52 protein-coding genes, 1 tRNA gene and 1 pseudogene (1 of these 54 running past the window's edge) are annotated in these 57671 nt (G+C 55.7%); 36 read left to right on the forward strand and 18 right to left on the reverse strand.

Annotated features, from left to right (window positions below):
• The first annotated feature begins 360 nt into the window (after positions 1-360).
• The 19 genes and pseudogenes from ACSEMK_RS00005 to tssG all read left to right on the forward strand — a co-directional run bounded on the left by ACSEMK_RS00005 (position 361) and on the right by tssG (position 21983).
• A complete protein-coding gene (locus tag ACSEMK_RS00005; protein WP_430919392.1) occupies positions 361-987 on the forward strand; it encodes a helix-turn-helix domain-containing protein in 627 nt (208 codons plus the stop codon).
• Positions 988-1339: 352 nt separating this feature from the next.
• On the forward strand, positions 1340-2041 hold the full coding sequence (gene tssL / locus ACSEMK_RS00010) for a type VI secretion system protein TssL, short form (RefSeq protein WP_430914472.1): 702 nt from the start codon (positions 1340-1342) through the stop codon (positions 2039-2041).
• Between the two features lie 37 nt (positions 2042-2078).
• On the forward strand, positions 2079-4463 hold the full coding sequence (locus ACSEMK_RS00015) for a type VI secretion system Vgr family protein (RefSeq protein ID WP_430914471.1): 2385 nt from the start codon (positions 2079-2081) through the stop codon (positions 4461-4463).
• 9 nt (positions 4464-4472) lie between these two features.
• Positions 4473-5249 carry a DUF4123 domain-containing protein gene (locus tag ACSEMK_RS00020; protein ID WP_316425244.1) on the forward strand — a complete coding sequence of 259 codons (777 nt, stop codon included), beginning with the start codon at positions 4473-4475 and terminating at the stop codon, positions 5247-5249.
• A 160-nt stretch (positions 5250-5409) separates the two neighbouring features.
• A complete protein-coding gene (locus ACSEMK_RS00025) occupies positions 5410-5916 on the forward strand; it encodes a DUF3304 domain-containing protein (RefSeq protein WP_430914470.1) in 507 nt (168 codons plus the stop codon).
• Positions 5904-8249 carry a T6SS phospholipase effector Tle1-like catalytic domain-containing protein gene (locus ACSEMK_RS00030; RefSeq protein ID WP_435336264.1) on the forward strand — a complete coding sequence of 782 codons (2346 nt, stop codon included), beginning with the start codon at positions 5904-5906 and terminating at the stop codon, positions 8247-8249. Before ACSEMK_RS00025 ends, ACSEMK_RS00030 begins: the two co-directional genes overlap by 13 nt.
• 2 nt (positions 8250-8251) lie before the next feature.
• Positions 8252-8509: a PAAR domain-containing protein gene (locus tag ACSEMK_RS00035; protein WP_430914483.1), complete on the forward strand. Its 258-nt coding sequence runs from the start codon at positions 8252-8254 to the stop codon at positions 8507-8509.
• The gene (locus ACSEMK_RS00040) at positions 8506-9651 is read left to right on the forward strand and encodes a hypothetical protein (RefSeq protein WP_316425248.1); all 1146 of its coding nucleotides are present in this window, start codon (positions 8506-8508) and stop codon (positions 9649-9651) included. The genes ACSEMK_RS00035 and ACSEMK_RS00040 overlap by 4 nt, the downstream gene beginning before the upstream one ends.
• Positions 9632-12214, forward strand: coding sequence for an ImcF-related family protein (locus ACSEMK_RS00045; RefSeq protein ID WP_430914468.1), 2583 nt, complete (start codon positions 9632-9634; stop codon positions 12212-12214). Before ACSEMK_RS00040 ends, ACSEMK_RS00045 begins: the two co-directional genes overlap by 20 nt.
• Before the next feature lie 27 nt (positions 12215-12241).
• Positions 12242-12985 (forward strand): annotated as a pseudogene (locus tag ACSEMK_RS00050) (type VI secretion IcmF C-terminal domain-containing protein); the annotation flags it as partial.
• On the forward strand, positions 12982-13503 hold the full coding sequence (gene tssJ, locus ACSEMK_RS00055; RefSeq protein ID WP_430914467.1) for a type VI secretion system lipoprotein TssJ: 522 nt from the start codon (positions 12982-12984) through the stop codon (positions 13501-13503). The pseudogene ACSEMK_RS00050 and the gene tssJ, both read left to right, overlap by 4 nt.
• 32 nt (positions 13504-13535) lie before the next feature.
• Entirely contained in the window at positions 13536-14138 is a 603-nt protein-coding gene (locus ACSEMK_RS00060) for a CDP-alcohol phosphatidyltransferase family protein (protein ID WP_430914466.1), read from the forward strand.
• Entirely contained in the window at positions 14131-15060 is a 930-nt protein-coding gene (locus ACSEMK_RS00065; protein ID WP_430914465.1) for a phosphatidate cytidylyltransferase, read from the forward strand. The genes ACSEMK_RS00060 and ACSEMK_RS00065 overlap by 8 nt, the downstream gene beginning before the upstream one ends.
• A gap of 9 nt (positions 15061-15069) precedes the next feature.
• Positions 15070-15702 (forward strand): lysophospholipid acyltransferase family protein, encoded by a 633-nt coding sequence (locus ACSEMK_RS00070; protein WP_430914464.1) that lies wholly within the window; start codon positions 15070-15072, stop codon positions 15700-15702.
• Complete coding sequence (locus ACSEMK_RS00075) at positions 15699-17462, forward strand: bifunctional alpha/beta hydrolase/class I SAM-dependent methyltransferase (protein ID WP_430914463.1); 1764 nt, start codon at positions 15699-15701, stop codon at positions 17460-17462. Before ACSEMK_RS00070 ends, ACSEMK_RS00075 begins: the two co-directional genes overlap by 4 nt.
• A complete protein-coding gene (locus ACSEMK_RS00080) occupies positions 17455-18789 on the forward strand; it encodes a phosphatase PAP2/dual specificity phosphatase family protein (RefSeq protein ID WP_430914462.1) in 1335 nt (444 codons plus the stop codon). Before ACSEMK_RS00075 ends, ACSEMK_RS00080 begins: the two co-directional genes overlap by 8 nt.
• Entirely contained in the window at positions 18759-19160 is a 402-nt protein-coding gene (locus ACSEMK_RS00085) for a hypothetical protein (protein ID WP_430914461.1), read from the forward strand. The genes ACSEMK_RS00080 and ACSEMK_RS00085 overlap by 31 nt, the downstream gene beginning before the upstream one ends.
• 7 nt (positions 19161-19167) lie before the next feature.
• The gene (gene tssF / locus ACSEMK_RS00090; protein WP_430914460.1) at positions 19168-20952 is read left to right on the forward strand and encodes a type VI secretion system baseplate subunit TssF; all 1785 of its coding nucleotides are present in this window, start codon (positions 19168-19170) and stop codon (positions 20950-20952) included.
• Positions 20916-21983 carry a type VI secretion system baseplate subunit TssG gene (gene tssG, locus ACSEMK_RS00095; RefSeq protein WP_430914459.1) on the forward strand — a complete coding sequence of 356 codons (1068 nt, stop codon included), beginning with the start codon at positions 20916-20918 and terminating at the stop codon, positions 21981-21983. The genes tssF and tssG overlap by 37 nt, the downstream gene beginning before the upstream one ends.
• A 204-nt stretch (positions 21984-22187) precedes the next feature.
• Here tssG and ACSEMK_RS00100 read toward each other — a convergent pair.
• The 3 genes from ACSEMK_RS00100 to proB all read right to left on the reverse strand — a co-directional run bounded on the left by ACSEMK_RS00100 (position 22188) and on the right by proB (position 24745).
• Positions 22188-22263, reverse strand: a tRNA-Thr gene (locus ACSEMK_RS00100).
• Positions 22264-22377: 114 nt separating this feature from the next.
• Positions 22378-23631, reverse strand: a complete 1254-nt coding sequence (gene proA, locus ACSEMK_RS00105) for a glutamate-5-semialdehyde dehydrogenase (RefSeq protein ID WP_430914458.1) — start codon at positions 23629-23631, stop codon at positions 22378-22380.
• 10 nt (positions 23632-23641) lie between these two features.
• Positions 23642-24745: a glutamate 5-kinase gene (gene proB / locus ACSEMK_RS00110; RefSeq protein ID WP_015368077.1), complete on the reverse strand. Its 1104-nt coding sequence runs from the start codon at positions 24743-24745 to the stop codon at positions 23642-23644.
• A gap of 289 nt (positions 24746-25034) precedes the next feature.
• Here proB and phoE point away from each other — a divergent pair, with 289 nt between their 5' ends.
• Positions 25035-26087 (forward strand): phosphoporin PhoE, encoded by a 1053-nt coding sequence (gene phoE, locus ACSEMK_RS00115; protein WP_015368078.1) that lies wholly within the window; start codon positions 25035-25037, stop codon positions 26085-26087.
• A gap of 64 nt (positions 26088-26151) precedes the next feature.
• On the opposite strand, the gene ACSEMK_RS00120 is transcribed toward phoE, so the two are convergent.
• Both ACSEMK_RS00120 and ACSEMK_RS00125 read right to left on the reverse strand, forming a co-directional pair.
• Positions 26152-26718 (reverse strand): C40 family peptidase, encoded by a 567-nt coding sequence (locus tag ACSEMK_RS00120; protein WP_082208594.1) that lies wholly within the window; start codon positions 26716-26718, stop codon positions 26152-26154.
• A gap of 226 nt (positions 26719-26944) precedes the next feature.
• Positions 26945-27742 (reverse strand): AraC family transcriptional regulator, encoded by a 798-nt coding sequence (locus ACSEMK_RS00125; protein WP_430914457.1) that lies wholly within the window; start codon positions 27740-27742, stop codon positions 26945-26947.
• Positions 27743-27843: 101 nt separating this feature from the next.
• Here ACSEMK_RS00125 and ACSEMK_RS00130 point away from each other — a divergent pair, with 101 nt between their 5' ends.
• Positions 27844-28641, forward strand: coding sequence for a sulfite exporter TauE/SafE family protein (locus ACSEMK_RS00130; protein ID WP_430914456.1), 798 nt, complete (start codon positions 27844-27846; stop codon positions 28639-28641).
• An 80-nt stretch (positions 28642-28721) separates the two neighbouring features.
• Positions 28722-29387, forward strand: coding sequence for an HAD family hydrolase (locus ACSEMK_RS00135; protein ID WP_348854116.1), 666 nt, complete (start codon positions 28722-28724; stop codon positions 29385-29387).
• A gap of 57 nt (positions 29388-29444) precedes the next feature.
• Here ACSEMK_RS00135 and phnE (ACSEMK_RS00140) read toward each other — a convergent pair whose 3' ends face one another.
• From phnE (ACSEMK_RS00140) to phnC, 4 genes are all read right to left on the reverse strand, one after another.
• Entirely contained in the window at positions 29445-30329 is an 885-nt protein-coding gene (gene phnE, locus ACSEMK_RS00140; protein ID WP_213317705.1) for a phosphonate ABC transporter, permease protein PhnE, read from the reverse strand.
• Positions 30326-31198 (reverse strand): phosphonate ABC transporter, permease protein PhnE, encoded by an 873-nt coding sequence (gene phnE, locus ACSEMK_RS00145; protein ID WP_430914455.1) that lies wholly within the window; start codon positions 31196-31198, stop codon positions 30326-30328. Before phnE (ACSEMK_RS00145) ends, phnE (ACSEMK_RS00140) begins: the two co-directional genes overlap by 4 nt.
• 69 nt (positions 31199-31267) lie before the next feature.
• The gene (gene phnD, locus ACSEMK_RS00150) at positions 31268-32209 is read right to left on the reverse strand and encodes a phosphonate ABC transporter substrate-binding protein (protein WP_087859189.1); all 942 of its coding nucleotides are present in this window, start codon (positions 32207-32209) and stop codon (positions 31268-31270) included.
• 31 nt (positions 32210-32240) lie between these two features.
• Positions 32241-33083, reverse strand: a complete 843-nt coding sequence (gene phnC, locus ACSEMK_RS00155; protein ID WP_213794284.1) for a phosphonate ABC transporter ATP-binding protein — start codon at positions 33081-33083, stop codon at positions 32241-32243.
• An 803-nt stretch (positions 33084-33886) separates the two neighbouring features.
• Here phnC and ecpR point away from each other — a divergent pair.
• Genes ecpR through ACSEMK_RS00185 form a run of 6 tightly spaced genes read left to right on the forward strand, consistent with a single transcriptional unit; the run spans position 33887 to position 40654 of the window.
• Positions 33887-34429, forward strand: a complete 543-nt coding sequence (ecpR, locus tag ACSEMK_RS00160; protein ID WP_047063962.1) for an ECP biosynthesis operon DNA-binding transcriptional regulator EcpR — start codon at positions 33887-33889, stop codon at positions 34427-34429.
• A 60-nt stretch (positions 34430-34489) separates the two neighbouring features.
• The gene (gene ecpA, locus ACSEMK_RS00165) at positions 34490-35077 is read left to right on the forward strand and encodes a common pilus major fimbrillin subunit EcpA (RefSeq protein WP_015704519.1); all 588 of its coding nucleotides are present in this window, start codon (positions 34490-34492) and stop codon (positions 35075-35077) included.
• Positions 35078-35134: 57 nt separating this feature from the next.
• Entirely contained in the window at positions 35135-35803 is a 669-nt protein-coding gene (locus ACSEMK_RS00170; protein ID WP_435336265.1) for a hypothetical protein, read from the forward strand.
• A 25-nt stretch (positions 35804-35828) separates the two neighbouring features.
• The gene (locus tag ACSEMK_RS00175) at positions 35829-38354 is read left to right on the forward strand and encodes a fimbrial biogenesis outer membrane usher protein (protein ID WP_308958682.1); all 2526 of its coding nucleotides are present in this window, start codon (positions 35829-35831) and stop codon (positions 38352-38354) included.
• A 43-nt stretch (positions 38355-38397) separates the two neighbouring features.
• Complete coding sequence (gene ecpD, locus ACSEMK_RS00180; protein ID WP_227503936.1) at positions 38398-39990, forward strand: fimbrial adhesin EcpD; 1593 nt, start codon at positions 38398-38400, stop codon at positions 39988-39990.
• Complete coding sequence (locus tag ACSEMK_RS00185; RefSeq protein ID WP_113373710.1) at positions 39959-40654, forward strand: fimbria/pilus periplasmic chaperone; 696 nt, start codon at positions 39959-39961, stop codon at positions 40652-40654. The genes ecpD and ACSEMK_RS00185 overlap by 32 nt, the downstream gene beginning before the upstream one ends.
• A gap of 17 nt (positions 40655-40671) precedes the next feature.
• Here the strand turns inward: ACSEMK_RS00185 and ACSEMK_RS00190 are convergent, their stop codons facing one another.
• A complete protein-coding gene (locus tag ACSEMK_RS00190; protein ID WP_430914454.1) occupies positions 40672-41853 on the reverse strand; it encodes an amidohydrolase in 1182 nt (393 codons plus the stop codon).
• An 11-nt stretch (positions 41854-41864) separates the two neighbouring features.
• The gene (locus ACSEMK_RS00195; protein ID WP_316425265.1) at positions 41865-43058 is read right to left on the reverse strand and encodes an MFS transporter; all 1194 of its coding nucleotides are present in this window, start codon (positions 43056-43058) and stop codon (positions 41865-41867) included.
• A 134-nt stretch (positions 43059-43192) separates the two neighbouring features.
• On the opposite strand from ACSEMK_RS00195, the gene ACSEMK_RS00200 reads away from it, so the two are divergent.
• Positions 43193-44101: a LysR substrate-binding domain-containing protein gene (locus ACSEMK_RS00200; protein WP_213794280.1), complete on the forward strand. Its 909-nt coding sequence runs from the start codon at positions 43193-43195 to the stop codon at positions 44099-44101.
• Here the strand turns inward: ACSEMK_RS00200 and ACSEMK_RS00205 are convergent.
• Genes ACSEMK_RS00205 through ACSEMK_RS00220 form a run of 4 tightly spaced genes read right to left on the reverse strand, consistent with a single transcriptional unit; the run spans position 44061 to position 47137 of the window.
• A complete protein-coding gene (locus ACSEMK_RS00205; protein ID WP_213794279.1) occupies positions 44061-44765 on the reverse strand; it encodes an amino acid ABC transporter permease in 705 nt (234 codons plus the stop codon). The genes ACSEMK_RS00200 and ACSEMK_RS00205 overlap by 41 nt on opposite strands.
• Entirely contained in the window at positions 44755-45507 is a 753-nt protein-coding gene (locus ACSEMK_RS00210) for an amino acid ABC transporter permease (protein ID WP_435336266.1), read from the reverse strand. Before ACSEMK_RS00210 ends, ACSEMK_RS00205 begins: the two co-directional genes overlap by 11 nt.
• On the reverse strand, positions 45504-46322 hold the full coding sequence (locus tag ACSEMK_RS00215) for an amino acid ABC transporter ATP-binding protein (protein ID WP_087859198.1): 819 nt from the start codon (positions 46320-46322) through the stop codon (positions 45504-45506). The genes ACSEMK_RS00210 and ACSEMK_RS00215 overlap by 4 nt, the downstream gene beginning before the upstream one ends.
• A gap of 5 nt (positions 46323-46327) precedes the next feature.
• Positions 46328-47137 carry an ABC transporter substrate-binding protein gene (locus tag ACSEMK_RS00220; protein ID WP_372585012.1) on the reverse strand — a complete coding sequence of 270 codons (810 nt, stop codon included), beginning with the start codon at positions 47135-47137 and terminating at the stop codon, positions 46328-46330.
• 280 nt (positions 47138-47417) lie between these two features.
• Here ACSEMK_RS00220 and ACSEMK_RS00225 point away from each other — a divergent pair, with 280 nt between their 5' ends.
• The 7 genes from ACSEMK_RS00225 to tauD all read left to right on the forward strand — a co-directional run bounded on the left by ACSEMK_RS00225 (position 47418) and on the right by tauD (position 53789).
• Complete coding sequence (locus ACSEMK_RS00225; protein ID WP_015368101.1) at positions 47418-47594, forward strand: hypothetical protein; 177 nt, start codon at positions 47418-47420, stop codon at positions 47592-47594.
• Positions 47595-47824: 230 nt separating this feature from the next.
• The gene (gene mmuP / locus ACSEMK_RS00230; protein WP_113373717.1) at positions 47825-49234 is read left to right on the forward strand and encodes an S-methylmethionine permease; all 1410 of its coding nucleotides are present in this window, start codon (positions 47825-47827) and stop codon (positions 49232-49234) included.
• Complete coding sequence (gene mmuM / locus ACSEMK_RS00235; protein ID WP_087859200.1) at positions 49221-50153, forward strand: homocysteine S-methyltransferase; 933 nt, start codon at positions 49221-49223, stop codon at positions 50151-50153. Before mmuP ends, mmuM begins: the two co-directional genes overlap by 14 nt.
• A gap of 221 nt (positions 50154-50374) precedes the next feature.
• The gene (gene tauA / locus ACSEMK_RS00240; RefSeq protein ID WP_047042419.1) at positions 50375-51337 is read left to right on the forward strand and encodes a taurine ABC transporter substrate-binding protein; all 963 of its coding nucleotides are present in this window, start codon (positions 50375-50377) and stop codon (positions 51335-51337) included.
• Between the two features lie 12 nt (positions 51338-51349).
• A complete protein-coding gene (tauB, locus tag ACSEMK_RS00245) occupies positions 51350-52117 on the forward strand; it encodes a taurine ABC transporter ATP-binding subunit (RefSeq protein WP_045380937.1) in 768 nt (255 codons plus the stop codon).
• On the forward strand, positions 52114-52941 hold the full coding sequence (gene tauC / locus ACSEMK_RS00250) for a taurine ABC transporter permease TauC (RefSeq protein ID WP_395226794.1): 828 nt from the start codon (positions 52114-52116) through the stop codon (positions 52939-52941). The genes tauB and tauC overlap by 4 nt, the downstream gene beginning before the upstream one ends.
• A complete protein-coding gene (tauD, locus tag ACSEMK_RS00255; RefSeq protein ID WP_015704533.1) occupies positions 52938-53789 on the forward strand; it encodes a taurine dioxygenase in 852 nt (283 codons plus the stop codon). Before tauC ends, tauD begins: the two co-directional genes overlap by 4 nt.
• A gap of 4 nt (positions 53790-53793) precedes the next feature.
• Here tauD and ACSEMK_RS00260 read toward each other — a convergent pair whose 3' ends face one another.
• The 3 genes from ACSEMK_RS00260 to ampH form a co-directional block, all read right to left on the reverse strand.
• Positions 53794-55494 (reverse strand): lysophospholipid acyltransferase family protein, encoded by a 1701-nt coding sequence (locus ACSEMK_RS00260; protein WP_430914453.1) that lies wholly within the window; start codon positions 55492-55494, stop codon positions 53794-53796.
• A 478-nt stretch (positions 55495-55972) separates the two neighbouring features.
• Positions 55973-56947 carry a porphobilinogen synthase gene (gene hemB / locus ACSEMK_RS00265; protein ID WP_015704537.1) on the reverse strand — a complete coding sequence of 325 codons (975 nt, stop codon included), beginning with the start codon at positions 56945-56947 and terminating at the stop codon, positions 55973-55975.
• A 107-nt stretch (positions 56948-57054) separates the two neighbouring features.
• A protein-coding gene (gene ampH / locus ACSEMK_RS00270; RefSeq protein WP_020079517.1) for a D-alanyl-D-alanine-carboxypeptidase/endopeptidase AmpH crosses the window boundary here: on the reverse strand, positions 57055-57671 show its 3' portion. 544 nt of this gene lie beyond the right edge of the window; 617 of the gene's 1161 nt are visible here — the last part of the coding sequence; the start codon falls outside the window, past its right edge — the gene reads right to left on this strand; its stop codon occupies positions 57055-57057.

Consider the following 57671-nt stretch of genomic DNA (forward strand, 5'->3'; position numbering starts at 1 on the left):
TCCCGGCCTTCCGGTAACGTCTCAGCGATTTTGAGGCCACCAACACCGGCAGTTTCAGTCAGCATGGTGAATAAATTAAAGGCAGGCCGCACGGACCGTAGGCCGGATAAGGCGAAGCCGCCATCCGGCGTACAGGCGGCTCCCAACCTGTGCCCATGCCCGGCGGCGCTGCTTGCGCGGGCCTACAGATTCAGTGCAATGGGTGGGCCCAGAGCCATAGGTAGCCCGGATAAGGCGCAGCGCGCCGCTATCCGGGAGAGGGCCCGCTTCATCATTGGCAAATTGCTCAATGCCGTTACTTGCGAATAGACGCAATCTGCTGAAAACTATCAGCGAGATGGCGAACCACAGGGAACGGCAATGGCTGGACGTATTGACTATCAGATTGAAAAATTTCAGTTCATCGAGCGCAACGAATCCCCGCGTATTACCCGCCAGTGGGCGGAAGTCATTGCTGAATGTCAGCAGGAAAAGGCAAACAGTGAAACGCGTTTGCGTACTGCGTTGCTGAATGTCGACTACGCCACCAGCTTCGAACTGCCGTTTCGTTTATTACTTATCCGCGCCCCGCAGCTGGTGGATCGCTTACGCCATGCGCTGGCGCTGAATCAAAAGAACGTGGTGATTAATGGTAAGAAGCGCGGCTGCGTTTACAGCCTGAAAGCCGATCTCAGCGCCGTTCCGGATGAGTTTCGTTATCGCTTTGTGAGCCGGATTATTCGCAGCGGGCCGGATGCGGTTTCCGCCGCGCCCTATCAGCAGCTGGCAAAAGAGATAAAGGCGCCGCGCGAGCGGTTACGTCTGGCGCTGGAAAGCGGCTTGCAGGTCAATGCGCTGGATGGACTGTTCTGGTTTGGTATCCAGCGAATCGCTGCGGATATTTCGGCGCTGCGTTCTGCGGGGATGGCGATTACGACTGCGGAAGTGGAGGTGGCGGATAGTCTGACCAGAACGACGCGAATGATTGCGGCGTATCGGGTGGAGTGATCGTTATTTTAGTCATTAGGTTAAACTCGTTTGCTAACAGATTGTTTTGAGCGAGTTTTGCGTTTGACTTTTTATTAGGTTTTCTAAAATAGCCATATGGAATAGTTAGATGTCATATATAATGCTGATGAATTTGTTTAACTTTTAAATAAATTAAAGGGTTAATAATTTAATGCCCTGGTGAAATATTTTGTGTTCTTCTTTGATTTGCTGATATTCCTCGTGCAACAAGCTTTTAGAGTATAAGTTCGTTGTTTGGTTACATTTGGTAACATCCATTTTATTGCCCGCCTGATTTTGCGCCAATACCATCGCTAAACATAAGTTCCTCATTAATTATAGGCAGGGTGTCATGGCTTCTCTGGGAAAAATAGAGAGCGGCAATCAAACAAAATCTATTACGACATCCTTTATTGATGAAATATTTCAGGATACATGGTTGCTCGCGTTGGCAATTCGTAATGTGCCTGCCGTTGTCGTTGATCAGACGCTTTATAAAACGTGCGAGAATATGATTGAGCAGGTTCAGAAAGCGTTGTTTGCAGCTGGTGCATCTGAGGGGCTTGCAAGTGAAATTAAGTTTGCTCACTGTGTTTTTCTGGATGAAGCGGTAATGATGCAGCCGGATATCGATGTTTCTCTTTGGTGGAAGAATACACCCCTTCAGGGGCGCTATCTTGGAAACTTAAATGGCGGTGAGTTCTTCTACGAACATATCAAGAACCTGCTGCACGAAGCCGTTCCCTCAGAAGCTGTTGTGACCTGTTATCACCGAATGCTTTTGCTGGGCTATCAGGGGAAGTTTATCAGGGAAGGTGGAGAAGAAAATGAAGAACGACAATCTATGTTTAAGCAGCTGAGCGCGCTTTTGCCTGCAACAAAAGAAAAAATGAATTCTCCTGTCTTTATACGTAACTTTCGCCCGGATATTCATTTCTGGCGACGTTTCCCCTGGTTGATGAGAGGACTGGGCTTACTGCTTATTGTTGCCATTACCTGTGCAATGAGCGCCCATCTGCATTATTTGCTCGGACAATGGTTCACGCTGAGCTAATAACAGCTAATAACAATTGACCAGGGAGACGCAGGTGATGAATAAGAATAAATATATCCTCAAAGGAAACAAAATTCCGGTGTATAACCACTACCAGTTGAACATACCGGAGTTAAGCAAGCGACGCCCCGACATTCAACTGTCTGTCCTTCGCTTTAGCGGCGACGAAGCGTTAAATACCCCGTGGCGTTATTCCATTGAACTGACCTGTGAAGCCCCTGATATTCCTGCAGATGTGTTAATTAACACGACCGCAGAACTCCTTTTTTATCCTGATGGTAAACCATGGGAAGCGGTCGAACCCCGCGTCATGCGTGGTGTTATTACCGCTTTTCAGCAGTGTGAACGAACTGCTGATATCACTCGTTATGTGGTTGTGCTGGAAGCCAGCCTGGCGTTATTACGTCATAGCCTGACATATGCGGTGTATCAACATAAAAGCGTCATTGGTGTCGTTGAAGATATCCTGAAGCGTTGGGGATATTCCAGCCTCGACTATCGTTATGCGCTGAAAACCCAGTATCCGGTGCGCGAATTCTATATCTCGTATGCAGAAAGCGATTTATCCTTTATTGAGCGTCATCTGGCGCATGTTGGCGTATTTTATTATTTCGTCTGGGATGAAGAGAATCATCGGGATGTGCTGGTTCTCGGAGACTACACGCATTCTTTCGCCGAAGAGAAGAATATGGCCTACCGTCATCCATCAGGGCTTTTCGATGGCGGTCTTGAATCCCTGTGGGAGATGACAATCAACCGCCGCTCGGTTGCCGGGCAGACGCGAGTGAACGATGAATATTATCGCGAAGCCCAAAGCGATCTGCAGGCGCATCTGGAAACCGATCTGGATATGCCTGCGCTCATTGGCGAAGAATACCGCTACGGCGAGAATTACAAAGAGCAGGGCAGGCAGGCGGCAGAACAGCCGGAGCAAGGCCGCTGGTTTGTTAAGCGTCGTCGTGAACGTCTGGTAACAGAACAGGTTGTCTTTGACGGCAAATCAAACGGCATGACGATCCGTCCTGGGATGATTCTTCATCCACAGGGTAAACGTTGGGAGGAAGCGCCGGACGGGCTATTAGTGGTATCGACCTCGTCACAGCGCGTCTCCCGCGATACCGCCTACATCATCAGCTTTACTGCCGTGCCCCATCGTCTGCACCTCTCATATCGTCCACCTTTGCTGGGCAGGCCGCACATTGCCGGTACGCTGCTCGCCAGAGTCACCAGTCCGGTTGAAAACGCGCAGTATGCTGAACTGGATGAAACCGGGCGCTATCGGGTGCGTTTCCAGTTCGATCTCAATACTACCTGGCGGTCTGGTTTTGAAAGCCTTCCGGTACGCCTTGCCAGGCCGTATGCGGGGAACGTTTACGGCTGGCATTTCCCGCTGATTGCCGGCACGGAGGTGATGATTGCCTTCACTAACGGCGATCCTGACAGGCCGTACATCCTCTGCGCTATGCATGATTCCCGACATGAAGATCACGTCAACCTCTATAACTATCAGCGTAACGTGTTAAGGACTCCTGCGAACAACAAACTGCGATTTGAGGATCGGCGCGGGGCTGAGCACGTTAAAATTTCGACAGAATATGGCGGCAAGAGCCAATTGACGCTCGGTCATATTGTTGACAGTTCGCGTAACAAACGCGGTGAGGGTTTTGAACTGCGAACCGACAGCACAGGAACTCTCCGGGCGGGTAAAGGGCTTTTCCTGACCGCAGATGCGCAGGCCACGGCAAGCGGACAGGTGCTGGAAATGTCTGCGGCAATCTGCCTGGTCAAAGGTGCGGTCAACCAGATGGCCGAGTGGCGTACCATCACCCAGTCGCATCACAACCTTCAACCTGATACCACGCATCTGAAAAGCTATCTTGCCGCCGCCGATCAACTGAAATCTCCGGCCATGCTGCTGAGCGCCCCGCAAGGGATTGGGGTAGTTAGCCGGGAATCCGTTCTGATAAATAGCGCTCAGACGCTGCACCTGCAAAGCCAGGGGGAAGTCAATATTGCCAGCGGAGAGCGTATTTCCCTGAACGCCAGCCAGACCATTTCACTGCTCGCGCAGCAGGAAGGGCTGCGCATGGTGTCTGGCAAGGGGCCGCTGACCATCGAATCTCATGGCGATTTAATGGCGCTAACGGCCATGAAGGATGTCACCGTGCAGTCCACGCAGGGCGAGCTTCATTTCGCGGCGAAGAACGGCATTGTGCTGGGCTGCGGCGGTGGGTCGATTCGCATCTCCCCGCAGGGCAGTATCGAGATCCATACGCCGGGGACACTGAGCCTTAAAGGTCAGCACATCTGGGATGCGCCGGTGAGTGTCGGTACCCAACTGCCGGAACTCCCTAAGTCGGTGTGTAAGGACTGCCTGAAGAAAGCGCAGGAAGAAGCCGTCGCATTTGCGCCGCGAGGATAAGGACATCTGATGACAACAACACCACTGATAACACCCAAAAAGCATATGCTTTGGATGCAGCAGGGTGAGTCTCTCTGTTCTGCTACCGGACAGGACTATATTGATATTCTGATCGATCAGGCAGGAACCAACCAGCCGCTGCAAAATGCGCTACGCCAGTTATCTCCCGATCTGCGCTGGTTTGAGTTGTTCGAAGGAACCCCGGAGGGGGGAATGCTGGAATATTCGCCGGTCGTTATGCGGCTGTGTTTTGCGCTAACGAGCCACCGGATGTGGCTGGAGCAGTTACTGGAATACTTCTCTGGTACTCCGCGCCTGACGTTGCTGATATCTCCTCTGGCCTTTGATTTGCTCTGCCGCCATTTGCAGGCATTGTCGCAGGTACAGTGGGAAGAGCAGACCGGCTTACTGCGTTATTACGATAACCGCGTGTTCCCATCCTTACTTACTCACGTTCTTAACGCAGAACAACAGGCTGCATTTACGGATATCGCGCTGTTCTGGGGCTGGAGAGACCGAGACGGCGAGATCGTCTGGAAAACGGGAACATTTTCTCCTGCACGCGAACTGGCAAATAACCCTCAATTGGGGCGAGTTGGCGATGATCAGATAGATCTGATGGGCTGTATTAGTGATGCAGAAGCTTTATTGGCGAGGCGGTTATCTTCGCAAGGCGGGAAAGAGGAGCATTTTTCGTACTGCCTTTCCGTAGCTTTAAAGGCAAGCCAGCAAGGATATTTAGGTGATTTGGCATCCGATGCAGAATTAGAGGTGATAAATATATGAAGCGTCTATTACGCAGGTACCAAAAAATCGATAGAAACTGGCTTATGAATTCTTTTTCCCTGTTGGACACTATTTTTTGCAGTGATAGATGTCGTGTTGTTATCGATTGATTCGATTTGCAATGTAGGAAAACAACAAACGCTCAAGCCAGGGAGGAAGGGTGAACAGAATAAAATGGATTATCCGGGGCATTGCTTTATTTGTGTCAGTGTTGTTATCGGGATGTTCGCCCTCCCAGGCTGGCGAGTCGAGCGCAGGGAATATCGGCGGATACAACCATGTTGCCGGGCAGAACGTTAACTGGTTTTCAGTAAACGGCTACCATGCGACGCTAAATGGAAATGTGTGCTGCGTTATGATCCCGGACCAGTGGCGGCCTGGGATGACTGCACATATTGAGTGGGAGGTTGATCCTAACCCAAAAGCTCATTTACCGCCTTTGGGAACAGATGCTTATAACAAGGCGTACCTACAGCATAAGGCCAAATACCTTCGCTATAGTGCTGATGTTCCCATTCCGCAATATAAGGAGAGTGCGGGCATTAACGTCCATTTTCTTCCTTGCCATCAGGTAAAAATTTATGCGGGTGTAGCCGGCTACGGTGCCTATTCCTACCCAATTAAAGAGCCGATGAATATGCAGGAGCCCGCAACATGTCAGAAATAAAAGCGTCTGCTTGGGTTCCTCCGTCATTCCCTTTGAGTGGGCGTTTACCTGGGGCGCAAAAAGACGTACTGGATAATTATCTAAAGCAGCGTAGAGAAGAAGATGAATACCTTAATACCTTCAATGGGCAAACAGGACGGCGAAATGGGGCTGGCTTTACTTGTGCAAGAAGTCTGCATATCAGTTTCTTTTTTGACGGTACGGGGAATAACGAGAACAACGATACTCACCGTGCTAACCCAACCCATCCGACCAATATTGCTAAGCTTTTCCATGCTTCTTATGCAAAAGAGGCTGAAGGTGACGGTTATTATTCCTACTACATGCCCGGAGTAGGGACCGCTTTCCCGGAGATAGGTGAAATGGACTACAGCGACGCCGGGTTAAAATATGCCACGGGCGGAGAAAACCGTATTAACTGGGCGTTGCTTATGCTGGCAGATGCCTTAATGTTCTCGCTCTCGAAAAAAGAGAAGCGCATTACAGCCCTTGAAGCAAAAGGGAAGCTGTCTGGAATGGCCGCCCGCTGGCCTTTAAGCGGCGATACCAATCGCAAGGCGGTATTCTATGAATTTCTGAATGCAGAAATGCGTGCCAAAGCCCAGGATGAAACCGCCAAACCCAAGATCCTCAAAATAAAGCTGTTTATCTATGGGTTTTCCCGCGGTGCAGCCGAAGCCCGAACTTTTGTTAACTGGCTGACAGAATTGTTTGAAACGCCAGAAGGGGCGGATAAACCTGAGCAGTCAATTCTGGGGATCCCTCTGAGCATTGAATTTTTTGGGCTCCTGGATACCGTACCTTCTGTTGGCGTAGCCCATATGGCTCCCATGTGCGACGGGCATATGGGATGGGCGGATGGCACGCAACAGTTACCCGATGACGCATGTTTTCCTAACCTGATTAAGTGCTGCCGGCACTTTGTATCAGCCCATGAACAGCGCCTCTGTTTTCCTCTGGATTCCGTTCGCCGCCCGGAGGGCATCTATCCGCCGACCACGATGGAAGTGGTTTATCCCGGTGTGCATTCCGATATTGGCGGTGGCTACCCACCGGGCGAACAGGGAAAGGGAATGGCTGATGAAGCTGATCCCAATAACCCTGGAAAGGTTTTATCGCAGATCGTTTTGCACGATCTCTATGCCGCTGCATTTGCTGCGGGGGCTCCACTTACTGTTCCTGATGAATATATTCCTGATTCAGTCAGGGCAAAAACTCCGTCGAGAGGCATGAGTGAAGCGATAAAAAATGAATTTAACTTCAGTCAGTCGCTCATCCAACGCTTCAACGCCTGGCGGCAGACCATCATTGCCGAAAAACCAGCGGATGCTAAAACCGATAGCGTCTACGGCTACCATCCGCATCGTCTCAGCCAGTCACTGGAAGATGCCGTTATCGAACAAATCGGTTGGATCACTGCCTGGCGTATTGGGCGTTATGCTTTCCGGAGCTATGTCACCCAGCCGTTTTATCTGGGGGCGCCCGAGCGTACCAAAGAGGAGCTGGAGCAAGATGAGAAAATGCGTGACGCTCGACAGAGCGAGATAGATAAAATCCGCAACGCAGCAAAACAAAACGCTAAATCAGCACCTTCTGCGTCGGCGGATCAGGCCGGCTGGCCTGCCTTTGAACCCACCATTGATAAGACGGAACTCCGCGAGGCAGCAGAAGAGTTTCGTAGCGACTACCTGGACGAATTTCGCCCGCAGAACGGGTGGGAGTTCGCTATCCACACGATCCCCAAATATGCCGTCTGGCTGATCAACACGGATGATGAGCAGGCCGAGTACGATCGGATCAAAGGCGATGGCGACCGTTTATACGGCAGATTATTTACGTCAAAACAGGGAGATGTCGTAACCGAGCCCGCGATGGCGCAGGTTGTTGCGCTGTTTGATGAGCAGATACATGATTCCCGCGCCTGGTTTATGTATTCCACGCTCGGCACCCGTGAACCCTGGGGAAGCTATTTCTTTTATCGTTCAATCTACTTTGGTTCCCAGAGCAATAAGGATCAGTATCTGCTCTCCGTCGCGGGGCAATTACTGGGGGTTGCCATTATTGCCGCTGGCGCGACCTATACCATCAAACACAAATCCCTTAAAGGCATCGGCGTTGCGGCAGGCGTTTACGGTATGGAGCGCATCATTATTAATAATGCGACAGGTAAACCGGTTCCTCTGCTTGATAACGCCGCAGAGCTCTTTAAACCCACGCGGGATCCGGGCTTGCTGGTGGCGCAGGCCAGCCGTCAGACCATCGCCACACGGCACCAAACCATGATGGCTTCGGCAATTGATATGCTCAAAGAAGCAGGAGCTAAAGTGGTATGAGCCTGAAAAAGCTAATTCGCGTAGGGGATATGCTCAGGGAACACGGCGGCGAAGTGCTGAGCGGCCGCTATGAGGCCTTCGGCAAACCGGTGGCCTGCGTGGGGGATAAAGCCCGCTGCAATAAGCATGGCATGACCACTATCGCCCAGGGAGCGCCGGGCAGCACGATTAATGGCAAAGCGGTAGCGCTCGACGGGCACCAATGCGCCTGCGGTTGTACGCTGGTCAGTTCACTGAGCGCGATGGACGTACATGGATGATTTTCCCGCCACGTTACCCTGACTATGCCGAACTTCATCCCGTCTGTTGGCGGCGATGGTGGATTGCGCTGCCGGTGATGTTGTTCCTGGCGGCACTGGCGACGATGTTGCTGTGGCCGGAAGGCAAACCCACCCGAACGCTCTCCTTCTGGTTCTGGAGCGTGGGATGTCCGTTGAGCGTCTGGCTGGTTGCCGTCGCGCTGCGCTGGTTGGTCTGGCTTCAGTCCGTTTCGAACCGCGAAACGCACCGGGAGGCGACCGCATCAACCGTCGAGGCCTGGTGGCGATACCGTTCGCGTATGTTACCCGTAGAAGCTGTGATGCTGATGACGGCAGTAGGCGATAAAGAGTCTGACCATCAGGCGCTGTTGTCGCAACCGCTTCCGGCAACTCCCGGTGCGGTCGAAGATCCGCAGGGTAACGCGCGACTGTATTGCCCGAAGGTGCTGGGGCTGGGAGGTAGGGAAAGCCGGACTGTTCTGCTGTCCCGCTCTCTCGCCCGTCTGGTGTTGGCGCGTTTGCGCGAGGCTGATGAAGCCCGGCCAATACAGGTGTTTTGCTGGCTGGGAGATGAGCAGAGCCTGGCCGCGTTCAGCCAGGCGCTGGAATTCGATGGCATTCGCCTGCCGGAAGATGCGCTTCATCTGCAAAGCGCTGCCGAACTGGACAACGTTATTGATGCCATGCCCGCCGATGAACAGGCGATGCTGCTTTGCGCAGGGGCCGGGGAGGCAACACCGTCAGCGGAATACGCCGCCTCGGAAGCGGGTTTTGCCTGGCTGTGCGGACACCGGACGGCAGCTTTGATGACGCGCAGCGAAATACTCCAGCCTGAGACGGGGGAAACGCCGACTCAACTGACGGAACAGCTTAGTCGCTATGCCGGCTTGCACGGTGTGCCTGACGGGATGCTAGCCGCCGATTCATCCGCAATGGATACCCTTTTGCCGTCCGGCTGGTCAGCCGTCGATTACGTTCTGATGCCGTGGTTGGGGCAGGCCGGGCCGGTTACGCCTTTTGTGATGCAGTCCCTGGCCTTGCTGTCAGCCCTTCAGGGGAAGTCCTGCGGCTGGACGACAACATTTACGGAATCCCAATTTATTACAGGAGTTTGCGTTCCCCGTGGAAACCTCGCGCACTGAGCCTCGTCATTCCTTATTTTGGCTTGTGACTGGCTACATCATCACTATCACCCTGCTGGTTACTCTCGGGGCGCTGTTGTATTACTTCGCTGGTAGCAGTGTTGATCTGCCGGCGCTGCTGCCGGGCAAGATAATCTTCCGCGCTTGCCTCGTCTGGATGGTATTGGTGTGGTTTTGCGCCCCGTTTATTCTTGCCTGGAAAGCCCTGGTCAGACTGAAAGCCCGGGAAGCGACGGGGGAGACCAACAGCAAGACCACGCGCGCGCCGGAAAACCAGTTGGTAAAAGACATTACCACGCAGATGCGCTTCCAGTATGGCCGTCTCTGGCGGCGTAAAGTTCGTATTCTGCTGATGGTCGGCGAGGAAAGTAATGTAGAGCAGGCCGTTCCTGGCCTGACCACGCAACTCTGGGTTGAAGGCCACCGAACCGTGCTGTTGTGGCAGGGGAATCCGGTTGATGAACCCGATGTCTCAGCCCTGAAAGCGCTGCGTAAAATTCGCCGTCGTCTGGCAGATGCGATGGTCTGGGTGGTGAATGCTGAAACTGAACTGACTCACGATATAAGGGATACTGCGGCGCGCCAACTGCGAAAGCAGTATCACGCGCTCGGCTGGGAAGTACCGCTATGGTTGTGGGAGATCCACTCGTTCGAGTGGGAGCAAGCTGGCTTACCCGCGCAGGGCATTGGATTCCTGGTCGCGGCGGGCGATAAGGCTGAAGATTTTAGTGATTCCATGAATCAACTGGAAAGCGCACTGTTGCGTCAGGGGATGCAGCAGATCATTAATAATCGAAAGCACTCCTTTCTGCTAGAGCTGGCGAAATATTTGCGCGAGGGGGGGAACGCTCGCCTGACGCAGACTCTGTCACAGCTGGGGGAAGGAGCCATGGCGCTGTCGCTGGCCGGGATGGCATTCAGCCCTGTGACAACGTCCGGAAATGTTTCTCTTCGCCATGCCTGGCTGCCGGGTAACATGTGGCTGGATTTACTCGCACAACGCTGGCGTAAACCTGGAGCGACGGGAGCATCGTGGCATAAAAGCTTAAAGCTGATTAGCACCTGTTTGCTGACGTTCTGGCTGGCGGCCTGTATTTTCTCCTGGGTTGCTAACGAACGTCTGATGCAGGCCGACCATGCGCTGGCCTTGAATGCTGTCAATACCCGCCAGCCTTTAGCGAAGCAACTGCTGGCGTTGTACCAGCTGCAGCATGAAATTGAACGCCTGCAACACCGCAAGCTGTACGGCGCGCCGTGGTATATGCGCATGGGCCTTAGCCGAAACAATGACGTCCTCGACGCGCTCTGGCCGTACTGGCGGCAGGCGGCGATGCCGCTACTGCGGGATGCGTCAGCGCAGCATCTGTCCGCGCTGATGAACAGCTGGCGCAATCTGCCGCCTGACGATCTGCAGCGAGCTTCACAGTCGAAAGTGATATATGACCAGCTTCGTGCCTATCTGATGCTTTCCCGCCCGGATAAAGCCGAACCGGCTTTCTTTAGTTCGACGGTGACGCAATTCTGGCCGCAGCGCGAGGGTGTGCAGGATGGCACATGGCGAGCGGTTGGTAACAGCATGCTGGCGTTTATGATGCAGAACCTTCCGGCACACCTGGAATGGCGAATCATGCCGGATATGCGGCTGGTCAGCGGCATGCGCTCTGCCCTGCTTCGCCAGATTGGCGCCAGTCATGCAGAATCCACTCGCTATCAAAAGATGATTGAACAGGTATCCCGTGATTATGCGGATATGTCGCTGAGTGCCATGGTCAATGGTTCGGACAGCAGCCAATTGTTCAGCACTGATGTTACCGTACCCGGTGTATTTACGCGCAAGGCCTGGGAGGAAGAAGTTCAGCCCGCCATCGAGAAACTGGCGAAATCACGGCGGGAAGAAATTGACTGGGTGCTCAGCGATGCCCAGCATTCCAGCGATGCCACCAGCACGGTTTCCCCGGATACGCTGAAAGCCCGGCTGACGGCGCGCTATTTCTCTGATTATTCCGGAGCGTGGCTTAAATTCCTCAACAGCCTGCAATGGCATCAGGCAGGCAGCTTATCGGAGTCAATTGATCAACTGACTCTGCTGGCTGATGTGCGGCAGTCACCGCTGATTGCGTTGATGAATACTCTCAGAGTGCAGGGGCGTGCCGGGCAGATCGGAGGCGATCTGACGGACTCCCTGGTGAGTTCAGCGAAAAATTTGATCCACAGTGAAAAAGCGAATGCTGCCATGCGGCACTCCGGAAATGAGGCGCACGGGCCACTGGATGCGACCTTTGGTCCGCTGTTGTTACTGTCGGACGGGGATGGCTCACAGAATAGCCTGAGCCTACAAACCTTCCTCACCCGCATTACCCGTGTTCGTCTGCGGCTTCAGCAGGTGACGAACGCGCCTGACCCACAGGCGATGATGCAGTCACTGGCGCTGACGGTGTTTCAGGGTAAGGCGGTTGATCTGACCGATACCCGCGACTACGGCAGTCTGATCGCCGCGAGTCTCGGTCAGGAGTGGAGCGGTTTCGGCCAGACGGTTTTTGTGCAGCCGATGATCCAGGCCTAGGAGCAGGTACTCTCCCCAACCTCGCAGAGCCTTAACAGCCAGTGGCAAAGCGATATCGTGACGCCGTGGAATGCGTCGTTCGCGGACCGCTATCCATTTACCGACCGTCAGAGTGAGGCTTCACTGGCTGAGCTGGCGCGGTTTATGCGAATGGACACCGGGCGTATTGCGCAGTTTATCCAAACCCGCCTCGGTGGCCTGCTGCGTCTTGAAGGAGATAAGTGGGTGCCGGACGCAATGAACAGTCAGAGCCTGACCTTCAATCCGGCGTTTCTGGACGCTCTCAACCGCCTGACTCGTGTAGGGAATGTCGCCTTTGCGCATGGCGACGTGTCGCTGCATTTCCAACTGATGGCGAAGCCGTCCCGCGATGTGGTCGAATCAGACCTGATTGTGGACAGTCAGAAACTTCAATATTTCAACCAGGAAGAAAGCTGGCAAACGCTGAGCTGGCCGGATAACCGCTGGCAACCCCAGACCACGCTGACATGGCGCACTATCAAAACCGGCACACGTCTTTATTCCGATGAGCCGGGAAGCTGGGGGTTCATTCGCCTGCTGGATAAAGCGTTGGTCACTGAGCTGGGTGACAACCTGTACCGCGTGGTCTGGGTAACGCCGGATGGTGTGGCGCTGAACTACCAGCTGCGTACGGAGTTGGGGAAAGGGCCGCTGTCACTACTAGACTTGCGCGGGTTTGTGCTGCCATCACAGATTTTCTCGTCCGGTGGCGCTGCTGATGCGGGAATCCGCCCTGGAGGTGAACAATGAACATCCGGCCATTCCGTCGTTTGTGGTTATGCCTGCCACTATTGCTGCTGAGTAGCTGTGGCCTGTACCAGAAAACAAAGCAGGGTACACAGAGCGTAGCGAAAGCGATTTTCTATCGCCAGGTTGAGACGCTACACCTGACCATTACCGCCCGAGGTGGCATTAACGCGGATGACGCGCAGCAAGCGATGCCGCTGCGTATCCGCGTCCTGCAACTGAATGACCGCAAGACCTTTGATAACACGGAATACACCGACCTGCTGACACAGCCGGATTTGGTGCTGAAGGAATCGCTGCTGACACAGCGCCAACTGAGTGTTTATCCGGGTCAGACAGTCAACCTCGATATTCCAATGGATGAAAAAGCGCAGTTTGTGGCGGTGGTCGGTCTGTTCCGCAAGCCGGACAGAACCCGTGGCACCTGGAAGCAGGTGCTGAGCCGCGTCTTACTTGACCCGGATGAGCCGCGCGTCATTGAAGTAAGGGATAACACCCTGTTTTTACGACCACTGAGATAGAAATCCGTCAAACACAAGGCAGGAGCCATAACGTGACGCTGTATGACATCAAACCTAAGTTTCAAAATTTACTTCGACCCACCGTCGTCAGGCTGCATGCCATAGGTGCGACGGCAAACCAGGTAACACTATTGGCAATGCTGGCCTCGGTTCTGCTCGGCAGCGTACTGATGTGTTTCCCGAAACCGCTGTTTTTTATCTCATTGCCGATCTTCTTATTTTTCCGTATGGCGCTGAATGCTATCGACGGCATGTTAGCGCGGGAATTTAACCAGCAGTCCAGGCTTGGGGCCATTCTCAATGAGGTAGGCGACATTATCGCTGATGCTGCACTCTATCTCGCGTTTGCTTTTTTGACCGGAGTTACTCCGTGGTTGGTTGTGCTGGTGGTACTGCTGTCGTGGCTGACAGAGTTTTGCGGCATCACTGCCCAGACCCTGACGGGTAGCCGAAATTATCGTGGCCCGATGGGTAAAAGTGACCGTGCCTTTGTTCTGGGGGCTTTGGGTCTGTTTATCGCGCTTTGGCCGCAGTACATCATCGTCGCCAATATTGTCTTTGGTATCTCGGCTGTGCTGCTGGCCTGGACCTCAATCAACCGCTGTCGCAGTGCGCTGGAGGTCGCCAATGCCTGATTCCCTGCACACGTTGTATTACTGCCTTGGTGGGATCTTCAGCGTTTTAGTACTGGCGACCGCCATTATCTTTGTCTTAAAAAAGTGCCGCCCACAGCGTGACTGGCTGGAACTCCAGCAGCGGATCAACAGCTGGTGGGTCATCGTTGGCTTATTTTCGCTGGCGATGCTTTCGCCTAAAGGGCTGGCACTCACCTTCTTCGGATTTCTCAGCTTCCTGTCACTGAAGGAATATCTGACGCTGGCCCCGACACGCCGCTCTGACAGCGTGCCGTTGCTGTGGATGTATGCCGCGATCCCGGTGCAATATATCTGGGTGGGGATGTCGTGGTACGGCATGTTTATTATATTCATCCCGATTTACATTTTCTTATTCCTGCCTGCTCGCATGGTGCTCGTTGGCGATACTAAAGGGTTCTTACACTCTGCCTCCGTCATGCACTGGGGCATGATGACAACGGTCTTTGCTTTAAGCCACGTCGCGTTCCTGATGATGTTGCCAGGCGTGGATATCAAAGCGGGCGCACTGCTGGTTATATTCCTGGTCGCGACCACTGAGATTAACGATATTGCGCAATATCTGTGGGGAAAATCATTGGGCAAAATCAAGGTCACGCCGAAGGTTAGCCCGAATAAAACGCTGGCCGGATTGCTGGGCGGCGTGCTGACCACCACGCTGCTGGCGGCCATTTTCGGCCCGCTGCTGACGCCGATGAACTGGAACCACTCGCTGGGTGCCGGGGTAATTATCGGCCTGAGCGGGTTCTGCGGCGATGTGGTGATGTCGGCCATCAAGCGTGATTTTGGTGTGAAAGACTCCGGTAAATTGCTCCCGGGGCACGGCGGCATCCTTGACCGTCTGGATTCGCTGATTTACACCGCGCCGCTGTTCTTCCACTTCTATTACTACTTCTATGTATAAGGGGCGCAGATGAACCGTTTTCTGCGCTGGATCTTTACGTTGTGTATTGCGTACCCCGTGGTCTGGATATGGCTGGGCGTTCGCGTGTCAGGCCGCAAAAAGCTGCCTGTGGAAGGCCCGGCGATTATCGTGGCGAACCACAACAGCCATCTGGATGTGCTGACGTTGTTCACGCTGTTTCCACTTTCAACACTGGTGAACGTGCAGCCCGTGGCGGCGGCAGACTATTTCCTGCGAAACAAAGTGATTGGCTGGTTTGCACTGAAGGTCATCGGCATCATTCCTGTTTATCGTGGAGCCCATCAGGCCAATCCGCTGCAGGCTTGTGTCGATGCACTAGCAGCAAAGAAAATTGTGATTATTTTCCCTGAAGGCACGCGCGGCGAGCCGGGGAAATTCGCAGAGATCAAATCCGGCATCTGGCATTTAAGCCAGCAGTGTCCGGAGGTGCCGATTATACCCGTCTACATGCACGGTCTGGAGCGCTCAATGGGCAAAGGGCAGAAAATCCCCGTGCCGTTTTTTATCGACATCTTTATCGACGAACCGCTGTTTTACGACGCGGATAAAGTCACTTTTAAACAATCGTTATTCACTCGTTTCGTCACATTACAACAGCAGGTGACAAGGAAAATCACATGAGTCAGGAAGCGCGTTTATTTCAGGAAAGTACATTCGCAACCAGCGATGGAGAGTCGCTCTATTTTCGCCACTGGCCTGCAACGGAAGGCAACGGTAAGAAAGTGATCGTGCTGTTTCACCGCGGGCATGAACATTCCGGGCGTCTGCAGCACATTGTCGATGAGCTGGATATGCCCGATACGCATTTTTACGCCTGGGATGCTCGCGGTCACGGTCAATCGCCGGGCGATCGTGGTTACAGCCCGAGCCTGGCTCGCTCTGTTCTGGACGTGGATGAGTTTGTGCGTTTTGTGGCGAAGGACGCGCAGGTCAGCCTTGAGGATATCGTAGTGATTGCGCAGAGCGTGGGGGCGGTACTGGTCTCTACCTGGGTTCACGACTATGCGCCGAAAATTCGGGGGATGGTGCTGGCTTCTCCGGCCTTTAAGGTCAAACTGTATGTGCCGTTCGCCCGAACGGGCCTTGGGTTGATGCAGCGGATCCGTGGCCTGTTCTACGTCAACTCCTACGTGAAAGGGAAATTCCTTACCCACGATCCGGAGCGTGTTGCCAGTTTTGAACAGGATAAACTCATCACACGGGCAATCGCGGTGAACATTCTTCTCGATCTCTACAAAACGGCTGAGCGCATTGTGTCCGACTCTGCCGCCATTACGCTGCCGACCCAATTACTTATCTCTGGCGATGATTTTGTCGTGCATGCGAAGCCGCAAAAACAATTCTACGCCGGTCTGCGAAGTTCTATCAAAGAGCAGCATATTTTACCCGGTTTCTATCACGATACGCTGGGTGAAAAAGACAGGGCTATGGCCTTCGATAAAATGAAAACCTTTATCGACAAACTCTATGCGGTAAAACCTTACACTTTCGATTACAGCCATGAAGACCAGTGGAGCCCGAGTGCCGACGCGTACCGCGAACTGCAGGCACCGCCAAAAGCACTCTCGCTGGAGGGGATGTTCTATTCCTCAATGAGCTATGGCATGAAAACAATCGGCAGACTGTCAAAAGGGATGCGTCTGGGCTACGAGACGGGTTTTGATTCCGGCAGTACGCTGGATTATGTGTACCGTAACTATCCGGAAGGCAAAGGTATTCTGGGGCGCATGATTGACCGACACTACCTGAGCAGTATTGGCTGGCAGGGGATCCGGGTACGAAAAGTCAATATTCAGCAGGTCATAGAGCAGGCTGTCGCCCGGCTGAAAGAGAGTGATATGCCGGTACGTGTAGTGGATATTGCAGCCGGACACGGTCGCTATGTGCTCGACGCGCTGGAGAAACATCAGGATATCGAAAGTATCCTGCTGCGTGATTACAGCGACCTGAACGTTGAGAAAGGCCAGACCATGATTGAAGGGCGAGGGTTAAGCCATGTCGCTCAGTTCAAAAAGGGCAATGCTTTTGACTATGACTCTCTCGCTACACTTGGGCCAGCTCCTACACTGGGGATCGTTTCCGGGCTATATGAACTCTTCCCGGATAACGCCTTAATCAAAGCCTCGCTCGCCGGGCTGGCTGCGGCAATACCACCTGGTGGCATGCTGGTCTACACCGGGCAGCCGTGGCATCCGCAGTTAAAAACTATCGCTTATACCTTAACCAGCCACCAGAACGGCATTCCGTGGATGATGCGTGTGCGCACGCAGAAAGAGATAGATACGCTGGTGGAGCAGGCGGGCTTCGAGAAATGCCACCAGGTGATTGATGAGTTTGGTATTTTCACCGTCTCGCTGGCCGTGAGAAAGCAGCATGGCTGAGTCCGCGCTTATACAGAACAACGCCAGCCTCTGGAAACTGGGGCTGTGCTGGCTGGTGTTGTTGGGACCGCTGTTTTTCTTCAGCTATGGACAGGTGAATCAGTTCACGGCTACACGTCCTGATGTGGGAAGCATGGTTCTCGGGTGGGAACATGTTATCCCGTTTATGCCCTGGACCATCGTACCTTACTGGAGTATTGACCTACTGTATGGCATTTCGCTGTTTATCTGTACTTCAAAGCAGGAGCTGACCCGTCACGGTTGTCGGCTGCTTGCCGCATCACTTATTGCCTGCGTCGGCTTTCTCCTGTTTCCGCTGAAATTCACTTTCATGCGCCCAGAAACGCAGGGGATGTTTGGCTGGCTGTTTCAACAGCTCGAACAGTTTGATTTGCCTTATAACCAGGCTCCGTCGCTGCATATCATTCTGACATGGCTGTTGTGGCTGCGTTTTCGTCAGCATCTGGGGAGGGGGGCAAAGCTGCTTTCCAGTGCGTGGTTTTTGCTGATAGCGGTATCTGTGCTTACCACCTGGCAGCACCATTTCATCGATGTCGTTAGCGGGTTTGTGGTCGGCGTGGTGATTAGCTATGCCATTCCGGTTGAAGGCCACTGGCGGTGGAAGCGCCCATCAGCGCACGCCGTACGGCTCGCAGCGAAATATGGTGCTGGTGGAATAGTGTTTTTGTTGGCGGGTTTGTGGATCCCCCACGGCTTCATTTTGCTGTGGCTTGCAGCGGCATTATTGATGGTGGCGGCGGGCTATACCGGGCTCGGAGTGTCGGTGTTTCAGAAAAATAATCACGGCGATTTATCCCTTTCTGCCCGCTGGATGTTGTTCCCCTATTTAGTCGGGACATGGCTTTCAAAACAATGGTTTTCCCGACGGATATCTCTGAGCAACGTTGTTAATGACGGCGTGGCATTGGGTCGCTTTCCGGATAGAACCATGACGCAGGCCGCCGTTTTCGATCTGACGGCTGAATTTCATAAGGGCCGCCGCAAAGCAGAGCACTGGGAGGCTTACCCGCTTATGGATTTGGTGGTGCCGGGCGTCCGGGACATCCACCAGGCCGTGATGAAGCTCAGTCAACTGCAGCAAGAACATGAAAGTGTGCTGGTATGCTGTGCCTTAGGCTTATCCCGCAGTGCAACGGTTGTTGCGGCCTGGCTGCTAAGTGAAGGGCTCGCCGGGTCGGTCACGCAGGCCGTGGCGTTAATCAAATCCCGGCGGCCTCAGGTGGTGCTTACGCCCGCCCATCTTCAGGTTCTGGAAACGTTCAGCAAGGAGCTGCAATGTCAGATATCACTAAGACCCACCAAATAATGCACATTCATCTGTCGAGCTGGCGCTACTTTGCTGCCCTGACGCTGCCACCTTTGGTGTTGCTCTTTAACCTGTTGTTTTCACTCGATTGCGTGTTGCTGATGGGACTCTTTTTGCTGACCCATTATTACTGTTGGCGTATATGGCTGGATGAACGACTTTTTCAGCTCATTGAGAGTGAAAGCGATCTCGCTGAATTTGATAACGGTATGGCGCATTTGTGGGCCAAAAAGACGGGTAACACTCGTACGCTGGCTGAACGTTGGCGTGGGGCGAGAAACCTTTTTTACCGGGCCATGTTCTCGCTAATGGCGCTGTGGGTCGCCTCACTGTGCACAGTCCTTTACCAGTCTTTTACGTTGGTGGATTAACCAGCCTATGAATGACCATGATTTTCTGAAATATTTTGACGGCGAAATGCGCTGGCTGAGGGCGGCGGCGCGTGAGTTTGCTGAACAACACCCGGAGACCGGTCGGCGGCTGGGCATCGACCGACAGTCTCATAAAGCTGATGAGTCTGTCGAACGGCTGTTTCAGGGCTTTGCGCTGATGATGGCGCGGTTGCGTCGCCAGATTGATGACGATATCCCGGAGCTGACAGAGCCGCTGCTGGGGCATCTGCTGCCGATAGCCAACCGGACACAGCCCTCGATGGCCGTAGTCGAGCTGTCCCCGGAAATGGTTGCGCAGGTCAGGGATGTGGTTATCCCCGCAGGCACAACATTGCTGACCCGGCCAATGGATGATACCGGCCTGCGCTGCCCATACCGCACGACCGACGAACTGGTACTGCACCCGTTGACGCTGCATCACGTCAGACAGCAGTTGCATCCGGATGGTCACCAGGTGCTGGCGCTGAAGTTTTCATTTGGTAAGTACGCCGATCCATCGCAGACGGATTTGAGGCAGATTTCGCTCTACATTCACGGCGATCGCCCCTTACAGTCGATGCTGTATCTGGCGCTGACGCATCATGTCTCGCATATCACGGTGCGCTTGCCGCAAACAGGCAATCTCGATCCGCAGCCGTTTCACGGCAAACTGTCGTCGCGCTGGCAGCAAAACTGGTCCTCAGTCTGGCCGGAGAGTGAAAGCCCGGCGCTGTGCGGGGAGGTTCGCCCATTACTGGAATACTTCAGCTTCCCGGCCCGGTTTGCGTTCTTTACCCTGACGGGCCTTGAAACGCTGCCGCTCGGGGAAGACTGTCAGTATTTTGAGCTGGAACTTCATCTGAGCAAGCCACTGAACCGGGATATTTCCGTGCCGGAGGATACTCTGCGTATCCACTGTGTACCGCTCATCAATTTGTTTTCGCTCAACGCTGAACCCCTGAAGGTGGAACCCGCAAAACTGGATTACCGGCTTCGTCCACACCGGCTGCGCGATCATCACACTGAAATTTACAGTGTGGATAAGATGGCTGCAAGTGAAACCTTGGACAAGCGACAGTACGTGCCGTTTCGGCAGTTCTGGCACAAGGGCGGGATGTTGCAGCGTAAAGATAGCTGGCCTGAACGTTACTTCCACACCCGTATCTGGCGGGGTGTTACCGGAATGCATGAAACATTGTTGATGCTGGGAGGGACGGCGGGTGAACAGGATCTGCAGGAAGAAAATGCGACGCTGTTTTTGAACATCACCTGTACCAACGGCAACTACCCACGTATGGCGCTGGATAATGCCGTGTTTGATGGTATGACGACCGCCGGCAACCAGTCGCTATGCTGCCAAACCAGGCAGGCTCCCTCTATGCCGTGCTATCCACCATTGTCCGAGTTATATCAGTGGCATGCGATGGCTTTGCTGCATCCACGTGCTCTAAGCCGGATGATCGATAGCGCCAAAAATCTTCGCGTGGTGTTGCAGCTGTTCAACTGGACAGAGGATAAGGATAACCTTCGCCGTATCAATGGGGTAAGTCACGTCAGCTATAAACAGGCATACAGTTCGGCGGAAGAGTGGCACGGCGTACATATTAGTATTGAACTGGATGAAACGCAGTTCAGTGGCATTGGGGACGCGAGATTGTTCTGCGAGTTGCTAGAGCAATTTTTTACGCAGTACGCCAGCATTGCCCGTTTTACTCAATTGACGGTCACTCTGGCTGAGTCAGGGACGAAATGGGAATGGCCTATGCGCACGATCCACAGGGTGTTGATGTGAATTCAGCAGACGAAAAAAAGAGTTTGCCACCGTTCTGGCTGGATAAAGAGGGCAAAGACCAGACGGCCATGTTCAATTTCTACCGCTTTTGTGAGCTAGTGGAGAAATTCAGCGGCAGAAAGCTAGGTGCAGCGGGGAAGCTGAGCCAGGATGCTGTTCGGTTCCGTCCCGACCCACATCTCGGCTTTCCGACCAGTGAACTGAAAAAAACGGAAACCGATCCGGCTCATCCTGATGACCCGCCAACGGTCAGAACAACATTCCATGGGCTATATGGCGTGGATTCGCCGCTTCCGACGGCCTATGTTGATGATATCAATCAGGGGCGAGAGGGGGCTGATGCGATGGCTGCATTTCTGGATATCTTCAATCACCGGATGATGACGCAGTTTTACCGTATTCAGCGGAAGTACAGTTATCCGTCATCGTATGAAGAAGGGGGAACGGATAAATTCTCCCGTAGCCTCATGGCGCTGGCCGGTATAACACAAACGGATGATTTACCCGCTTCTCGATTGCTGGCTATCCTTGGGCCGATGATGCATACCACGTTGACCACGGAAGGGGTGGCCGCTGTGATACGCAGTCAGGCTCTCAGTACACGGGTAGAAGTCTTTCCACATCACCCGGTTACCATGTCAGTTGATGAGCGCACACGCCTGACGCTGAAGAATCCTATGGCGCTGAGCGAGCGCCTCGTTATGGGGGATGAAGTGGAAACCCTTAACTACTGCATGCGCATTGAAATGTACACCGAGGATGCCAAAGAGGCCAAAGGCTGGTGGCCGCAAGGACAACTGCGCAAGGATGTGTTTGCGCTGCTGAAAGCATATCTGGGGTGTGACTACGATGCAGACATATATTTGACCGTTCCCACTCGCATTTTACCTCGTCCAGGGCTGGGGAAAGCGGGGCTTTTTATCGGGTACAACATCATGTCAGGCCTCAGAGATGATAACGAAGACGAGATGCCGCAGACGTTGCGCACGAAGGTGGGAAAACTGCGAGGAAAAGGTTTCGAGGAAGACTAATTGTGTTTGCGAAGCCGAGATACCGGGTTAGTGAGTGTTGACGGCACAGCTACTATAAATGTGATTATCGAGAACAAAAATACCGCAGACCCTGTCTGGCATGAGACGTGGTGGGAGTGGTTACCTGGAGAATTCTCCAGATGCCCATACGGCCTGGATCCGCATAAAGACATAGGGTTTCATCGATGGGGATAGACGTTGAAATGGTGCCGATAATAGGAGTCGAACCTACGACCTTCGCATTACGAATGCGCTGCTCTACCAACTGAGCTATATCGGCCCTGAAAGGACGCGTTCACCTGCGTGAAGCACGGGGTAGAAGGTTAAAACTAAGTGGGTGATGCGTCAATGCCCTTTCGAATCAAACGGCTACTTTTGCATCACCCGCTTAGCGTTAAGCACGAATGGTATCGTCGCCGAAACCAATCCACTTATAGGTAGTCAGCGCTTCCAGGCCCATCGGCCCGCGGGCGTGCAGCTTCTGGGTGCTGACCGCCACCTCCGCGCCGAGGCCGAACTGGCCGCCGTCGGTGAAGCGGGTAGAAGCGTTAACGTATACCGCCGACGAATCCACTTCATTAATAAAGCGATTCGCATGGCGCAGGGTACGCGTCAGAATAGCATCTGAATGCTGGGTACCGTGCGCGCGAATATGGGCAATCGCATCATCGAGATCGGCGACAACTTTCACGTTCAGATCCAGCGACAAATACTCGTCGTCGTACTGCTCCGCTTTCACCGGCTCCACTTTTGCCGGACCGTTCTGCAGAAGGGGCAGAGCGGCCGGGTCGGCGTGCAGCGTCACGCCGCTCTCCGCCATCTGTTTGCTCAGCGCAGGCAGGAAGGTATCGGCGATATTACGGTGCACCAGCAGCGTCTCGGCGGTATTGCAGGTGCTCGGGCGTTGGGTCTTGGCGTTAACGATGATCTTCAACGCCGGTACGAGCTCTGCCGAATCGTCGACGAAAATATGGCACACGCCGATACCGCCGGTGATCACCGGGATCGTGGATTGCTCGCGGCACAGCTTATGCAGGCCTGCGCCGCCGCGCGGGATCAGCATATCGATGTATTTATCCATCTTCAGCATTTCGCCGACCAGCGCGCGATCCGGGCTCTCTATTGCCTGCACCGCGGCAGCCGGCAGGCCGCACTCCTGCAGCGCCTGTTGAATCACTTTCACCGTCGCGGCGTTGGTACGCCAGGTCTCTTTACCGCCGCGCAGAATAGCCGCGTTGCCGGTCTTCAGGCACAGAGAGGCGACATCGACGGTTACGTTCGGCCGCGCTTCATAAATCACGCCGATCACTCCCAGCGGTACGCGGCGACGTTCGATACGCAGGCCGCTATCCAGCAGACCGCCGTCAATCACCTGGCCGACCGGATCCGCCAGGCTACACACCTGACGCACGTCATCGGCGATGCCGCGCAGGCGCGCCGGCGTCAGCGCCAGGCGATCGAGCATCGCGTCGCTCAGGCCATTGGCGCGGGCGTCGCTGAGGTCTTCGGCGTTGGCGCGCAGGATGTCTTCGGTCTGCGCTTCCAGATAATCAGCAATCTTGTTCAGAACCTGATTTTTCTCGCGGCTGGAAAGCAGCGCGAGTTGGTAAGAGGCCGCTTTGGCCGCAATGCCCATTTGTTCCAGCATTTTCAGCTCCTTAACGGGTAATCATATCGTCGCGATGGACGGCCACCGGGCCGTATTCATAGCCGAGGATGGCATCGATTTGCTGCGAGTGCTGCCCGGCGATCAGGCGCAGGGCGTCGCTGTTATAGCGGCTTACGCCGTGAGCGATATCGCGCCCTTCGCTACTGCGGATTCGGATAACTTCGCCGCGGGAGAAATTCCCGCTGACGGTTTTGATGCCTTTTGGCAGCAATGAGCTTCCTCTTTCCAGAATAGCCTGGGTCGCCCCGGCATCGACGGTGATTTCACCGGCCGGCGGCGCGCCGAAGATCCAGCGTTTGCGGTTCTCCAGCGGTGATTCCTGAGCGTGGAAACAGGTGCCCACCGGCAGGCCTTCCATCGCGTGGCCGATAACGTCCGGGCGGTTGCCGGCGGCGATTATGGTATCGATGCCCGCGCGACAGGCGACGTCCGCGGCCTGAAGTTTGGTGCCCATGCCGCCAGTGCCGAGGCCGGAAACGCTATCGCCTGCGATGGCGCGCAGCGCGTCATCGATGCCGTAGACATCTTTAATAAGCTCGGCCTGCGGATTGCTACGCGGGTCGGCGGTAAAAAGTCCCGGCTGATCGGTCAACAGCAGCAGTTTATCGGCGCCGGCGAGAATGGCCGCCAGGGCGGAAAGATTATCGTTGTCGCCGACTTTGATTTCAGCGGTGGCGACGGCGTCATTCTCATTAATGACCGGCACAATATTGTTATCCAGCAGCGCGCGCAGGGTATCGCGGGCGTTGAGGAACCGCTCGCGATCTTCCATATCGGCACGGGTCAGCAGCATCTGGCCGACATGAATGCCGTAAATAGAGAAAAGCTGTTCCCACAGTTGGATAAGACGGCTTTGGCCGACTGCCGCCAACAGCTGTTTTGAGGCAATGGTGGCGGGCAGTTCAGGGTAGCCGAGGTGTTCACGTCCGGCGGCGATGGCCCCGGAAGTTACAATCACAATGCGGTGCCCCATGGCATGCAGCTGCGCGCACTGGCGCACTAACTCAACGATATGGGCGCGGTTCAGGCGGCGGGATCCGCCCGTTAAAACACTGGTGCCCAGTTTTACCACCAGCGTCTGGCTATCACTCATGATTTTCTGCCGTTCAAAAGGAATATCGAGATCGAGCTGATGTTGTAACAGGAGTCAGGCCGCTTGCCAACTGCTGGCGTATTGGTCAAGCCATTTTATTGCGCGGATCGGGCATTCTGCGCAGGCAAGGTGACATATTTATGACGGAAATATTTAAACATTCTTTTTTATAAAAAGTTCCATTTCGTCATAAAAATTTAACACTACAGCGTTAAAAAACCTCCAGTTTTTGACGGGGCCTTCGCCCGGAATTGATTAGCGCGTGTAGATAAATCACCAGGACCACATAATGAAAAAGCGTTCACTGGCATTAATGATGATGGGTTTTGTTGCTTCTTCGGCTTCACAGGCAGCGGAAGTATACAATAAAGACGGCAATAAACTGGACGTGTACGGCAAAGTGAAAGCCATGCACTACTTCAGCGATTATGACAGCAAGGATGGCGACCAGACCTACGTTCGCTTCGGTATCAAAGGCGAAACGCAGATCAACGATCAACTGACCGGTTATGGCCGCTGGGAATCCGAATTCTCCGGCAATAAAACCGAAAGCGATTCTTCGCAGAAAACCCGTCTGGCGTTTGCCGGCGTGAAGTTAAAAGAGTTTGGATCATTTGACTATGGTCGTAACCTCGGCGCGCTGTACGACGTTGAAGCCTGGACCGATATGTTCCCGGAGTTCGGCGGCGACTCTTCCGCGCAGACCGATAACTTCATGACCAAACGCGCCAGCGGCCTGGCGACCTACCGCAACACCGATTTCTTCGGCCTGGTCGATGGTCTGAATATGACCCTGCAATACCAGGGTAAAAACGAAGGCCGCGAAGCGAAAAAACAGAATGGCGACGGCTTCGGCACCTCTTTAAGCTATGATTTCGGCGGCAGTGATTTCGCCGTCAGCGCGGCTTATACCAGCTCTGACCGTACCAACGATCAGAACCTGCTGGCGCGCGGTCAGGGCTCCAAAGCGGAAGCCTGGGCTACCGGCCTGAAGTACGACGCCAACAACATCTACCTGGCGACAATGTACTCTGAGACCCGCAAAATGACCCCGATCAGCGGTGGTTTTGCGAATAAAGCGCAGAACTTTGAAGCGGTCGCCCAGTATCAGTTCGATTTCGGTCTGCGTCCGTCTCTGGGCTATGTACTGTCGAAAGGCAAGGATATTGAAGGTGTCGGCAGCGAAGACCTGGTCAACTATATTGACGTCGGCCTGACCTACTACTTCAACAAAAACATGAACGCCTTTGTGGATTACAAAATTAACCAGCTGAAGAGCGATAATAAGCTCGGTATTAACGATGATGACATCGTCGCGCTGGGGATGACCTATCAGTTCTGATAAAACTGAGCGCAAGAAAAATAAAAACCGCGGCCCTGAGCGCCGCGGTTTTTATTTGTCAGGATTAGCGGTTTTTCGCCAGATGCAGATTGTCGTTATTCATGGTGATCTGCGCGTTATATTCCTTCGGCAAGCGCCGCGCCTGATAAAATACGCGGTTCCAGTACGGATTATCCAGCGACGAACGCATGACGCCCTGGCTTGCGGAGGCGTGCAGGAAATTGTGGTCGGTATCGTAGAAACCGACGTGCATGCCGCCGTGAATGCGGAAGAAGACTAAATCGCCAGGCCGCAGCTGCTGCTTGCTAACGCGCACGCCCATATGCAGAAGATCGCCGGTGGTCACGCGGTCCATTGGCAGATTAAAGCGGTCCTTCAGCGTACGCCAGACAAAGCCGGAACAGTCGACGCCGCTCTGGTCGGTGCCGCCCCATTCATAAGGGGTGCCGTCCCAGGTGTGCATCTGATCGTGCAGGGCGGCCAGCACCGGTATCAGATCGTCGGAGCCGCTGTCGATTGGCTCGTAATGATGCTGCGCCACCGCCTTGGGCGGTTTTTTTGGGGAAGATGAACATCCTGCCAAAATCAATAAAGGAACAAGTAATAAAGCGTGGCTGAGTTTGGGCTTCATGTCGTTATTTTCATGTTAGGGATCGACCGTCGCCATTTATAGCGTATTCAGGGAAACGTCAGAATGATGAAACGCAAAATTTACGAAAACTTACGTACTGCAGGCATAAATTCGCCGGTACCGTAATAAGCACATTTTTCAGATAGTAAACGCGGTGATTTTATTTATTAATAAATGTTTACTATCTAAATCAAAATATAACAGGCCAGAATCAGGATGTTCTTATTTATCTGGCGCGAGAGACAGGCGTGCCTCCTTTAAGGTGGCGGATAAAAGAGGCTGGCGCATAGCCCATCGCTTTGCGGAACATGGCGGTAAACGCCGCCGGATGCTCATAGCCAAGGCTTAATGCCACGTCGGTAATGCTTCGTCCTTCTCGCAGGGCGGTGAGAGCGTACATCAGGCAGGCTTTATGACGCCAGTCGCGAAACGCCATCCCGGTCTCCTGCAAAAAGCGGCGGTTGAAGGTGCGCAGGCTTTGACTCATCTTTTTGGCCCACAGCTCCGGTGTACTGTGAATCTCCGGCTGAAGGAGAAACGCGCTGCATAGTTCAGCCAGCCGCGGATGTTGCGGCAGCGGCGTAAACATCGGCAGCGGCGGGGCGCCCTGCAGTTCAAACAGCAATAGGGCGATAAGCGCCGCATCATGTCCGCTCTCTTCATACAACAGCGGCAACTGGCAGGCGGCCAATAGCAGTTGATGTAGCAGCGGCGAAACCTGCAATACTTCGCAGCGCACGCCGGCGCGCGGCGCGTCCTGCGGTTCGATATACAGACTATGGGTGCTCACGCCTGGCATCCAGACGCGATGCGGTTTATTAGCGGGTATCCATACGCCGCTGAACGGCGGCACCAGCCACTGGCCGTCATCGGTTTCGACTTTCATCAAGCCATTCACGGCATAGAGAAACTGCGCTCGCCGGTGATGATGGCGCGGTAAAAGGGTGTCAGGCGGATAATCGCTACCCAGGCCCAATACCCGGCGCGGCAGATGATCGACATCATTAATCGCGATATTACGCATGCGTACACTCCTGGCTGAAAATCGTAATATATTGGCCTTTAATCGTAAGTCAGCCATTCCGCTATTCTATATCGTTACCTCCCTGAATGGAGGAACGGTAGATGATATTTGGGCTTTTTGTTTGCGGATTGTTGTCCGGGGTAACCACCTGGCTGTTTGGCTTCGGCGGCGGCTTTGTTACCGTGCCGCTGCTTTACCTGCTGCTGAGCCATCAGGGCGCAGTAGGCGGTCAGGCGATGCAAATAGCGGTAGCGACGTCGGCGCTGGTGATGCTGTGCACGTCGCTGTTGGCAAGCGGCCGCCATCTGCGCGCCGGAACGGTTCACTGGCGCTCCCTGCTGCCGATACTTGGCGGCATCGCCATCGGCGGTATTGCCGGCGCGGCGCTGGCGCTGAGGGTCAACGGCGAGTGGATCCGCTGGCTGTTCATTTTGTACCTGGCGGTGACCATCGTGGATTGCTACGTTCGCCCCGGCTTTATGGCGCCGTCGACGCCTTGCGCACCGTCGAGTGCAGGGCGCGAGACTATTCTTGGTGGCGGGATTGGCCTAATTGCCGCCTTCCTTGGCGTTGGCGGCAGCGTGATGACCGTACCGCTGATGCGCCGGCGTGGCGCGACGATGGCGCAGGCCGCGGCGATGGCCAACCTGCTGACGCTGCCGCTGGCGGCGACCGCCAGCCTGACGTGGCTGCTGATGGCGCCGATGGCGACGCTGCCCTCCGGTTTCATCGGTAATATCTGGTGGCTGGCGGCCGGATTGCTGGTAGCCGGAAGCTGGCTGGGATTGCGGGGCGCATCGCGCTGGTTGGCAAAACTTCCCGATCGCTGGCACGTGCGGATCTACCCGCTACTATTGCTACTGGTGCTGCTGGCGATGGGCTTTGGCGGGGTGGGCTGAAACGCAGCCGGATCATGCTCCTGTCATCTTCTTTATACATGCTCTCGCAGGCTTATATTGCTGATTATGGAAAATGACCGATGTCTAATGCTGTGACGATTTTCGATCTGGATAACACCCTGATTAAAGGGGACAGTAGTACGCTGTGGAGCCAGTTTATGGTGCGCGAAGGCTGGGTGAGCGACCCGGAATATCTGGCGCGCGAGGCGCAGCTGATGGCGGATTACGACCGCGGGGAAATGAATATCGCCGATTATGTCGCGCTGATTCAGGCGCCGCTGATTGGTATCCCGCAGGGGCAGGTGGATACGCTGGTGGCGCGATTCGTGCGCGAAAAGGTGTTGCCGCGGGTCTACCCACAGGCATGGGACGTTATTCGTACCCTACAGGCGCGAGGGGAAAAAATGTTGGTGATCTCCGCCTCGGTAACGCTGCTGGTGCAGGCGATAGCCGCCGAGCTGGGAATTGAACAGGCGTTGGGTATTGATGTTGAAATGGCGGATGGCGGCTACAGCGGTGTGATTGCCGGTACCCCGAGCTATCAGCAGGGCAAAGTGACGCGCCTGGCGCAGTGGCGCGAGGCGCATCCTGACTATACTGGCGAAGTCACTTTTTATACCGATTCGATAAACGACCTGCCCCTGTGCCTACATGCGGATCGCGTGCGGTTGGTCAACCCCTGTCCGCAGCTGCTGGCAGCCAACGCCCAGCACGGCTGGCCGGTGCTGGCGTGGCGGATCGAATAACGAGACGTTTTCCCTGGTTCGTAGCCCCGGTAAGCGTAGCGCCACCGGGGAGAGGGGTTATTGCTGACTTTGATACAACGGCACTACGCTGCCGCCGATATAACGGCGGCGCAGCCAGGCGGAGAGGGTGTCCATGACCATGACCACCGCGACCAGCAACAGGGTAATAAACATCACCACATCCCAGTTCCACAAACGCATATTTTCCGCGTAGATGAGGCCAATCCCGCCCGCGCCGACAAAACCTAACACCGCGGCGGAACGGGTGTTGGATTCAATCTGATATAAACTTAGCGCCAGGAAAGTCGGGAACGACTGGGTGAAAATGCCGAAGCGGTGTTTCTGCAGACCATTAGCGCCGACGGCGGTGAGGCCGCGGCCCGGCGAACGGTCTACCGCCTCGTGGCCTTCAGCATACAGGCGGCCCAGCAGGCCGGTATCCTGCATAATAATCGCCAGTACCCCCGCCAGCGGCCCGAGCCCTACGGCGCGCACGAAAATCAGACCCCAGATAGCCATATCGATACCGCGCAGCATGTCAAACAAGCGGCGCATCAACACGGCGATAATGCCGGGAATCACGCCGCGCATAATATTGCGCGCCGCCAGGAATGACAGCAACAGCGCGATGACCGTCGCGGTAATCGTCCCGGCGAAGACGATGGCAAGCGTAATGGCGATTTGCGTGAAGTAATAGGCAAACGGCCAGTTCCAGAAATCGTGCCAGACGAACATCCGCAGCAGATAGCGCCCCATCTGCTGTAGACCAGTCGCCAGTTGTTCGCTGCTGATACCGAACTGCATAAAGAACCAGACGTAATAAAGTACGCTCGCCAGCGCCAGCACGCCGACGTAGCGCAGATATCGCCCCTGAGTCTTATACAGCGCCTGATGCTGGCGGCGGCTGGCGGCGATATCCGGTTGATGTTGCCATTGGCTCATTTTTTCCCCTCCAGAACCCACTGGCGCAGGCGGCCGGAAAGCACATCCAGCAGCGACACCACAATAATGATCAGCAGCAGCGTCATGCTGACCTGATCGTAACGATCGAGCTTAATGTTGGTCATCAGCTCCTGGCCGATCCCGCCGGCGCCCACCAGACCAAGAATGGTGGATGAACGGAAGTTAATCTCAAGGCGCATGAAGCCGTAGGAGAGAAAAATCGGTTTCACCTGCGGCCACAGGGCAAAACGCACCTTCTGCAGCGCTGATGCCCCGCATGCCGCCAGCCCGCGCACCGGTTTTTCCTGCGCGCTTTCCACCGCTTCATAGAACAGTTTGGTCAGGCTGCCGACCGTATGCAGCATCAGCGCCAGAAAACCGGGGATCGCGCCGATACCGAACGCCATGACGAAAATGACCGCCCAGGCCAGCTCTGGCATGGTGCGTAAAAAGGCCACCAGCACGCGAACGGCGAAGCGTAGCGGCGCCGGTGACCAGGCGTTATTGGCGGCGAGGAAAGCCAGTATCGTCGCTACCGCGACCGCCACCAGCGTGGAGGCCAGCGCCAGCTGCAGCGTCTCCCAAATCAGCGGCAGCTGAATCGGTAGGCGATAGCCCCAGTACGCCAGCGAGCCTTTGGTATGAGAATCGGCTAACAGGACGCCCGGATGCAGCGTCGGCAGCGTCTCGAACATATAATCGAGAAAGTTTGGCAACGAGCGCCAGATGGTGAACAGATTAAACTCGGCGGCGTGCCCGGCGGCAAAGTAGAGCGCCAGCAGCACCAGCGACCAGCCGAAGGTATCGCGCTTTTGCCGCGTCCTGACCTGCTGGTAATAACGTTCAAATTCGGTATGGGTATTATTCATGCGGCGAAAAGGTCTTTAACGTAGCGCCGCCGTCCGCATTGATCTGCGAACGGCGGCATCAGTACGGGATTAACGCGCGCTAACCAGTTCGCGTTTCATATCGATGATCTGCTGGAAATCGGCCACGCTGCCCGGGCCGATGTGCTGAGTACCGCCCATCGCTTTCACAAAACAGGCGTGATCGTCGGTATCCAGTTTTTTAAGCGCGGTGACGACTTTGGCTTTGAAGTCCGCCGGCAGCGCATTGCTAACGAGGATCGGGCCGTTCGGGATCAGCGGCGATTGCCAGATAATCCGGATTTGCTTCATCAAATCCGGATGATCCATGCGAATCAGGCGATTAAAAGCGCCTACGCTGTAGCCGCTGTTGTAGTCGCCGACCATTGAGGTCCAGGTGACCGCGCCGGCAAACTGGCCGTTCAGCACGCCGAGAATGTCCTGCTCGTGGCCGCCGGAGAAGGTGACGCTGGAGAAGAAGTTATTGTATTTGTTATCCGCGTCGCCGCCGAATTTCTGTTTAAAGGCGTGGTTTGGAATTAAATAACCGGAAGTGGAATCCGGGTCGGCGAAGCCAAAGGCTTTGCCTTTTAAATCGTCCAGCGTTTTATACGGGCTGTCAGCTTTGACGATGACCACCGAGTGGTAGCCGCGGGACTGATCTTTATCATCAACGGCGATACCGACAATATCGACGGCTTTCGGGTTATTGATATAGACCGAGGCATAAGAAGAAGGCGACATACTTAATACGACATCGACTTTACCACCCAGCAGTCCCTGAATGACGCCAGAATAATCGGATGAGTTACGTAATTTGGTATCGACCTTCAGCTCTTTATCAAGAAACTGTTTCACGCACTGGTTATCGCCAATTTGCTGCGTGGCGTTTTGACCGCCGAGGATCCCCAGATTTAATTCCTTCGGCTGTTCAGCGGCGCTCGCTTGCCACGTCAGTAATAGAGCTGCGAGTGCTGCGGATAAACGAACTGCGCCATTAATATGTTTGTTCATTATTTTGCCCGTGTGTTTTTACTAAAGGAAATTAATGCAATTGGCTAATTTCATCGCCGTACAACCGATGCAGGACATCCTGAGTCAGCTGTGCGGGATGATCGTCGAAAATGATGCGGCCTTTGGCGACGCCAATGACCCGGGTGCAGTACTCTTTGACCAGTTCGACCGAATGCAGGTTGACCATCACGCTAATCCCCTGGCCGCTGATTTCCCGCAATACGTTCATAATTCGCTGGGTGTTTTTGGGATCGAGCGAGGCGACGGGTTCATCCGCCAGCAGGATCCCGGGGTTTTGCATCAGCGCACGGCAAATTGCTACGCGCTGCATCTGGCCGCCGGAGAGGTTTTCCGCCCGCTGTAGCGCGTGCGGCAACATGTTCATCCACTCGAGAAGAGAGATGGCGCGAGCCCGGTCGGCGTCAGGGAAAACCTTAAACAGCGACTTCAGGGTTGAGGTTTGACTCAGGCGGCCGAGCAGTACGTTAGTCAGCACATCAAGGCGCGGCACGAGACAGAAGTCCTGGAAAATCATGCCGCATTCGCTGCGCCAGGCATTGAGCGCGCGTCCTTTCAGGCGTGAAACATCATGTGGCATACCCACTTCCGGAAAGCTGAGTATTTCACCGCCGGTGGCGCTGTGAGTACCGTTCAGGACATGCAGCAGCGTGGATTTCCCGGCTCCCGAGCGGCCAATCACTCCCACCAGCTCGCCGGCATGCAGGTCAAAGCTGATGTTATCGAGCACGGTTTGCTGCGCATTATAAGATTTACTCAGGTTGCGCACGCTTAAGACTTTCCGCTGCCGGGTTGGGGTGATGGGCGTAATTAGCGAAAATTCGGTTTCCGCCACCGCGGCAAGAGAGCTGTTCATAAGAGTGTCCTGGTTCGTCATAAACTGGCCACTATTAATCGCGTTTTGTGTGAACTTTCGATGACGGTAAGGCGAACAAATAATGAAAGCGTGATGAAACGCTTATCTGCAAGGCAAGAGGAACATGTCAGCGGCAATCATTGCGTAATGGACTACACTAATGAAAATGAGAGTAAATAAGAAAGAAATATGAGAAGTAATCTCATTCTCTTAGATATCATTCTTTCATTGGATTAATAGTCCTCTGCAAGTGGTTTTTTTGTTTATGTTTAGGCTTTTTGTGCGGTGCTTAAAACCATTCATGCAGCTTATGATTGGGTGAATCGTCTTGTAAATAATGATTGTGTGGCATTATCCTCTTACTTTTGTGTGTTATTAAGATTTTTCGCAACGTCACTTATCTTGTCCATTAAGAATATTCCTAATGAATTAGGGTTATGATCCTGGATGATATAATAATCGATTCGGATTGTAGGAATTTTCGATCAATAACCACATGAAATTAAATGTTTTTTGTTTTTGAGCAAAAAATAGGATTTCGCCAAAAAGCAAAAAATTGACATAAATGAGAATTAGCTTCACATCCTGCTTGTTGACACTTAATCAGAAAAAACCTAAATTTGAATCCAACAAAAAATATAAATCGATAAATAATTTCGACATTATTAATTATTAAATAATGCCGCTGGTGTTTTATTATAACCAATTTAAACAGGGGTAATTTGCAGGTTTAATCTCTGCAGGCCTGGCTATCGGCGATGGGGTGAAAGGTAGTATTCCAGGATGAAGAGGATAAACAGTATATGGACGAACAATGCTCCCTTGATAAGTGTATTTGGCCAGCCCATGATACTTATTTTTTAAAAGGCTTATCGGAACTCATTTTAGATATCGAAGAACTTATTTATTTGTCACTGGATAAAATATGTAAGGATTTTTTGTTTATCAATCTGAGTACCAATGCATTAAATTACTTTATTCGCTATGACAACGACTGGTTAGCCAAGGCCAAGGGCAAACAAATCATTCTGATTGCCGCGAGAAAGTCAGAAGCGTTAGCCAATTATTGGTATTACAACGGTGATATTCGCGGCGTGGTGTATGTCGACCTCGCGCGCGATATAAGAAAAGATCTGGCCTATGTAATTAATGGCCGGTTTCTGCGTAAAGATATAAAGAAAGAAAAAATTACTGACCGGGAAATGACGGTGATCAGAATGACGGCCCAGGGAATGCATCCGAAATCTATCGCCAGAATTGAAAATTGCAGTGTGAAAACTATTTATACCCATCGGCGAAATGCTGAGGCCAAGCTGTATTCAAAAATTTATAAATTAGTTATGTAACGTTTATTTAGTGGTACACCGGGACGACTTGTCCTTAATTAAACTCAGGATGAAAAAGCTATGAAAAAAAAGGTTATTGCTATTGCTCTGGTAACGGCGTTTGCTGGAATGGGTGTTGCTCAGGCTGCTGATGTCACTGCTCAGGCCGTTGCTACCTGGTCTGCAACCGCGAAAAAAGACACTTCCAGCAAACTGGTTGTTACCCCGCTTGGCAGCCTGGCTTTCCAGTATGCCGAAGGGATTAAAGGCTTTAACTCACAAAAAGGTCTGTTTGATGTTGCGGTTGAAGGCGATACCACGGCGACTGCCTTCAAACTGACTTCACGTCTTATCACTAACACGCTGACTCAGCTGGATACCTCCGGCTCAACGCTGAGCGTGGGCGTGGATTATAACGGCGCCGCGGTAGAAAAGAGTGCTGACACCATCATGATCGACACCGCTAACGGCGTACTGGGCGGCAACCTCAGCGCGCTGTCTAACGGCTACAACACCGCAGGCCGCACCACCGCGCAGGACGGCTTTAACTTCTCCATCATCAGCGGTACCACCGACGGCACCACCGCGGTAACCGATTACAGCACGCTGCCGGAAGGGATCTGGAGCGGTGACGTGAGCGTGCAGTTCGACGCAACCTGGACCAGCTGATTTTCTCGTAGCACCGGGCAGGGGGAATACCCCTGCCTCTTCATGGACTGAACGCTTATGAAAAAACATCTTCTGGCCATTGGCCTGCTGCTGGGATTGGCGAATCCCGCGCTGGCGCTGGATGTCGGCGATATCTCTTCCTTTATGAACAGCGGCAGCAGCACGCTGAGTAAAGAGATTAAAAATACCACCGACAGCGGCCGCTTAATCAACATTCATCTGGAACGTCTCTCTTCACCGCTGGATGGCGGCAAAGTGATCCCGATGGATAAACAGGATGAAGTCCTGTTGACCCCCGCCAGCTTGTTATTGCCCGCAAAGGCCAGTGAAGTGGTGCGCTTTTTCTACAAAGGCCCGGCGGATGATAAAGAGCGCTACTACCGCATTGTCTGGTTCGATCAGGCCTTAAGCGATGCCCAGCGCAATGGCTCCCAGCGCAGCGCGGTGGCCACCGCTTCAGCCCGCATCGGCACCATTCTGGTGGTGGCGCCGCGTCAGGCTAATTTTCGCTACCAGTTTGCCGGCGACACGCTGACCAATACCGGTAACGCCACCCTGCGCATCATCGCCTACGGCTCGTGTCTGAAAATCGCCGATGGCAAAGAGTGCAAAGAAAACTATTACCTGATGCCGGGGAAATCGCGTCGCTTCACGCGCGTCAATATTGCTGACAAAAAAGGACGGGTCGCGCTCTGGCAGGGCGAGCAGTTTGTTCCCGTGAAATAGACATGTGTGCTGATGGATTAAGACTATGCCTTTACGACGGATCACCCCTGGACTGAACGCGCTGCTTGCTTCCGGCATGGTTCTTTTGCTGGCGCCTTATAGCGACAGCATGGCCGCCGAGCGCGTGCAGCAAATCGGCGGCGTGATTATCCCGCAGGCTTTCAGCCAGGCTTTGCAGGACGGCATGAGCATTCCTCTGTTTATTCATCTTGAAGGCAGCCGCGATAATCAGAACGATCAGCGTATCGGCGCCGCGTATATCTGGCTTGATGGCGATGTGCTGCGGGTTCGGCAAATCACCCTCGAAGAGGGCGATGACAACGCTCGCGTCAGCGACGAGACGCGTCAACAGCTCAGCCGTTTATCCAATGAGGCTTTCAACGACGCGCTGAAGATTCCCTTAACCGATGCCGCGCAGCTGCAACTTAGTCTGCGCCAGTTGCTGCTGCAACTGGTGGTGAAACGTGAGGCGCTGGGAACCGTGCTGCGGTCGCGCAGCGAGGATATTGGCCAGTCGAGCGTTAAAACTTTCAGTAATAATCTCACTTACAACCTCGGGGTCTACAACAACCAGATGCGTAGCGGCGGCAGTAATACCTCCAGCTATCTGTCACTCAATAGTGTTAGCGCGCTGCGCGAGCATCACGTGGTGCTCGACGGCTCGCTGTACGGCATCGGCACCAGCCACCAGGACAACGAACTGTATAAAGCGATGTACGAGCGCGACTTCGCCGGGCACCGTTTTGCCGGCGGGATGCTGGATACCTGGAATTTACAATCGCTGGGGCCGATGACCGCGATTTCGGCCGGTAAAATCTACGGCGCGTCGTGGGGCAACCAGGCCAGCTCGACGGTATTTGACAACAGCCAGTCGGCAACGCCAGTGGTGGCATTCTTACCGGCGGCAGGCGAGGTTCACCTGATGCGCGACGGGCGCCTGTTAAGCGTGCAGAACTTCGTCATGGGTAATCATGAAGTTGATACCCGAGGCCTGCCGTACGGTATTTACGACGTTGACGTCGAAGTTATCGTTAACGGAAGAGTGGTCAGCAAACGCACCCAACGCGTCAACAAACTGTTCAGCCGTGGACGCGGCGCGGGCGCGCCGCTGGCCTGGCAAATCTGGGGCGGTAGTTTCCACATGGACCGCTGGTCGGAAAGCGGTAAAAAGACGCAGCCGGCGAAAGAGAGCTGGCTGGCGGGGGCGTCGGCTTCCGGATCGTTGAGTACGCTCAGTTGGGCGGCCACCGGCTACGGCTACGATAGCAACGCCGTCGGCGAAACGCGCATTACGCTGCCGCTAACCGAGGCGGTGAATATTAACCTGCAAAACATGCTGGCCAGCGACAGCTCCTGGAGCAGCATCGGCAGCGTCAGCGCCACCTTACCCGGCGGCTTTAGCTCGTTGTGGATTAACCAGGAGAAGACCGTCATCGGCGATAAGCTGCGCCGCAGCGATGCCGATAACCGGGCGATCGGCGGCACGCTGAACCTGAACGCCCTGTGGTCAAAACTAGGTACTTTTAGCATCAGCTACAACGATGATCGCCGCTACAACAGCCATTACTACACGGCGGATTATTACCAGACGATTTATAGCGGCTCTTTTGGCTCGCTAGGCCTGCGCGCGGGCTTACAGCGCTATAACAACGGCGATAGCAACGCCAACACCGGGAAATATATCGCCCTCGATTTATCACTGCCGCTGGGCAACTGGTTCAGCGCCGGGATGACCCACCAGAACGGCTATACCATGGCCAACATTTCGGCGCGTAAGCAGTTTGATGAAGGAGCGATTCGAACCGTCGGCGCCAATATTTCGCGGGCGATTTCCGGCGATACCGGCGACGACAAAACCTTAAGCGGCGGCGCTTATACGCAGTTTGAAACGCGCTATACCAACGGCACGCTGAACGTCAACAGCGGCGCCGACGGCTACGTGAACACCAACCTGACCGCCAGCGGCAGCGTCGGCTGGCAGGGGAAAAATATCGCCGCCAGCGGAAGAACCGACGGCAACGCCGGGGTGATCTTCAATACCGGGCTGGAAGACGACGGCAAGCTCAGCGCTAAGGTTAACGGGCGCATCGTGCAGCTCAGCGGTAAACGCAATTATCTGCCGCTGTCGCCGTACAGCCGCTATGAAGTCGAACTGCAGAACAGTAAAAACTCGATCGACAGTTACGACATTGTCAGCGGCCGTAAGAGCCACCTGACGCTTTATCCCGGTAACGTGGCGGTGATCGAGCCGGAAGTGAAGCAGATGGTCACCGTCTCGGGGCGCATCCGCGCCGAAGACGGCACGCTGCTGGCGAACGCGCGCATTAATAACCATATCGGGCGCACCCGTACCGATGAGAACGGTGAATTTGTCATGGATGTCGATAAAAAATATCCCACCATCGATTTTAGCTACGGCGGAAATAAAACCTGCGAAGTGGCGCTGGAGCTCAGCCAGGCGCGCGGCGCGGTGTGGGTAGGGGACGTAGTATGCAGCGGTCTCTCTTCATGGGCGGCGGCGCAGCAGACAGGAGAAGGTAATGAAAGCTAAGTGGCTACTCGCTTTGGCGACGCTGACGATTGCGCCGCTGGCGATGAACGCTAAGGCGGCGGTGACAAAATATTCTGAAGCTGCTGCTCCGGCGCGCGAATTTGTCTTTGTCGAGAACAACTCTGATGACAACTTCTTTGTCACCCCTGGCGGCGCGCTGGATCCCCGTCTGACCGGCTCAAACCGCTGGACCGGGTTAAAATCAACCGGTTCTGGCGATACCGCGTACCGTCAGGTCAGTCTGGGTTATATCGATGATGGTCACAACCATGGGATCTCCGCTAATTACCGGTTTGATATGTGGCTGGATAATGCGCCGGTCTCTCACCCTTTACTGGGTTTACGGTGTATTAACTGGTACTCGGGATGCGACCTGGCAACCAGCCTGATTTTACCCCAGTCAACCGATGCTAATGGATTTTACGGCGTCTCAACGGGGAGCGGGACGAAATGGCGGCACGGGATGATGTCCGATGCCTTTTATCAATACCTGCAGCAGATGCCGATCGGCGGTAGTTTTACGATGACGATTAATTCCTGTCAGACATCGGTCGCTTACGATGCGAGCAAAGGCGAGCGTTGTAAAGATCAGGCGTCAGGTACCTGGTATATCCGTGACGTAACCCATACCAAAGCGGGGCACTTACGCCTGATAAACACCCACTCACTGGCGGAAGTGTTTATCAACAGCGACGGCGTGCCCACGCTGGGTGAAGGCAATGCCGATTGCCGTACACAAACGATTGGTTCTCGCTCCGGTTTAAGCTGCAAAATGGTTAACTATACGCTGCAGACTAATGGGTTAAGCAACAGTTCGATTCACATTTTCCCGGCTATCAGTAACTCTGCGCTGGCATCGGCAGTAGGTAACTACGATATGCAGTTCAGCCTTGACGGTAACTCATGGAAACCGGTCAACGGCATTCTGCAGTATTACACTTTCAACGAGATGAAGAGCTCTGATTCTATTTACGTCTTTTTCTCCAGTAACTTTTTCAAGCAGATGGTGGCGTTGGGCATTAGCGACATCAACACCAAAGACTTGTTTAACTTCCGTTTTTATAACACCACTTCGCCGGAATCCGGCTGGTATGAATTTTCGACATCCAATAGCCTGATTATCAAACCGCGTGATTTCAGCATCAGCATTATCTCCGATGAGTACACCTCGGCGCCTACGCGTGAGGGTTACGTCGGCAGCGGCGAACCGGCGCTGGATTTCGGCTACATCGTCACCACCAGTGGCAAAACCGCCGCCGATGAGGTGTTGATTAAAGTGACCGGTCCGGCACAGGCGATTGGCGGGCGCTCGTATTGTCTGTTCAGCTCGGCGGACGGTACCGCGCAGGTGCCATTTCCGGCGTCGCTCTCTTTCATTACCCAAAGCGGGGCGACGAAAAGTTACGATGCCGGCTGCGACGATAGCTGGCACGACATGACCGATGCGCTATGGCTGACCACGCCGTGGACTGATATTTCCGGCGATGTGGGGCAGATGGATAAAACAACGGTGCGCTTCTCGATTGCTATGGACGATCCTATCTCGCTGCGCACTATCACCGACAACGGCTGGTTTGGCGAAGTCAGCGCTTCAGGAGAGATTCATGTCCAGGCGACGTGGCGTAACATTAATTAAGCTGACGCTGGCGAGCCTGTGGCTGCTGGCCGCGCCGCTGGCGCAGGCGATTTCTGTCGGTAATCTGACCTTTTCGCTGGCCTCTGACGCTGAGTTTGCGGCGAAAAGGGTGATTAACAACAATAAAAGCGCGCGGCTATATCGGGTGTCGGTGGTGGGTATCGACCGGCCCGGCGGCCATGAGGTTCGTGCCCGCCCGGCGGACGGCGAACTGCTGTTCGCCCCGCGCCAGCTGACGCTGCAGGCGGGTGAAAGCGAATATTTTAAGTTCTATTATCACGGGCCGAAGGATAACCGCGAACGCTACTATCGGGTCTCGTTTCGCGAAATTCCCACCCGCAACCTGGTGATGCGCGCCCCGGCGGGCGGGCAGATCAGCATGGAGCCGGTGGTGGTGATGGATACCATTCTGGTGGTACGCCCGCGGCAGGTTCAGTTTAAATGGGCGTTCGATAAAGCGGCGGGAAGCGTCAGTAATACCGGCAATACCTGGTTTAAGCTGCTGATCAAACCGGGATGCGACACCACGGAAGAGGAGGGGGACGCCTGGTATCTGCGCCCCGGCGATGTCGTTCGCCAGTCGTCGCTGCGTAAGCCCGGCAACCACTACATCATCTATAACGAGAAATTTATTAAAATCAGCAATGATTGCCCGGTGAAATAGCCGGGCATTCGCCTGATTTATTCCTCGTTCAGCAACTGACTCACCAGCGCGATATGGGTCTTAATGCCGACCGCCAGCGCATCTTCGTCGATGCGAAAATGCGGGTTGTGCACGTTCCACGTCGCCCCTTTTTGCGGGTTGCCACAGCCGATAAACAGGAAGGTACCGGGGATTTTCTCCTGGTAGGAGGAGAAATCCTCGCTGCCGAATAGCGCCTTATCCTGCAGCTGCAGCGTGCCTGCCGGGAAATGGCGGGCTATGGCTTCGCGGGCGATATGATTGGTGGCGTCGTGGTTGTTGCCCACCGCATAGCCCTGCTGCCATTTGATTTCGTAGCTGGCGCCGTGGGCGGCGGTGATGCCGTCGATAATCCGCGCCATCAGCGGCGGTACCGCCTCGCGCACCTGCTGGCTATGGGTACGCAGCGTCCCGGCCAGACGCGCGCTGTCGGGGATCACGTTATAGCTATCGCCGGCCTGAAAAGTGGCGATAGTTAGCACCGGCGCGTTGGCCGGGTCGATATGGCGGGCGACGATCTGCTGCAGCGCGCCGACCACTTCCGCGCCGATGGTCACCGGATCGATACAGTGCTGCGGCATCGAGCCGTGGCCGCCTTTGCCGCGAATGGTGATATCAAAGTTATCGCTGGAAGCGACGTACACCCCCTCTTTCAGGGTTATCACGCCAACCGGGCTGGTGGGGAAAACATGCAGGCCGAAAATATGTTCAACGTCGTCAACCACGCCCAGCTCAACCAGCTCACGCGCGCCGCCCGGCGGCACCTCTTCCGCGGGCTGGAAGATGAATTTAATGCTGCCGTGCAGCTGTTCGCGAAGCTGGCACAAGACTTTCGCCGCCCCCATCAGCATCGCGGTATGCGCGTCGTGACCGCAGGCGTGCATCACGCCGGGCTTCGTTGAGCAGAATGCTTCACCACTCTCTTCCTGGAGCGGCAGGGCATCGATATCGGCACGCAGCGCCCACATGGGCCCAGGATGCGCGCCACGCAGTACGGCAATCACGCTATTTTCCAGCGGGCGGCTGATCTCAAGGCCGGAAAATAGCGCCAGCTCGCGGGCGATGTAATCGGCGGTCGGCTTCTCGTTAAACGACAGATCCGGGTGGGCGTGGATATGCCGACGCCAGCGCAGCGCTTCCTCGGCCGCGGCGGAAATGAATTGTTCAGTGGCGTAATGCATCAGTGACTCCTTCAATCAATTACGGGCTGACTGACGACGGTTTTACGTTTCATGAGCGGTAGCACCGCCAGCGCGGAGCAAACCATCGCCAGTGAAAGAAACAGGAAAGCGCTGGCGTAGCCGTGGGTTTTCTCCACCAGATAGCCAATGACGATCGGCGAGACAAAGCCGCCGAGGGTACCGCCGGTATTAATCAGACCGATGGCCGAGCCCATCATATTTTCCGGCAGGCGCTTCATCGGCAGGGTAAAGGCGGTGACGAAGGTCGACATCAGGAAAATTTCGCCGATAAACAGCAGCAGGCTGGCGATAAGCGGCGTCCGGGCGTGGAAGATGGCGAAGATCGCCACGGCGCTGATTAGCGCGCTAATAGCAATCACCAGCGGTTCGCGATTAAGAAAATATTTACCCACCAGCCAGCCGGTACCGAGCGATGAGATCCAGATCCCAAGCCCCCCCGCGGCCACCACGTAGCCGGATGCAGACAGCGACATCCCCATACTCTGAACAAAAAACTTCGGCAGCCAGGCCATCAGGCCATAGCTGGGAATATTGACGCAAAAGATAGCCAGAAAGAGCAGGATAACCGTGGGGTTACGCCACAGGGCGGCGCCGGCGGCGCTCTGTTTCGCGACCATCGCCGTCGGTTGTCGGCGCGGCACGCGCAGGGCGATCAGCAGGGCGATAGCGCAGGCCACGATCCCCAGTACGGTGAACGACAGATGCCAGCCAAGCAGCGCCAGCGCGTTAACGGCGATAATCGGCCCAATGGTCATTGCCAGTCCCGCTGACGACAGCAATATCGATTGGGCGAAGGTACGTTGTTCTAGAGTGAAGTTGCTTACCACCGCCTTGGCGCAGGAGCAGGGATAGCCTGAATGGCCGACGCCTGACAGAAAGCGGAACAGCAGCAGCAGGCCGAAGCTCGCTCCCAGCAGGCCAAAGCACAGCGCGAATATCCCCAGCGCCGCCAGCGACAGCACCAGCATCGTTTTGTAGCCAATGCGATCGTTAAGCCAGCCCGCCGGCACCTGAAACAGCGAATAGGCGAGAAAAAAGATGCCGGTAATGTAGCCCAGCTGTTCGGCGTTGAGGCCGAACTCCTTTTCGATAGGCAGCAGCGCGAAGCCGGTGACGGTTTTGTCGATATAAACGACCACGTAGCCGATAAACAGTAAGAAGATCATCTGAGACTGACTTTTCATTTTTTTCCGCCCGGTGTCTCATGGTTGCATGTGTTGTCGTGGGGGAATCCCCTACTGCATCCTCAGGCTTTACCCGCGCGGCGGGAAGATATAATTTTTCTATAGGTGATGCTTTTTTCTGATAGGGGTGAGCGGTGAAATATCTTCCCAAATTAAACCAGCTGCAGGCGCTACGGCAGGTGGCGCGTAGCGGCAGCATCCGCTCGGCGGCGCGTGAACTGGGGCAATCGCAGCCGGCGCTGAGCCGGACATTACGTGAGCTGGAGCAAATCCTCGGTACGCAACTTTTTCTGCGCAGTAAAGAAGGCGTCGCCCTGACCGAAGCGGGAATCGCTTTCTTACAGCGCGCGGAGTGGGTGCTGGAGGAGCTGCGGCGCGCGGCGGATGAGGTGGAACAGATTAACCATGTCACCCACGGTCGGCTGACGGTCGGCTTTTCGTCGCTGATTGCCCTGACGGTGTTTCCGCAGGTGGCCGAAGGATTTAAGCAAGCGCTGCCGCAGGTACAGATGACGGTGAAAGAGGGGCAGCTTTCGTCGCTGCTGCCGGGCGTCCGCAGCGGAGAGATTGACCTGGCGATCGGATCGGTCGACCCGATGCATCCGCCGGAAGGGGTGATGCTGGAACCGCTGTTTACCGCGCCGTTCTGCGTCATCGCGCGCAAGGGGCATCCGCTGGCCCAGGAGAGCGATCTGCTGGCGCTGCGTAAAGCCCGCTGGCTGCTGCCGGAGTCGCCGATGGGTTACTATCAGCAGCTACAAAACGAGCTGATTCACTTTTATCGCCAGGTGTCGATTACCCCGCTACGCACCGACTCGGTCATTGTCGGTTTGCAGATGGTACTGGAATCCGATTATCTGACCATCGTCGCGCGCGCCATGAGCCAGCCGCTGCAGCTTGGCGATAAGCTGGTCACGCTGCCGGTATCCACGCTCCCGGCGGCGCAGTATTGCGCGGTATGGTCGCAAAAATCGGCGCTCACCGCCAATGCCCGGCTGTTTCTCAATCGACTGCGAAGCGCCTGTCAGCGCTACGCCTGGTAAAACGGCGGCTCGCCAGCTGGCTGAGGGCGCAGCACAGCAAATAGTAAACCGCGCCGGTAAAGACGAATATCGCCAGCGGATAGATTTGCACCCGGTTATTGACCTGCCCGGCGACGGTGGTGAGTTCCGGCACGTTGACGATAAACGCCAGCGAGGTGTCTTTCAGCAGGCCGATAAAAATGCCGACCAGCGACGGCTGGACGTTGCGCAGCGCCTGCGGCAGCAGGATTAAGCGTAGCGTCTGGCCGGGGGCGAATCCCTGCGTCAGCGCCGCTTCATGCTGGCCGCCGGGCAGGGCGCGCAGCCCCGCCAGCACCGAGTGCATCACCGAGGCGGCGGTGAACCACGCCAACGCCAGCGTGACCGTCACCGCGCCCGGCAGATCGCCGCCGGTCATCATCGGCAGCAGATACCATAGCCAAAAAATAACGAAGATCAGCGGGATACCGCGAATAATTTCCGCCCACAGGAACAGCAGACGACGGACCGCTCCGCCGTAGCGCCAGGCGGCGCAGGCCAGCAGGATCCCACCCGGTAGCGCCAGCGCGGTTGCGCCGATGGCCATTAGTAAGGTGAGCGCCACGCCGCCGGGTTGGCCTTCCGCCAGCCGTCCCCACAGCAGATAATCAAGGTTGTCGGCGATCACCGCGAGGTTAGCGTTCATGTTGTGCGCTCCGTGGCTGACGATATCCCGGACCGAAGCGCGTCAGCGCCAGCCCCATAGCGATACCCAGCGCCAGATACAGTGCGGTGCCGATAGCAAAGGCCTCCAGCGCGTGGGCGTTATAGCTTTCGATTTGCCGCACCTGATAGGTGAGTTCGGCAAAGCCGATACCACTGGCCAGCGAAGAGAGTTTCATCAGGTTCAGGTACTGGCCGACAATCGGCTGCCAGGCGTTGGCCAGCCCCTGCGGCAGCAGAATAAAACGTAATTCACCCCACGGGCTAAATCCCTGCGACAGCGCCGCTTCGCGCTGGCCGTGGCTGACGGCGCGCAGTCCGGCGGCAATCTCTTCCACCAGAAATGCCGAGGTAAATACGCCGAGCCCCCACATTGAGCAGAGAAATTCCGGCGTCAGCCACCAGACGTCGCCCGGTAGAATCGACCAGCTATGGGAGTCGTTGATAAAATCGCGCGCCGCCAGCGGCAGCAGGTTCCAGGCGGCGAGGTACCAGAACAGCAGTTGAACCAGCAGCGGCGTATTGCGAAACAGCGATACCCACGCCGCCACCAGCCAGCGGCCGGGGCGTCCGCCGCCGAGACGCAGGGCCAGCAGCAGGATCGCCAGCGCGGTGGCCAGCAGTATCCCGGCCACGCTGACCCAGACGGTAGTGAGAAAACCGGAGATAATCCACTGTAGCGGCTGGCCGCTAAGTACGCCATGCCAGTCGAGAATTGCCATCACTCAATGCTCTCCTGATGCAGCGGGTCGAGCACCTTCTGCAGAAAACGGCGGGTACGCGCATGCTGCGGGCGGGCGAAAAATTCCGCCGGCGGCGCGGTTTCGAGGATTTCGCCACCGTCGATAAACACCACCCGGTCGGCGATTTCGCGGGCAAACTGCATCTCGTGAGTGACCACCACCATGGTGATACCGCTGTGGGCCAGGGCTTTCATCACCTGTAGCACTTCGCCGATCATCTCCGGATCCAGCGCCGAGGTCGGTTCATCAAACAGGATGATTTGCGGCGAGGAGGCAAGGGCGCGGGCGATGGCGACGCGCTGCTGCTGGCCGCCGGAAAGCTGAGCGGGCATCTGCCGCGCTTTATCCGTGAGACCGACCTGGGTGAGTAATTCCAGCGCCCGCTGCTGGGCGGCATCGTGTTGCCAGCCGTGCACGCGCTCCAGCGCGAGGGTAATATTCTCCTGCGCCGTCAGGTGAGCGTAGAGATTGAACTGCTGAAAAACGAAGCCGATCCGGCTGCGTAATTGGCGCAGCGCGCTGCCGGTCAGGCGGCGGGTCGGTTTGCCATCGATGAGGATCTCGCCGTCGCTTAACGATTCAAGCTGGTTGATCAGGCGGATCAGCGTTGATTTACCCGATCCTGATGGCCCGAGGATCGCCACCACTTCGCCGGGGTTGACCGTTAAATTAACGCCGTTAAGTACCTGATGATCGCCGTAGCGTTTAACCACGTCGCGAAAGGTAATACTGGCCTGCTGCAGATGCGAGAAATCCGCGGCCGAAGCCGCGGAGCGTGAAAATAAGGCGGAAAACATCAGGGTTATTTCGCTTCTATGGTAAAGGCGCGCGGCTGAGGAGAGGCGGTGCCAGGGCCAAACCAGGTGTCGTAGATTTTCGCCGCCTGGCCGGATTTTTCCAGCTTAACCAACTCGTCGTTCACCGCTTTCAGCAGCGCCGGTTCGCCTTTTTTCACGCCGACGCCAATCTCTTCTTTGCTCAGCAAATCCGGCAGAATTTTAAAGTTGGCTTTATCCGGCGCGCCCGCCAGTAGCCCGGCGAGAATGGTGCTGTCCTGGGTTATCGCCTGCACGTTACCGTTTCGCAGGGCGGTCAGCGCCAATGGAATATCGTCATAGGAGAGTACCCGCGACTGCGGGAAGCGCTGGTGCAGCGCCTGTTCGCCGGTGGTACCTTTTACCGCGCCGATACGCGCTTTGCTGTAGTCATCCAGTTTATCCGGCGACTTAGCCGGAACCAGGAACTGCTGGCCGGTCACAAAGTAGGGCGTTGAGAAATCAATTACCTGCGCGCGCTCCGGGGTAATGGTGATATCGGCGACGATCAGGTCGGCCTTACCGGATTGCAACAGCGGAATACGGTTAGCCGGGTTAGTGGCCACCAGCTCAAGCTTGACGCCAAGAGATTTTGCCAGAGCTTGCGCGAAATCGACGTCGTAACCCACCAGCTGATGGGTTTTAGCATCCACGGAACCAAACGGCGGGTTGGCGTCGAAAGTGGCGACTTTCACCACCCCGGCGGCTTTGATATCGGCTAACTGGTCGGCCTGCGCCTGGGCGGCCAGCAGCAGCGCGCCCAGCGCAAAAGCGATTTTGGTATAAGTTTTATGCATCATCATTCCCCTGAATCCCTGTTTTGTTTTGTGTTTATCACGCTCCCACAAAAGCGCCTCGTCCGGCAAAGAAGAAAAAATTCTTATCTATAACCAAAATCTCTTAATAAAAATGGGGGTATTACTGTTAACCAAATCGCTTTTACAGGAAGGGGTTAGTCACCGAAGCGCAGCGGCGAATATGCATCTTCCAGGATTACAAATTCGGAATTGATATTTCCCGCCCGTCGGCGATTGTGGTTGAAATAACAACAACGCAAACCCGACCGATGGAGGAGAAATGAAAGTAGCGCTGTGGCAACGGATTACCGGCTGGCTGGCTTTTTTATCTAACGGAGAAGCCGGGCAGCAAGATGGTCAACGGATGATGGAGGCGATCTTGCCGGTCGCCAGCCTGTATGGCGTGGATCTCGGCAACGTGGAAACCCGGTGGTTTCGCCATGACAAAACATACTGAGCGGCGCTGGACGCGCGAAGCCTACTGGAACGAGGTGTGCTCTGTGTAGCAGAAGGCTGCTTGCGGTTGCGGTAAAAAGGAGAGGCTCCGCAGCCCAAGCAGCTTTAAACCCAGGCTCCTACTCCTGTTCGCCCTGTTTTTTTCCCTTCCCCGTTTTGCAATTTCCCCGCCGTCACGGTATAAATGACCTTCATTTGGATGTTTAGACGTCCATACATAAAGAAGGCAATATGCAAACAACATCACAACAACAAGGTGGGCAACTTAAGCGCACCATGAAAACGCGCCACCTGATTATGCTCTCGCTGGGCGGCGTCATTGGCACAGGATTATTCTTCAATACCGGCTATATTATCTCGACCACCGGCGCGGCGGGCACGCTGCTGGCGTATCTGATCGGCGCGCTAGTGGTCTGGCTGGTGATGCAGTGTCTTGGCGAACTGTCGGTGGCGATGCCGGAAACCGGCGCCTTTCACGTGTATGCCGCGCGTTATCTCGGCCCGGCGACCGGCTATACCGTGGCGTGGCTCTACTGGCTGACCTGGACCGTGGCGCTCGGCTCGAGCTTTACCGCCGCCGGGTTCTGTATGCAGTACTGGTTCCCGCAGGTGCCGGTGTGGGTCTGGTGCGTGATTTTCTGCGCGGTGATTTTCGCCCTGAATGTTATCTCTACCCGCTTCTTTGCCGAAGGCGAATTTTGGTTCTCGCTGGTCAAAGTGATCACCATCATTGCTTTTATTATTCTCGGCGGCGCGGCCATCTTCGGCTTTATTCCGCTGACCGACGGTTCACCGGCGCCGGGGCTGCATAACATCACCGCCGAAGGCTGGTTCCCTCATGGCGGCCTGCCGATCCTGATGACCATGGTGGCGGTGAACTTCGCTTTCTCGGGCACCGAACTTATCGGCATCGCCGCCGGCGAGACGCAAAACCCGCATCAGGTGATACCGGTCGCGATCCGCACCACTATTGCCCGGCTGATTATTTTCTTTATCGGCACCGTTTTCGTGCTCGCGGCGCTGATCCCGATGCAGCAGGCGGGGGTGGAAAAAAGCCCGTTCGTACTGGTGTTTGAAAAGGTCGGCATTCCTTATGCGGCGGATATTTTTAACTTCGTGATCCTGACCGCGATTTTGTCGGCGGCCAACTCCGGCCTGTATGCCTCCGGACGGATGCTGTGGTCGCTATCAAATGAGAAGACGTTGCCAGCCTGCTTTGCCAAAGTGAATAAACGCGGCGTGCCGCTAACCGCGCTGTCGGTGAGCATGCTGGGCGGCGTGCTGGCGCTATTTTCCAGCGTAGTCGCGCCGGATACGGTGTTTGTTGCGCTGTCGGCGATTTCCGGTTTTGCGGTGGTCGCGGTATGGCTGAGCATCTGCGCGTCGCATTTTGTCTTCCGCCGCCGCCATCTGCAGCAGGGCAAAGCGTTAAGCGAGCTGCACTATCGCGCGCCGTGGTATCCGCTGGTGCCGGCGCTGGGGTTTGTCCTCTGCCTGGTGGCCTGCGTGGGGCTGGCCTTTGACCCAAGCCAGCGTATTGCGCTGTGGTGCGGGATCCCGTTCGTCGCGCTGTGTTATGGTGCTTACTATCTGACTCGTACACGGAAATTAACTCAGGAGCCGCAACATGCCGCAGAATAATCCGCTAACCGCTATCCTTGAAACGCAACCGTTCGTGCTGCTGGACGGCGCGATGGCGACGGAACTGGAAGCGCGCGGCTGCAATCTGGCCGATAGTTTATGGTCGGCGAAGGTACTGCTGGAAAACCCGCAGCTGATCCGCGATGTGCATCTCGACTATTTCCGCGCTGGCGCACAGGTGGCGATCACCGCCAGCTATCAGGCAACACCGGCAGGCTTTGCCGCCCGCGGACTGGATGAGGCGCAGTCGAAGGCGCTGATAGGTAAAAGCGTCGAGCTGGCGCGTAAAGCCCGCGAGGCGTATCTGGCGGAAAACCCGCAGGCGGGAACGCTGCTGGTGGCCGGGTCGGTCGGGCCATATGGCGCTTATCTGGCGGATGGCTCTGAGTATCGCGGCGATTATCAGCGCAGCGCGGAGGCGTTTCAGACGTTCCACCGTCCGCGCGTCGAAGCGCTGCTGGATGCCGGGGCGGATCTACTGGCCTGTGAAACGTTGCCGTCGTTTGCCGAAATCACGGCGCTGGCGGCGCTGCTGCGTGACTACCCGCGCGCCCGCGCCTGGTTCTCGTTGACCCTGCGCGATGCCGAACATCTCAGTGACGGCACGCCGCTGCGCGAGGTTGTTGCGGTATTGGCCGATAATCCTCAGGTGCTGGCGCTGGGGATTAACTGTATCGCGCTGGAAAATACCACCGCCGCGCTGCAGCACCTGCACAGTCTGACGTCGCTGCCGCTGGTGGTCTATCCTAACTCCGGCGAGCACTATGATGCGCTGACCAAGACCTGGCATCATCACGGCGAAGCCTGCGCGACGCTTGCGGCCTATCTGCCGCAGTGGCTGGCGGCTGGCGCCAGGCTGATTGGCGGCTGCTGTCGCACCACGCCGCAGGATATCGCCGCGCTGGCGGCGGGCCGCTAACACCTGTATTTCTTTCCCCCCGGATGGCGGCGCTCCGCGCCTGATCCGGGCTACCAGTACCGCGAGCCGGGGGAACCCATTTCTTTAATCCCTGTTTTTAACTATCTAATCCCGATTTTCTTCTAAAAACGATTCGCTATTAGGCAGAATTTTTAATTACTTCATCTCCACGCTGATGCCGGAAATACTGCACCCATAACAACTAAGGGGAAGCAGACACTATGGCATTCACATCGCGAATTACTCTTCTGGCGGCGCTGGCTTTCGCTGCCTTCCAGGCTCAGGCGGTTAACGTCACCGTCGCCTATCAAACCTCCGCTGAACCGGCGAAAGTCGCCCAGGCGGACAACACCTTCGCCAAAGCCAGCGGCGCTACCGTTGACTGGCGTAAATTCGACAGCGGCTCCAGCATCGTACGCGCGCTGGCCTCAGGCGATGTGCAAATCGGCAACCTCGGTTCCAGCCCGCTGGCGGTGGCCGCCACTCAGCAAGTACCGATTGAAGTGTTCCTGCTGGCCTCAAAGCTTGGGAATTCCGAAGCGCTGGTGGTGAAAAAAGATATCACTAAGCCGGAAGATCTGATTGGCAAACGCATTGCGGTACCGTTTATTTCGACCACCCACTACAGCCTGCTTTCCGCGCTGAAACATTGGGGAATCAAACCGGGTCAGGTGCAGATTATCAACCTGCAGCCGCCGGCGATTATTGCCGCCTGGCAGCGCGGCGATATCGATGGCGCTTACGTGTGGGCGCCAGCCGTTAACGAACTGGAAAAAGAGGGCAAGGTGCTGACCGACTCCGCGCAGGTGGGGCAATGGGGCGCGCCGACGCTGGATGTCTGGGTCGTACGTAAAGACTTTGCCGAGCAGCATCCGGAAATCGTGAAAGCTTTCGCTAAAAGCGCCATCGACGCGCAGCAGCCCTATATCGCCAACCCGGATGCGTGGCTGAAGCAGCCGGAAAATCTCAGCAAGCTGTCGCGACTGAGCGGCGTGCCGGAGGCGGATGTGCCGGTGTTAGTCAAAGGCAATACCTATCTTACCGCCGCCCAGCAGGCGCAGGAGCTTAACGGCCCGGTGAACCAGGCGATTATCGATACCGCGAAATTCCTCAAAGAGCAGGGCAAAGTGCCGGCCGCAGGAACCGATTATAGCCAGTTCGTTACCGACCGTTTCGTGAAATAAAAGGAGGCTCCGATGCTGCAAATCTCGCATCTCTCCGCTGATTATGGCGGTAAACCAGCGCTGGCGGATATCAACCTGACGCTGGACAGCGGCGAACTGCTGGTGGTGCTGGGCCCCTCCGGCTGCGGCAAAACCACGCTGCTGAACCTGATTGCCGGATTCGTGCCTTACCAGCACGGCAGCATCACTCTCGAAGGCCGTCGCATCGACGGGCCGGGCGCCGATCGCGGCGTGGTGTTTCAAAATGAAGGCCTGTTGCCGTGGCGCAACGTGCTGGATAACGTCGCGCTGGGATTACAGCTGGCGGGGGTTGAAAAGACCCAACGCCGGGAAATCGCCGCGCAGATGTTGAAAAAAGTCGGCCTGCAGGGGGCGGAAAAACGCTTTATCTGGCAGCTTTCCGGCGGCCAGCGTCAGCGCGTCGGTATTGCGCGCGCGCTGGCGGCGGATCCGCAGCTTTTGCTGCTGGATGAGCCCTTCGGCGCGCTGGATGCCTTTACTCGCGAGCAGATGCAAACCCTGCTGCTGCGCCTGTGGCATGAAACCGGCAAGCAGGTGCTGTTGATTACCCACGATATCGAAGAGGCGGTATTTATGGCCAGCGAGCTGGTGCTGCTGTCGCCGGGGCCAGGGCGGGTGCAGGAACGCCTGCCGCTGGAGTTTGGCCGCCGTTTTGTCGCCGGTGAATCCTGCCGTAGCATTAAATCGGATCCGCAATTTATCGCCCAGCGCGAATATGTGCTTAGCCGGGTGTTCGAACAACGGGAGGCTTTCTCATGAGCGTGGTCCTCAATGATAAACCGCGCCAGCGCGCGCTGAAGTGGCGCTGGCCGCTATCACGGCAGTTGACCCTTAGCGTAGCGACGCTGGCGGTGTTGCTGGCTATCTGGTGGGCGGTGACCGCGTTGCAGCTGATTAGCCCGCTGTTTTTACCCTCGCCGTGGCAGGTATTGCAGAAGCTACTCACCATTGCCGGGCCGCAAGGCTTTATGGACGCGACCCTGTGGCAGCATTTGGCGGCGAGCCTGACGCGTATCGCCATCGCGCTGGTACTGGCGGCGATCGTCGGCGTACCGGTGGGGATCGCCATGGGATTGAGCCAAACGGTACGCGGGATCCTCGACCCGCTGATCGAACTGTATCGTCCGGTACCGCCGCTGGCGTGGCTGCCGCTGGTGATCATCTGGTTCGGCATTGGCGAAACACCGAAAATCTTACTGATCTATCTGGCGATTTTTGCCCCGGTAGTGATGTCGACGCTGGCGGGGGTAAAAAGCGCGCAGCAGGTCCGTATTCGCGCCGCGCAGTCTTTAGGGGCCAGTCGCGCTCAGGTGCTGTGGCTGGTGATCCTGCCGGGCGCGCTGCCGGAAATTCTCACCGGCCTGCGCATTGGCCTTGGCGTCGGTTGGTCGACGCTGGTGGCGGCGGAGCTGATTGCCGCCACTCGCGGCTTAGGTTTTATGGTGCAATCCGCCGGTGAATTCCTGGCGACCGATGTGGTGTTAGCCGGGATCGCGGTGATTGCGATAATCGCATTTGTTCTGGAACTGGGACTGCGCGCGTTGCAGCGCCGCCTGACGCCCTGGCATGGAGAAGTACAATGAGTGAACGTCTGAGCATTACCCCGTTGGGGCCGTATATTGGCGCGCAGGTGGCCGGAGCCGATTTGACCCGTCCGTTAAGCGACAATCAGTTTGAGCAGCTATACCACGCGGTGCTGCGCCATCAGGTGGTGTTCCTGCGCGAGCAAAATATCACCCCGCAACAGCAGCGCGATCTGGCGTTACGTTTTGGCGATTTGCATATTCATCCGGTCTATCCGCATGCGCCGGGCGTGGATGAAATTATCGTACTGGATACCCATAACGATAATCCGCCGGACAACGATAACTGGCATACCGACGTGACCTTTATCGACACGCCGCCGGCAGGGGCGATTCTGGCGGCGAAGGAGTTACCTTCTACCGGCGGCGATACCCTGTGGACCAGCGGTATTGCCGCCTGGGAGGCGCTATCCGAACCGTTCCGCCAGCTGTTGAGCGGGTTACGCGCGGAGCACGATTTCCGCAAATCGTTCCAGGAGTACAAGTACAACAAGACGGAAGCGGAGCATCAGCGCTGGCGCGAGGCGGTGGCGAAGAACCCGCCGCTGTTGCACCCGGTGGTACGTACCCATCCGGTAACCGGTAAGCAGGCGCTGTTTGTCAATGAAGGGTTTACCACCCGCATTGTGGATGTCAGCGAGAAAGAGAGCGAGGCGCTGCTGAACTTCCTGTTTGCTCACGTCACTAAACCGGAATTCCAGGTGCGCTGGCGCTGGCAGCCGAACGACGTGGCGATTTGGGATAACCGGGTGACGCAGCATTACGCTAACGCCGACTATCTGCCGCAGCGGCGCATCATGCACCGCGCGACAATTCTTGGCGATAAGCCGTTCTACCGGGCGGGATAAACGGCTAGAGATGCGCGCCGATGTAGCGCTGGTAGCGGTTGGCTTTCAGGTAGGTTAAATCCACCAGCACCAGCCCATCGACGCAGTGATTAAAGTCCGGGTCGCTGCCGAAATCGATAAACTGCACGCCGCCCGGCTCGCACACTTCCGAGTACTGTTTATACAGCGGCGGGATGCCGCAGCCGAGGTTGCCGAGCAGCGACTTCAGCCGCGTCAGGTCTTCGGTGTAATTCTCGCCGCCAAACTGCGCCAGCACCTCGGGTAGCGAAGCTGGGTAGGGGCGGCGGGATTTGGCCAGCGGATGCGTCGCCGGAAACCATAAGCGGTAGAAGGCGACCAGCAAATCGCGGGCATCGGGCGGCAGTCCGCCTGAAATCGAGACCGGGCCAAAAAGATAGCGATAGTTCGGGTTTCGCGCCAGCCAGGCGCCGATGCCTGACCAGAGATAATCCAGCCCCCGGCGTCCCCAGTAGCGCGGCTGAATGAAACTGCGCCCCAGTTCAATCCCGTGCTGTAGAATATCGTCCATCCGCGCGTCGTAGTGGAACAGGCTGTAGCTGTAGATGCCCTCCAGTCCCCGTTTTTCCAGTTGCATGGCGGTAGGCATAAAACGGTAGGCGCCGACGATCTCCAGATCTTCTTCATCCCATAAAATCAGGTGCAGGTAGTCATCATCGTAGCTATCGATATCGCGGCGTTTGCCGCTGCCTTCGCCGACCGCCCGGAAGGCTATCTCCCGCAGACGGCCCAGTTCGCGAAGCAGCGGCGCCTCTTCCTGACCGTTGCGCTGCCATAGATAAATCAGCTTACCGTCCGCGGTTTTGCCCAGACATTCGGTTTTTGCCAGCTCGCGTTTGAGCAGCGCGCGGTCTTCCGGGCGGGCGATCGCGCTTTCGCTTTTAAACAGGCCGGGATGTCCTTTACCGAGGCGCTCGACGTGGCGGTAGCACCGGTCCGCCAGTTCGCGGGCGGAAAGCGGCGGCTGATGCCACGATGACCACGCGATTTGCTGGCCAATGCGTAACGGCAAGCTGCTATCGCGGCGGCGAAACATCTGCTGCATTAATAGCAGCAGCGGCAGATTATCGGAGAGCAGGGCGCTGGCGTAGAACAGCGGGCTGTTGTGGGCGCGGATCCAGGCCGGCAGCAGCGGCGCGCGGTATTTCGCCGCCAGCTTGATGAAGCCGGGATGCCATTTTTTATCACGGATGCCGCGGCGGGTCAGACGCGAGACTTCCCCCGCCGGGAAGAAGATCAGCACGCCGCCCTGCTGAAGCTGTTGATCCATCTGCTGCAGCGCCGCTTTGGCGGTACGGCCGTTGATATTATCCACCGGAATAAACAGCGAGCTCAGCGGTTCAAGATGGGTCAGCATGCGGTTAGTGACGACTTTGACATCGCGCCGTACGCGGGAGACTGCATAGAGCAGAGCGAGTCCATCGAGCGTGCCGGTCGGATGGTTGGCGATAATCACCAGCGGGCCATGTTCGGGGATTTGTTCAAGGTCATGCGCCGGGATAGCGCAGCGGATATTGAGATGTTCGAGGACCTGTTCGACCGTATCCAGTCCTTTCAGGTGACGATGGCGGGCGGCAAATTGCTGGAACTCTTCTTCATGTAGAAGCTTTTTCAACACCTTTTTCTGCCAGGGGGCGAGCCTTGCCTGTGGCCACAGGTCATCGAGAACGTTGTCGAGACTAAACATAGTGACTCCTCCTCTGTCCTGCCCAGACAGTAGAAGGCGCAGATGTCGTTCAGATTACAATTCGGTGAAGATTCGGTCTCAGCAGGTGAGGTTTCCCGGATAGCGGCTCACGCCTCATCCGGGCGACCCGCAGCGCCGTTTTTTTGTCGGGTGGCGGCTACGCCTTACCCGACCTACAGTCCGTGCCATTGCGCGCTGCAGAGCTCTACCCTTGTATCCATGGCTACTGAAACTGCCGGTGTTGGTGGCCAGAGCCCGGGGGTACAGGGGGCGGCGGCGACTGGCCGCCCCCTGTGCGCTCCCTATGCCATGAGAGACATAACGCAGAAGACATTTCGGGAGCGCAATGTGCCCGGAAACAGCATAGAATAACTGTTTCTCCAGGAATGAAACAGTTGCAAACTGATAATAATATCTACGATTTGGCATTTGGTTGGTAGCCCCGGTAAGCGTTAGCGCCACCGGGGAGAGGGAAGGTTTAACGCAGAATTTTTTTCTCGGCCAGATCGAGGGCGAAATAGCTGAAGATCAGGTCCGCGCCTGCGCGTTTAATTGCGCCAAGGCTTTCCAGCACCACTTTCTCTTCGTCGATAGCGCCAGCCTGCGCGGCAAATTTGATCATCGCGTACTCGCCGCTGACCTGATAAGCGCCGAGCGGCAGGTCGGTGCGCTCGCGGATATCACGCAGGATATCCAGATAGGCGCCAGCCGGTTTCACCATCAGGCAGTCCGCGCCCTGCGCTTCATCGAGCAGCGACTCGCGGATTGCCTCGCGACGGTTCATCGGGCTCATCTGGTAGGTTTTACGATCGCCTTTCAGCGCGGTACCGGCGGCTTCACGGAACGGGCCGTAGAACGATGAGGCGAATTTGGTCGAGTAGGACATAATTGCGGTATTGGTAAAGCCTGCGGCATCCAGCGAACGGCGGATCGCCTGTACCTGGCCGTCCATCGCGGCGGAAGGCGCGATGAAATCAGCGCCGGCGGCCGCGGCGACAACCGCTTGCTTACCGAGGTTTTCCAGAGTCGCATCGTTATCGACGCCGTGCTCGCACAGCACGCCGCAGTGGCCGTGCGAGGTATATTCGCAGAAGCAGGTATCGGACATGACGATCATTTCCGGCACCGCCTGTTTGGCGATACGGGTCATGCGCGCCACCAGACCGTTTTCATTCCAGGTATCGCTACCGGTCGCGTCGGTATGGTGGGAAATACCAAAGGTCATCACTGAACGAATACCGGCGTTGGCGATGCGCTCAATTTCGCGCGCCAGATGTTTTTCCGGAATACGCATGACGCCAGGCATCGCTTCGATGGCTTTGTAATCGTCAATTTCTTCTTCAACAAAGATCGGCAACACCAGGTCGTTCAAACTCAGTGTTGTCTCTTCAAACATGGCGCGCAGCGAGGCGGATTGACGCAGGCGGCGTGGGCGAGTGATTAAATCTGTCATGGTTTGCCTGATTTTGTGAAATGAAAGAAGGTAGTGTACCGCAAACGACAGCGGGATGTTTCGCCAAAACGATCCTTAACAATCAGTGGCAAAACATCCCGCAACGATTACTGGCTGGCGGTTTCCATATTCGGCTGCACGCCGCTTAAGGCGCTGACGAGGTCGTTGACGCCGTCGCTCATGGCGCTGAAGCGGGTCAACGCGGAACGGGTCACAACCACGAAGACCCCGACGTTAGCCTGCGGGTTCATCGCCATATAGGTAATAAATCCGCCGCCGCCGCCGGTTTTCTGAATAATACCCGGATGGCCGTTTTTCGGCTTCATGTAAACCCAGCCCAGACCCAGCGCATCGGCTTTACCCGGGACATCCATGCCAATCACTCTGGTGAGCTGGGTACGTTGATAAATCAGCGTCTGCATGCGATCGGCCTGCTGGCCGCGGGTATAGAAATCTGAAGAGAGGAACTGCTGCATCCAGCGCATCATATCGCCCGGCGTCGAATACACACCGCCGCTGCCGATGGCCGCGAGGGTGTTATTACACGGGCTGGCGCCTTTCTCCGCCACCATCAGGCGCTGACACTGGTCCGGCGATGGCGTAAAGGTGGTGTCCTTCATGCCGAGCGGGCGGGTGATTTGTTCTTCAAACAGCTGCGGGTAAGGCTTACCGGCGGCGGTCGATAGCGCATCGGCTAGCAGGTCGAAGGCCAGGTTGGAATAGG

Origin of the sequence: Klebsiella sp. K-3, assembly GCF_051207495.1 — a bacterium.
Taxonomy (GTDB): domain Bacteria; phylum Pseudomonadota; class Gammaproteobacteria; order Enterobacterales; family Enterobacteriaceae; genus Klebsiella; species Klebsiella aerogenes.

Excerpts from the sequence above, each read along its gene's own strand:
- ACSEMK_RS00215 (WP_087859198.1), bottom strand. The coding sequence starts at position 46,322 with ATGTTTTCCGCCTTATTTTCACGCTCCGCGGCTTCGGCCGCGGATTTC.
- ACSEMK_RS00170 (WP_435336265.1), top strand. The coding sequence starts at position 35,135 with ATGAAAAAACATCTTCTGGCCATTGGCCTGCTGCTGGGATTGGCGAAT.
- hemB (WP_015704537.1), bottom strand. The coding sequence starts at position 56,947 with ATGACAGATTTAATCACTCGCCCACGCCGCCTGCGTCAATCCGCCTCG.
- ecpA (WP_015704519.1), top strand. The coding sequence starts at position 34,490 with ATGAAAAAAAAGGTTATTGCTATTGCTCTGGTAACGGCGTTTGCTGGA.
- ACSEMK_RS00070 (WP_430914464.1), top strand. The coding sequence starts at position 15,070 with ATGAACCGTTTTCTGCGCTGGATCTTTACGTTGTGTATTGCGTACCCC.
- tauC (WP_395226794.1), top strand. The coding sequence starts at position 52,114 with ATGAGCGTGGTCCTCAATGATAAACCGCGCCAGCGCGCGCTGAAGTGG.
- proA (WP_430914458.1), bottom strand. The coding sequence starts at position 23,631 with ATGCTGGAACAAATGGGCATTGCGGCCAAAGCGGCCTCTTACCAACTC.
- ACSEMK_RS00120 (WP_082208594.1), bottom strand. The coding sequence starts at position 26,718 with ATGAAGCCCAAACTCAGCCACGCTTTATTACTTGTTCCTTTATTGATT.
- ACSEMK_RS00005 (WP_430919392.1), top strand. The coding sequence starts at position 361 with ATGGCTGGACGTATTGACTATCAGATTGAAAAATTTCAGTTCATCGAG.
- phoE (WP_015368078.1), top strand. The coding sequence starts at position 25,035 with ATGAAAAAGCGTTCACTGGCATTAATGATGATGGGTTTTGTTGCTTCT.
- ACSEMK_RS00135 (WP_348854116.1), top strand. The coding sequence starts at position 28,722 with ATGTCTAATGCTGTGACGATTTTCGATCTGGATAACACCCTGATTAAA.
- tssJ (WP_430914467.1), top strand. The coding sequence starts at position 12,982 with ATGAACATCCGGCCATTCCGTCGTTTGTGGTTATGCCTGCCACTATTG.
- phnD (WP_087859189.1), bottom strand. The coding sequence starts at position 32,209 with ATGAACAAACATATTAATGGCGCAGTTCGTTTATCCGCAGCACTCGCA.
- tauA (WP_047042419.1), top strand. The coding sequence starts at position 50,375 with ATGGCATTCACATCGCGAATTACTCTTCTGGCGGCGCTGGCTTTCGCT.
- ACSEMK_RS00080 (WP_430914462.1), top strand. The coding sequence starts at position 17,455 with ATGGCTGAGTCCGCGCTTATACAGAACAACGCCAGCCTCTGGAAACTG.
- tauB (WP_045380937.1), top strand. The coding sequence starts at position 51,350 with ATGCTGCAAATCTCGCATCTCTCCGCTGATTATGGCGGTAAACCAGCG.
- ACSEMK_RS00020 (WP_316425244.1), top strand. The coding sequence starts at position 4,473 with ATGACAACAACACCACTGATAACACCCAAAAAGCATATGCTTTGGATG.
- ACSEMK_RS00130 (WP_430914456.1), top strand. The coding sequence starts at position 27,844 with ATGATATTTGGGCTTTTTGTTTGCGGATTGTTGTCCGGGGTAACCACC.
- ACSEMK_RS00190 (WP_430914454.1), bottom strand. The coding sequence starts at position 41,853 with ATGCATTACGCCACTGAACAATTCATTTCCGCCGCGGCCGAGGAAGCG.
- tssL (WP_430914472.1), top strand. The coding sequence starts at position 1,340 with ATGGCTTCTCTGGGAAAAATAGAGAGCGGCAATCAAACAAAATCTATT.
- ACSEMK_RS00185 (WP_113373710.1), top strand. The coding sequence starts at position 39,959 with ATGTCCAGGCGACGTGGCGTAACATTAATTAAGCTGACGCTGGCGAGC.
- mmuP (WP_113373717.1), top strand. The coding sequence starts at position 47,825 with ATGCAAACAACATCACAACAACAAGGTGGGCAACTTAAGCGCACCATG.
- ACSEMK_RS00040 (WP_316425248.1), top strand. The coding sequence starts at position 8,506 with ATGATTTTCCCGCCACGTTACCCTGACTATGCCGAACTTCATCCCGTC.
- ACSEMK_RS00175 (WP_308958682.1), top strand. The coding sequence starts at position 35,829 with ATGCCTTTACGACGGATCACCCCTGGACTGAACGCGCTGCTTGCTTCC.
- proB (WP_015368077.1), bottom strand. The coding sequence starts at position 24,745 with ATGAGTGATAGCCAGACGCTGGTGGTAAAACTGGGCACCAGTGTTTTA.
- ACSEMK_RS00015 (WP_430914471.1), top strand. The coding sequence starts at position 2,079 with ATGAATAAGAATAAATATATCCTCAAAGGAAACAAAATTCCGGTGTAT.
- ACSEMK_RS00125 (WP_430914457.1), bottom strand. The coding sequence starts at position 27,742 with ATGCGTAATATCGCGATTAATGATGTCGATCATCTGCCGCGCCGGGTA.
- tssF (WP_430914460.1), top strand. The coding sequence starts at position 19,168 with ATGAATGACCATGATTTTCTGAAATATTTTGACGGCGAAATGCGCTGG.
- phnE (WP_213317705.1), bottom strand. The coding sequence starts at position 30,329 with ATGAGCCAATGGCAACATCAACCGGATATCGCCGCCAGCCGCCGCCAG.
- ACSEMK_RS00085 (WP_430914461.1), top strand. The coding sequence starts at position 18,759 with ATGTCAGATATCACTAAGACCCACCAAATAATGCACATTCATCTGTCG.
- ACSEMK_RS00195 (WP_316425265.1), bottom strand. The coding sequence starts at position 43,058 with ATGAAAAGTCAGTCTCAGATGATCTTCTTACTGTTTATCGGCTACGTG.
- ACSEMK_RS00205 (WP_213794279.1), bottom strand. The coding sequence starts at position 44,765 with ATGAACGCTAACCTCGCGGTGATCGCCGACAACCTTGATTATCTGCTG.
- mmuM (WP_087859200.1), top strand. The coding sequence starts at position 49,221 with ATGCCGCAGAATAATCCGCTAACCGCTATCCTTGAAACGCAACCGTTC.
- ecpR (WP_047063962.1), top strand. The coding sequence starts at position 33,887 with ATGGACGAACAATGCTCCCTTGATAAGTGTATTTGGCCAGCCCATGAT.
- ACSEMK_RS00225 (WP_015368101.1), top strand. The coding sequence starts at position 47,418 with ATGAAAGTAGCGCTGTGGCAACGGATTACCGGCTGGCTGGCTTTTTTA.
- phnE (WP_430914455.1), bottom strand. The coding sequence starts at position 31,198 with ATGAATAATACCCATACCGAATTTGAACGTTATTACCAGCAGGTCAGG.
- ACSEMK_RS00065 (WP_430914465.1), top strand. The coding sequence starts at position 14,131 with ATGCCTGATTCCCTGCACACGTTGTATTACTGCCTTGGTGGGATCTTC.
- tauD (WP_015704533.1), top strand. The coding sequence starts at position 52,938 with ATGAGTGAACGTCTGAGCATTACCCCGTTGGGGCCGTATATTGGCGCG.
- tssG (WP_430914459.1), top strand. The coding sequence starts at position 20,916 with ATGGCCTATGCGCACGATCCACAGGGTGTTGATGTGAATTCAGCAGAC.
- ACSEMK_RS00030 (WP_435336264.1), top strand. The coding sequence starts at position 5,904 with ATGTCAGAAATAAAAGCGTCTGCTTGGGTTCCTCCGTCATTCCCTTTG.
- ACSEMK_RS00075 (WP_430914463.1), top strand. The coding sequence starts at position 15,699 with ATGAGTCAGGAAGCGCGTTTATTTCAGGAAAGTACATTCGCAACCAGC.
- phnC (WP_213794284.1), bottom strand. The coding sequence starts at position 33,083 with ATGAACAGCTCTCTTGCCGCGGTGGCGGAAACCGAATTTTCGCTAATT.
- ACSEMK_RS00260 (WP_430914453.1), bottom strand. The coding sequence starts at position 55,494 with ATGTTTAGTCTCGACAACGTTCTCGATGACCTGTGGCCACAGGCAAGG.
- ACSEMK_RS00220 (WP_372585012.1), bottom strand. The coding sequence starts at position 47,137 with ATGCATAAAACTTATACCAAAATCGCTTTTGCGCTGGGCGCGCTGCTG.
- ecpD (WP_227503936.1), top strand. The coding sequence starts at position 38,398 with ATGAACGCTAAGGCGGCGGTGACAAAATATTCTGAAGCTGCTGCTCCG.